Origin of the sequence: Colwellia sp. MB02u-10, assembly GCF_014077185.1 — a bacterium.
Taxonomy (GTDB): Bacteria; Pseudomonadota; Gammaproteobacteria; order Enterobacterales; family Alteromonadaceae; genus Cognaticolwellia.
In genome coordinates this window covers 115,344-173,014 of record NZ_JACGVK010000120.1, presented here as the reverse complement: position 1 = coordinate 173,014, position 57,671 = coordinate 115,344, and the positions used below count along the sequence as shown (strand labels likewise).

The following is a 57,671-nucleotide window of genomic DNA, read 5'->3' as shown; positions in this document are numbered from 1 at the left end:
CTTACTTAAGTAACCGACAAATTGACTTAGCCGAAGATGGTTATGATTTAGCCATTCGCCTTGGCAAATTAAGTGATTCGTCGATGATGGCAAAAAAATTAGGTAAACGAAGCAACTATGTTTGTGCCTCGCCACGTTATCTCGACAGTCATGGCATACCCCACTCTATATCCGAGCTAAGTAAACACAACTGTTTATTGGGCACAGCTGATTATTGGCACTTTAGAGAATTAAACAAAGAAAAAAGTGTCCGCGTTAAAGGTCGATTACGCTATAACAGTGGTCATAGTTTAACCGATGCCGCACTCAAAGGCTTAGGCATAGTGCAATTACCCGATTATTATGTGCAGCACCATCTACAAAGTGGTGAACTGATCTCTTTATTAGATAATTACCGTGCTCTTGATGAGGGTATATGGGCAGTTTACCCGCAAAATCGTCATTTATCCCCCAGAATAAGGCTACTGGTGGACTACTTGGCTGAGCAGTTAGTGTAATCTGTTGGGTTTTTCACCGCGGTTTAATGATATTCATTCGCTATAAATAGCTAAGCATACCTAAAGAATAGTGCTAACGACTAAATAGCCCTATCATGACAAAAAGCAAACTATGTAATAACCACAGATTAGCTTTAACTTTTCTATGGCGGTATCTTTGCTAAAAATGCGATTGCGCTAAAAATGTATGTTGGGAAATAAACCTATCACTTGTTTAATAACCTCGGTTTTTTGACTTTTCGCTAGGTACACAGCAAATATTTCACGATGATAAACCGGCGCACTTTCAACAACAAACAACTTATTCGCTTCAACATGTTCAAAAGTCATTTGCCGAGGCAAGTGTGCACTTCCCCCCGCTTGTAAAATATAATTTAAGGCGATGCGAGGCTGACTCATAAAGTGTTTTGCCGGTGGAGCATGCTGAAATTCACGCATATGCTGGGTATTTACCGACTCACCATAATCCACCATAATATAATTATCGACATGCGAGCCTTCAATGTGATCTGGATTTGTGGTTACTAAATGCAGTGGCACTGTGGCTACTTTCTCGGTGACTAAATCTTCGATAAATGGTGGTTCAAATAAAAACGCAAGATCTACCACGCGGCCAATAACATTTTTTCTTAATTCCATTGGCGAATAGGTACTGGTAAATAAACTAACACTGTCTAAATTACGATGAATTTTTTGCAACCAACCTTGCAAGACAATATCCCAGATAGAGTTTAACGATCCGATGGCAAGTTGCTGCGCGTCGTGCTCGACTACACCGACATCGTGCTTGGTTTTTTGCCACATAAAAAGAATTTCATTGGCATGTTTTATGAGTCGAATACCTTCAGTTGTCAACTTTAAATGTTTATGGCTACGATCAAACAGCAAAACACCCAGATCATCTTCTAATAACTTTATACGCGCACTGACCGCCGACTGAGTAATAAAAAGATTTTCTGAGGCTATTCTAAAATGTAATGTTCGGCTTACTTCCAAAAATGTTGTTAATAGTTCAAATTTCATAAAACCCTCTTTAATCAAATATTTTGATTAAAGAGGTCAAAATATTGCGTTTTATTATTTTAGGAGCTGACTATACACTCTAGTTCAATATTTACATCACTTTAAATAATAAAAGTGAAATGAACAGGTAGCCTTTATGAAAGTAGCAATATTATCAAGAAATAAAAATCTTTACTCTACAAGACGCTTAAAAGAAGCAGGTGAAGCAATGGGACATGAAGTTGATGTTATTGATACTTTACATTGCTATATGGATATAACCAGTAGCCATTCAGCTGTGCGTTATCACGGTAAAGAACTACCTAAGTATGATGCTATTATTCCTCGTATCGGTGCTTCTGTTACCTTTTACGGCACAGCGGTTGCGCGTCAATTTGAAATGATGGGCACCTTTAATATTAATGAATCTGTTGCTATTAGTCGTTCTCGCGATAAATTGCGCTCATTACAATTATTATCACGTAAAGGTATTGGCTTACCTCGTACCGGCTTTGCCAGTAAACCTGACAATGCCAAAGATTTAATTAAAAATGTTGGTGGCGCACCTGTTGTTATTAAATTATTAGAAGGCACCCAAGGTATTGGTGTTGTATTAGCTGATACCGCAAAAGCCGCGGAGTCAATTATTGAAGCCTTTATGGGTTTAAAAGCTAACATCTTGGTACAAGAATTTGTCAAAGAAGCCGGTGGTGCTGACATTCGTTGTTTAGTTATCGGTGGCAAAGTCGTTGCTGCCATGAAACGACAAGGTGCAGAAGGTGAATTTCGTTCTAACTTACATCGCGGTGGTAGTGCTGAAGTGGTGAAGTTATCAAAAGAAGAACGAGACACAGCAATTAAAGCGGCAAAAGCCATGGGCTTAAATATGTGTGGCGTAGATTTACTGCGTTCCAAAAATGGTCCTATGGTAATGGAAGTAAACTCATCTCCAGGCTTAGAAGGTATAGAAACCGCAACAGGTAAAAACATTGCCGGTATGATTTTTGAATTTTTAGAAAAAAATGCCAAGCCAAACAGCAATAAAACTCGTGGTAAAGGATAAGGGTAATGATGGGTCCATTAAAAATAGGTGAATTTGTAATATTACCGGGCGAACAACGCAAGATAGACTTGCCTGTAGCCAAGTTATATACAGATGCAGACGTTTCTTTACCTGTACATATTATTCGTTCAAAAAAACCTGGGCCTACTATTTTTGTTAGTGCTGCGGTGCATGGTGATGAGTTAAATGGCATTGAAATTATTCGGCGATTAATCAGCGAAAATAAATTTAAAATCACCAAAGGAACCGTAATAGCCGTTCCTATGGTGAACGTTTATGGCGTAGTGAACCAAAGTCGCTACATGCCTGACCGAAGAGATCTTAATCGCTGTTTTCCTGGCTCAGCAAAAGGTTCGCTGGCTGGGCGCGTAGCCTATATTTTTCTTAATGAAATTGTTAAACATTGCGATTACGGCATTGATCTACACACAGGGGCAATTCACCGCTCAAATTTACCACAAATTAGAGCCGATCTCTCTTGTGCCGAAACCAAAGAGCTTGCGCAAGTATTTGGCGTTCCTGTGGTATTAAATTCCAACATTATTGATGGTTCATTAAGAGAAGCGGCGGTAAAACATAACACTAAAGTATTGCTTTATGAAGCTGGAGAAGCGCTACGTTTTGATGAGTTTTCAATTCGCGCCGGCATGAGAGGCATTACTAATGTATTAAAGCATTTAGGCATGCGTAAAGCTTCGTCGACGCGCAAAAAAATTATCGCGCCCTTTGTTGCTAACAGCAGTCAATGGTTACGTGCTAATGCCAGCGGCATAGTTAATCATCGCGTACGTTTAGGTGAACAAATAAAAAAAGGTGATGTGCTGGCAGAAATTGGCAGTCCGTATGGCGAAATTATTGATGTCGTTAAAGCGAGTAGATCTGGCATATTAATTGGTCAACAAAATATTCCTTTAGTACAAGAAGGTGAAGCTATGTTTCATATTGCCTACTTTGAAGAAGATGACAAACATATATTTGAGCAAATAGAGAGTGCTCAAGACAACCTACTACCAGAGAACAACGTTTAAAATAAGGTAACCTGATATGACCACAAAACAAAAAATAATTATTGGTAGTTTGGAAACTATTACGCTACCTGATTTAGCGATAACAGATATACAGGTGCGTGTTGATACAGGCGCTAAGACCTCTTCTCTACATGTTGATAACATTAAAAAATTTAAAAAAAATGGTAAGGTGATGGTTCGATTTGACCTGCATCCTGATGTCTATAATGTTGAGAATATGGTTTCTTGTGAAGCCCCTATTCATGACATTAGAAGAGTTAAATCTTCAAATGGTACCGCAGAGCAACGCTATGTTATATCAACACCGGTAAAATTAGGTAGCGAACTTTGGCCGATTGAAATAACCTTAACTGATCGCTCAGATATGAGTTACTTAATGTTATTTGGTCGCGAGGCAATTGGTGAAAGGTTTCTTATAGACCCATCAAAAGCCTTTGTAAATTCATAACATACAATTTATTAAGGTTTTAGTATGACTATTGAACAGACTATAGAACAAGCGAAAGTGATACTTTCTCATATCGTTATTACGATATCAGAGCAACCTATCACGATAGGCGATATTCTTTTTATACCCATAATAATTTTTATGGGTATATTGTTAACCAAGTGGCTAATTAAGTTAATCAGTAGTCGTTTAACAACAAAAAAAACTGACCCTAATATTATTCACTTAGTGGAACGAGTTTTATATGTTATCGCGATAACCATTATTATTATCAGCATATTAGACTTTATGAATGTGCCGATCGCGGCTTTTGCTTTTTTGTCTGGCGCCATTGCTATCGGCTTTGGTTTTGGTGCACAAAATATTATTAATAATTTTATTAGTGGCTGGATCTTAATGTGGGAGCGCCCTATTCGTATTGGCGATTTTTTAGAAATTGAAGACTCCAAAGGCCTAGTGGAAGAAATCAACACCCGTTCAACCCGTATAAAGCGAGTAGACGGTGTGCATTTATTAATACCTAACAGCAAATTACTTGAAAACACCGTGGTTAACTGGACCTTAGTAGACCAGTTTGTTAGATGTTCGGTTAAAGTAGGTGTCGCTTATGGCTCGCCAGCCAAAAAAGTTGCGGAGTTAATTATGCAAGCAACTACAGAACAAGCTGAAGCGCTAACAGAGCCTAAACCCTTAGTTACCTTTGACGACTTTGGTGATAATGCCTTAATGTTTGAAGTCACTTTTTGGGTCAACTCAAGAGTGGAAAGTGGTTTAAGAATTGCAAAAAGCAACGTAAGATTTCGTTTGGAAGAATTATTTGAACAAGAGAATATTGTCGTGGCATATCCGCAACGAGACATACACCTTGATGGCTCATTAAAGATAATTAACAGTTAATTATCTTTAATAGCAAGCACAGCAATACTACTTTGATTAATATTGTCGCTCAACAACCGATTATTGTAATTAACAACACTGTTACCTTAGTGTATTTAACTAGTAAAATCGGACAATAACTTAATAAAATTAACGGGTTAATTAGATTAAGTTTATTAATGCTTAGCCGTGCTTAATAGCTAATAGTCCTTGTTAACTTTTAGCGTTAACTTTTAGTGTTAATTAACCCTCAACGACTTTATGATTAATTTTCTGTAGCTGTAGCAAAGTACCTTCTATGCCCAATTTATTAAAACTGGCATTTATTTCTGCTTGTTTTGTTTGCAATAAACTTATGCCTTCAACCTCAATATCAAAGAAAAGCCAGGCTTGTGTACTTGACTGTAATAATTTAACCACGGCTTTATTGGTTTTAGTGCTGCCAACAATGGTGATATCAACCATCGCCATTTTACCACTTTTAGAGATGGTACTTTCGCCGATATTAATCACTTCATTATCATATTTATTTAATAAATTACTATAAGTGTTGATAAGCTGTAACGATAACTCAGCTATAAAAGGCTCTCTGAGTTCTTCAGGAACCTTAGTAAAATTTTTATTCAGGATTTTATAAGTAAAGTATCGGGTATCGACTTCGGGCAATAAATACTGGTTTAACACATCTCTAATATTAGCCTTGGTTAAGGTCTCAGTTTGCTTTAATTTAATTAGCGAACTTTCAACCTGACTAAATATCTGCTTTACCTTAGCTTTAGCATCGTCAGGAGACGCAAAAACAGTCGCTGTTATTAAAAGCGCCATGGTGAAAATAACAACGCTGATTAAATTAGTGTTGTTAGTACGTTTGCTTGTCATTTCATTACTCAATAAATAATATATAAGCATAATTATAGTCGTTCATACCAAGCTAGCAAGCGCATTAATTTATTCAAACTAATCAAATAAATTAATTAAACTCTTAGTGGTAACAAATAGTGGTAACAAAAATTTTAACCACTGGTTCTTGTTCTTATTAAGGGGTTGAGGTTAACAATTAAATAAAATACATAAAACTAGGCTTTATTTTCTGTAATACACTAAAAATCATTCATTTAAATCCAAGAATCCACTAGTGCTGAACTTTAAATTTACTTTGCCCGTATTAGAATTTTCATAATATTTACCTAACTAAATAATTGTTTAAAAAACGAAACTTAGGTTGTTAATCACTTTAGCGTCTTGGGCTATAGTGGCAATGTTCTGGTAATCCACTTATTTATATATTATCTTAATGCACAGTTAACCTTGTTACTGTTCTTATTGCACTGACATTTTTTCAGTGTTATGCCTTCAACGTTAACTACCCCCTTAAGTGATGATCTTTAGCAAATATTTAAATTTAACATCAGTAAACATTGTTGAGGTATGTGTATTAATTTTAGCACCAAGGATAGGTCGTTATATTTATCTTAGGTATTTAAAACAACATATCGAGACACCATTAATGAAAAATAGCGCAATAGCAGTAACGCATGCTGATATTAAAAGGCAAAAATTAATTGATGCAAGTCGATTTCACGGTATACATTGGTTAATATTAATACTTTCAACCATATTAACTATTGGGGCATGGTACATTGCTTCAGCGCAGGTTAATAAAAGAGTAGCTGAACGTTTTGAGCGTGAGTCTTTGCACGTTATAGAACTTGTTAAAGAAAGAATGCAGCTATATGAACACGCCTTATGGGGAGCTGTCGCTCATGTTGATGCTAGCGAAGGTGATATTACTGACCAGCAATGGGAAAACTACAGCAATAGCCTACGAATAGACCAAACCTACCCTGGCATCAATGGCCTAGGGTTAATTTATAATGTTAAGTTTGACCAACATAATAGCTTTCTTCTACAGCAGCAAAAAAGCAGACCAAATTTTAGCATCCACCCCATATATCCCGATCAAGAGCTTTGGCCAATTACTTTTATTGAGCCGTTATTAACAAATAAACAGGCTTTGGGTTTAAATGTAGCCTTTGAAAAAAATAGATACTTGGGTGTCAAAAAAGCCAGAGATACAGGTTTAGCACAATTAACCGGACCCATTACCCTAGTACAAGACGCGAAACAAACGCCTGGCTTTCTTTTTTATGCCCCTTTCTATAAAAAAGGTCTACCGCACAATTCGGTAAATACGCGCCAAGCGTCAATACAAGGCGTGGCCTATGCACCTTTTATTATGTCTAAACTTATTTCCGGCACCTTAGCGGTTGAAAAACGCCATGTTTCATTAGATATTAGCGACGATGGTAAGTCATTGTATAATGATATAAATAATGTCGACAGTATTGAAATAGACGCTAATCCACTCTTTATTAAGCATATCGATGTTAATTTCTATGGCCGAGAATGGAAGTTTATTGTTAGTTCAAATTTATTCTTTCGTGAGGCTTCAGGTTCTAATCAACCGTATTTCATATTAGCGGGTGGTATTATCATTGACCTTTTGATACTCGCCTTGTTTATTGTACTTTCAAGAGCAAACAAGCAAGCATTAATCTATGCTGACGATATTACTCGGGAACTCAAACTTGGCACTCAACGTCTGATGAGTTCAAACCAAGATCTTGAACAGTTTGCTTATGTAGCTTCCCATGATTTGAAATCACCTTTAAATGCCATAAAAAAATTAGCCAGTTGGATCACTGAGGATTGTGAAAACCTATTACCTGAGAGCTCCAAAAAACATTTAACATTGCTTAATAGCCGCAGTGACAGAATGAATAGGTTACTGGACGATTTACTCGACTACTCTCGTATTGGCCGACATGAATATAAACCTCAAGAATTTGATTTAGCCATACTGGCTAACGATATTTTTAGTCTATTAGATCACCCAACAGGCTTTAATTTGTTGGTAGAAAAGCAGACCTTACTTTTGCCTAGAACGCCAATAGAAATTATACTACGCAATCTCTTGTCAAATGCCGTAAAACATCACGATAAACCCACGGGTCAGATTAAAATATTATATAAAACCATCAATAAAATGCACCATATTAGTGTACAAGATGACGGTCCGGGTATTCCACCCGAATTATTTGATAAGGCGTTAGAGATGTTTCAAACGTTACGACCCAGAGATAAAGTTGAAGGTAGTGGTATGGGCTTGTCATTATCAAAGAAAACAATCGAATATTACGGTGGCAGTTTAACTATTAACTCCGATGGTGTTAGAGGCACCACCATAGTGCTTTTATGGCCCATTACAACAACAATATAGCAACTCAATACTGACATTAAACAAGATAAACGGATAACTGAGAAAATGACTGAGCAACAAAATATCGCGGGTGAGGTTATCAAAGATCAAGTAGGTGACGGTTTTTTAGACATCGCAAAGGTACTCAAAGGCTATTGTAAAATAGTTATTTTCCCAGGAAGTTAAACAAATCAGCCATACTTTTACCGTGATGATCACGAAAAGGATAAAATTTGAATATTTTGATTGTTGACGACGACGTTGTCGATCGCGAACACCTTATAAGAACATTAAATAAAGCTAATAGCGACTGTCATATTGTTGAAACTGAGTCAGTAGATGAAGGCTTAGCAGCCTTTAAAGCTGAAAAATTTGATGTGGTTTTATTAGATTACCGCATGCCCAAGCGTGACGGTATTGAATTATTACTAGAGTTACGTAGCTCTTTAGTAGATCACTCTGTTGCCGTTATTATGCTGAGTAATTCTGAAGAGTCAGATTTAGCGTTAGAATGCATCAAAAATGGTGCTCAAGACTTTTTACTTAAATCAGAGGTCACTTCATCAAGGTTACAACGTGCAATACTACAATCTCAAACACGCTTTGAATTAGAGAAAAAACTTTATAAAAGTTACCAAGAAGCAAGAGAGCTAGCAGAACATGACTCATTAACTGGCTTAGCTAATCGTTACGTATTTGAAGAGGCTTTACGTTTAAACATTACACAACAACCTCGTGATGACGCTAAATTAGCCTTAATATTATTCGACCTTGATAATTTCAAGTTCATTAACGATAGCCATGGTCATGATATTGGCGATCTATTGTTAAAACAAGTATCCAATAGAGTCTACAAGTGCCTGCGTGAAAATGAATTATTTGCGCGTGTAGGTGGAGACGAATTTGCTATTATATTAAGCCACTTAAAATCTGTAGACAATGCAAATAGAGTAACCCAACGAATATTAAATTGTTTTGATGAGGCATTTAATATTTTAGGTATAGAAATAAAAATGGGCGCAAGTATTGGTATTGCCATATTCCCTGACAATAGTATCAGCGCTACTGAATTACTTAAATATGCCGACATTGCCATGTATCGCGCAAAAAAATTGGGTCGAAATCAAATCTGCTATTTTGAAAAAAAAATGCAAGAGCAATTTTTACAACAATACCAAATTGAAGCTAATTTAGTTGGTGCTTTAGAGCGCGATGAATTTATATTACATTACCAACCTATAGTTGACACAGCCACATTACAAGTTATCGGCTTTGAAGCCTTAATACGCTGGAACTTTCAAAACACCTTGCACTTTCCAGATAGTTTTATACCTATCGCTGAGTCTTCTCGTGTCATTATTGAGATTGGTCGCTGGGTGATAGCTCAAGCCATATCTCAAATATCAATATGGAATTTACAAAGTGACAAAGCATTATCCATCGCCATTAATTTATCAAGCGTACAATTGGCTGATAAAACACTGATCAGTTTCATCAAAAGCATAATAGAAAAATATCAGGTACCACCAGCGCTGATAGAATTTGAACTTACTGAAACTGCTTTACTTGAAAACAGTAGTCAAGCGATTGCGGTTATTGAGTCAATTAGCCAGTTAGGTTGCCATATTGCATTAGATGATTTTGGCACTGGATTTTCGTCAGTATCACATTTACAAAATTTCCCTATTAATACCGTTAAAATTGACAAGTCGTTAATGCTTGCCTCCAATGAGCCAAAAACACGGGCCTTAATAGATGGCCTTACGGCTATGCTGCATTCTTTAGGGTTAAATATTGTCGCAGAGGGTATTGAAAATGAAAATAATTTACGTTTATGCCAACAACTTAATATTCAGCGCACACAAGGCTACTTTTTTTCTAAACCGCTAAGTACTGGATGCATTGAGAAAAAATATCTCTAATGCAGTTCACTGCCCTACTCACGGTACCGTTTTATTTAAGCACTTTGGTTTTGATATTTAGTTTGCAATTACCTGACCAAAAACTTAATCTGATTTTAAGATATAGCTAGGTTAAGTCACTGATTTTATTTTGCAATAAGTCTGCTCAATCAGCGTTCTTATTGATACTTTACCTAAATAGTTTTAAAAGGAAATTATGATAAATCGTCTTTTAAATACCTCAAGCATTGTTATTACGCTTTTAGTACTTTGTACACAAGCAAGTGCCGAGTCTTTTCTAGTGCAAGATCAACAAGGCTTGCCACTTAAAAATGCAGTATTGGAGTTCTCGGTAACCAATCCTGCTGCTGAGGCTGTGTCACCACCAAAGACTTTGATTATGGATCAAGTTGATAAACTTTTTAAACCCGAGGTGTTAGTTATCCATCAAGGTGACTATGTTAATTTCCCCAATAGTGACAACATCAGGCATCATGTTTACTCGTTTTCATCGGCAAAACCTTTTGAATTAAAACTTTACTCAGGAAAATCTAAAGCACCATTACAGTTTGATGTTGCCGGTGTGGCTGTATTAGGCTGCAACATACACGACTCTATGATTGGTTATATTTATATTGCTAGCTCAACACAGATATTAATGACTAACGAGCAAGGCATAGCAAGATTAGCAGATACGGTTGCATACGATAGCGTTAATGTTTGGCATGCAAGTTCAGTGACTCGCTTAACAAATATGAGTTATGAAGATTTGTCTAAAAGCAAAAATAATAATGGCGCATTGGTGATTAATTTAGTTGTTGAAGCGCCTGAGCCACGCAATACCTTTCAAAGTATCTTCAAAAAAAATGGCCAGTAAACTTACTCTACGTAAACAAATCACTTTTCTAGGTGTGTCACTGGTTGTTTTAACGGTGGCCAGTTTATTAGCCGTATCTTTGTGGAAAACCATATCGTCACATAACCTACAAATAAATCAACGTATTACCAGTGCTGAAAACGTATTAATAGAGTATTTACAAGCCAAAGAAGAATTGCTGCTGACGGCATCAAAAGTGCTGACGGCAGACTTCGGTTTTAAGCAAGCGGTTGCCTCACGTGATCAGGCCACTATTGCTAGCGTGTTACAAAACCATGGTTCTCGAATTAATGCGAGTTTAATGGTGCTAAGTGATTTAAATGGTGAGATTATTTCTTCAAGTAATAACCAACTTACCTTTGACTCGACCTTAAGCCAAAGCTTAGCGGCCATAAAACAAAACTTGAATAAAACTCAGTTAATGCTGCTTGGGGGTAATTTATACCAACTCATTGTATTGCCTGTTGAGGCACCTAGAACCATTGCCTACTCTGTCATAGGTTTCCAAATAGATCAGGCCTTCGTTAATGAGTTAAAAAGGCTCATGACGGTTGAAGTTAGCTTTATTTATAACGATGCATTGATTATATCGACTTCGCAAAATATCGATGCCAGCTATAAAGAACATTTTAAAACAACCGATAACTCTTGGTTACTCTTTGAAAGACAGCTTTATGAGAACAAGCTGATAACCTTTACTAATTCGCAAGACCGTGAATACATTGCCCAATTGTCTGTAGATTTATCCCCAAGCTATATAGAGCTTGATAAGTTAGTCGCTATTACCCTGTTAATTTCACTTTTGATCATTGGCATTACGGCCATTGTTTGTAGTTTTATTGCTCGAAGTCTCACTAAACCTCTGCACCAACTCACGCAATTAAGCCATGACTTTGCTCGCGGTAAATATGAGCATAACAGTATGATGTCAGACGGCGGTGTAGAAGTGTTCCGGGTTTACAACAGCTTTATTCAAATGGGTAAAAAAATTGAACAACGTGAAATTAAAATTAATTATCAGGCAAAACATGACGCGTTAACCGATGTTTATAATCGCACTACTTTTCTTGAACTGCTGGCAGAAAAAATCGCCTTACATGATCATCACACTGACGGTTCATTATTGCTGATGGCAATAAATGTGCGTAATTTTAAACGCATCAACGATAGTTTAGGCTCGGGCACAGGTGATCTTACCCTTAGGTCTGTTGTCCAAAGGATTAAAACCATTTATCCAGAACAAACATTAATGGTTGGACGATTTTCAGGCACTGAATTTTGGGTGGTTATTAACCTAAAAAACAAAGAAAGTTATGAGGATATTGTTGAACATTTCTTACCGCCTTTAAGAGCACCGTTAAAAGTTAATAAACTCTGGTTGAATTTAAATTATTGTCTTGGCACTTGTCTTTTCCCCGAGCAAAGTAGCGATGTAAAAGCAGTAGTGCGAAGAACGACTATTGCTTTGGAAGCTGCAAAAACAGAAAGTGCAACGCTAAGAGCTTACCAAAGTGGTGAAGATGAAGCCTATTTAGAAAGGTTAAATTTACTTGAAGAACTCAGAGAAACATTAACACGTGATGACGGCGAGTTGTTCATGGTTTATCAACCCAAGCTCAATTTAGAAAACGGGAAAATAGAAAAGGTAGAGGCATTAATTCGTTGGATAAAACCGAGTGGACAATTTGTCTCTCCTGAATTATTTATTGATTTAGCTGAGCAATCGGGGCTAATTATTAAATTAACCCACTGGGTCATAGATACAGTATTTAAGCAACAACAAGAGTGGCAAGCTAAAAACATTAAGCTTAAGGTTGCCATCAATATATCAGCGCAGGACATTATCCATACTGATTTTATTGACTTTGTTTTTAAAAAAATCTCACAATACCATGTCGATCCTAAGCTTGTTACCTTAGAAATAACTGAACGAGATATTATGACTAATGAAGGTTTAGTGATTAGTCGTTTAACACAGTTAAAGCAGACTGGTATACAAATCTCTGTTGATGACTATGGTATTGGTCAATCATCTTTAGGTAAATTAAAGCAATTACCTATTGATGAATTAAAAATAGATAAAGCCTTTATACTTGAATTAGACACATCAGAAAAAGACCAATACATTGTTCAATCTACCATAGAGTTGAGCCACCAATTAGGTTTTAGTGTGGTTGCTGAAGGTGTAGAAAATAAAGCGTCTCTAGATATGCTCAAAGCGATGAAATGTAACCATGCACAAGGTTACTTTATTTCACGTCCCATTAAATCAGCTGATTTACTAATATGGTTAAATAGCTATGAATAAAATATCACCCTTACTTTATGGCTGTTTTCTTGCGCTTTGCTCTGCCAACTGCTCAGCAGAAGGTAAAATATTAGCCACGCCAGGGGTTTCTCAAATTGAAGGCTCTGGCGGCGGTGGCATTGTACCTTGGGCGCAGTTAGCCGGCTATGCGACCGAAGAGAGTATCTCGGTCAGTGCGGCATGTAGTCGAGTTACGGTTAAAGACTTTTCTTTAGATAGCTGTGCTCTACAGGCAAATTTATATGACAAAATAGAATTGTCGTATGCTAAACAAAGCTTTGAAGTAACCCCGCTTAAACTGAACTTAAAGCAAAACATTATTGGAGCAAAAATTAATTTATTTGGCGATTTAGTCTACTCCACTATGCCGCAAGTAAGTTTAGGCATTCAATCAAAAAGATTAAAAACCAGTGATGTCGCATTTTCATTAGGTGCAAAAAAAGATACTGGCACTGATGTTTACATCGCCGCAAGTAAACTGCACCTAGGCTTTATTAACGGTTACAACTGGTTATGGAACGTTACCGCCAGACATACTAAAAGCAATCAACTAGGCTTGCTAGGTTTTGGTGGTAGCCATGAAAAGAAAAAAATTCAATTAGAAGTTTCAAGCGCTATTTTACTTAACCGACACTTAGCCCTTGGTGTCGAATTTAGGCAAAAACCTGATAACTTAAATTTGGGTGAAGACCACTGGAAAGATATTTTCATTGCCTGGTTTCCCAATAAACATCTTAGCGTGACATTGGCCTATGTTGACTTAGGTAGTATTGCCGCCATTGACAAACAAACCGGTTGGTATTTATCAACTATGTGGTATTTATAATGAGAACTGGAATAACGAGCATGACAAAATCAATAATATTATTGCTATTAATGAGTTGTTTAGCTTGCTCTTCGCCTAGCGGGAATATTGATAGTCACATTGATAGCCATATTGATAGTAATAGCCAAGCACAGACCGAACTTACCCTTTATGAAGAAATGGGTGAAAAACCTGCACTTGATAACATCATTGATAATTTAATTAATATAATTGGTCAAGATGATGTGGTGTTCTCTCACTTTGCTCAAAGTAATGTCACCCGTTTTAAAGACCAACTCACGGTGTTTTTGTGCCATTTAGCTGACGGTCCTTGTCAATACAAAGGTGACAGTATGAAAGATATTCATCAAGGCATGTATATCAATAAAAACGAATTTAATCATTTTGTTGAGCTTTTTATTGAGGCTATGGATAATGCAGATATTAGCTACCCAATCCAAAACAAATTATTAGCGCGACTTGCGCCACTCAGAAAAACCATCATTAAAATATAACGATTTGCTGTCAGTACACTGTCAGTAAACTTGGGGCTAAAGCTGCTAGCATACAAGCCAATTAAAAAAATAGTGTCGGTTACATGCTCCAGTATTACGGTTTAAACCAGTAAATTTAGTACTTGTTATGACTTTATATGCTCAGTTAAACTAGCGGCTAAATTACTTATCGCTTTTGTCATTGTCATTGTTATTGTTAGTAGATGAAAGTGGAAAAGGGCTTGTTGCTGTGCCCGCATATAAACTTACGTGTGGAAAAGGTATTTCAATTCCTTGCTGATCAAAGGTGTTTTTAATCTCTATATACATGCTATTTCTCAAGGTTAGAAAATTCTCTCGTATCGCCCACACTGAAAACTGAATATCAATAGAAGAGCTACCAAAGCCAGTTATGATAAAAACTGGCGCCGGCTCTTCTAAACAAATTAAATTTTTCGCCGCAATATCCATCAATATATTACGTACTTTTTCAATGTCTTCTTTATAGGCAATACCAATGATTAAATCAGCACGCCTAATCGGATATTTGGTCAGTGTGGTGACCGCGCTTTTAATCATACTTTCATTGGGAATACGAACAAACAAGTTGTCAAATGTACGTAGTTTAACTGAGAGTAAATCAATCGATATAACTTCACCGGTAATGTCATTGACACGAATAACATCCGTAATAGAAAAGGGCCGTTCAATCATCAAAAATAAGCCACTAATTAAGTTTGATGCTGACGTTTGAGAAGCGAACCCTAAGGCAACAGTAAAAATGCCCGCCGCGCCAAGTAAAATACTGAGATCAATACCGATATTATCTAAGGCTGAAATGGTAACTAAAATTAAAATACCGTAAAAAATAGTTCTTTTAAGGAATAACTGCCCATGAGCGGTCATTTTATGCTGACATACTTTGACGATAGCACTGCTGATTAAGCGCGCGATGATAAAACCAATAATAAACAATAAAGTAGCCTGAATAAAAGCAAATAAATGCGAGGCTTTTAGTAGCTCGATAAACGCTATGATGTCTTTCACAAAATCTCTCTTTTTTAAGCAAACAAGCTACTAATACTGCGTATGAGTATACTTTGTTCGGTTGCGATTCTTGGGCCACTAATTAACACCGGCGATAAAGCTTCAACTGGCGCCTGCTTATCAAGATGCAGTTCAACATTATCATTATCACCATCTCGATGCACCGAAATGCCGGTGGTCCAAAGTTGATGTTCTTCATCAGCGTATAGATGCAATAAGGTCACGGGCACATTAATTCGCTCTATGGTTAACGCTTTGTTATGGTTATTAATCACAGTAATTGGGGTTATTGCGCGATGTGGTCGTTTGTCTATATTATTAAGCTGAATACGGGCCTCAGTATATTTTGCGTAACATATTTGCCCTTCTCTTGTCGATGGACCAAACCAAGAGTCAGACGGTCGCCAAAAGGGTAAATCAAGTAAGCATTCACCTTTAGGTAATAATTGAGCCGAGAACCAAATAGGCGTGCTAACGTATAACCGTGATTTTTCACCCGCCAGTAAAGTTAAGGGTGTCTCTGGGCGCGCCACTACGGCTCGGTCTGCTAATAAAGGTAATACCCGTACGTTTTGAGACGTGCTTTGTTGTAAATATCGGCCGAACTTTGCTTCACCAATCGCGTAATTTTCATCACCATTACCAACAACCATTAGCTCGTTGTTATCAGTATCTGTTTCTAGATTCCAACTGTTCCATTCATTGTCTAAGCGTTTAAGAATGATGGCTCTCTCACCCAGTCGCCAGCAGCGTTGTTGTTGAAGGTCAAAAGTAAACTCGCCCCACCATGCATTATTCAGCATTTTAATTTTCTCTGTTTTATTTGGCTGTTAGCTAATTTCAAAGTAGCTAATTTTAAAGTACCTAACAGCTTGTGAAACTGTATAAATTTAGCTTACTGTTCAATTAACAATATCTTTCTATATTGATAGATTATGCTATCTTAAGTCACTTGTGTATAGACAAAATCCCGCATATAAATTGGCGTTTACTGCGGTTAATCATTAACCACTTCAAGGAAAGTATCATGACAACATTACACATTGTTTTGTCTGATTTGGAAGTCACTCATGCCATTTTCTCTAAGATAAGCCTACTGCAAAATAAGTTTTCAGCGAATATTGTTTGGTACTTACATCATCATCAGCGTTTTTTTGATCGCCGTTATTTTTCAAATGAACTCGCCGCTATGTCAGGTAACTTACAGGCAAATCATCAAAACAAAGTTGACCAAATTGAATTGAAAATTAAGCAGCACTTGCCAAAGAGCAAGGTGCATATCTGTAAAGAAAAATACTGGTCAAAGCAAGTAGATAACGAAGCTAACACACAAGATCCTATCGTTATTATTCGCTCAAAATCTGGCCTTACCTCGGCTGACAATCAATATGTCAGTAACAATCAGCATACGGTATTTATATTAAACCAAGAAAAATGGTTATCTGATGGTAAAGCCATCGGGGCAATTGACCCATTTCATGAAGATGACAGCGACAACAAATCTGATCGTAAAGTTTATCATTTTATGCGCCAGTGGTGCACACCCGCAGAGCAAACAGAGCCCTTTTTATTACACGTTATTCACATTCCACCTTTGGCGATTGAATACGAGAAAAAAATTGAAGCCTTGCACAAAGAACAAATATATCGTTTCGCTAAACAAGTAAAATGCGCAAAAAACTTGTTAACCTTTGTTCGTGGTACACCTGAGCATGCGTTGCTCACTTACGTTGACGATAATAAAATAGACTTAATCGTACTCGGCTGTAGAAAGCACAGCTTATTTGACAAGTGGCTCAATGGCTCAACAATTTCAGCACTGATTAGCCATCAAAATAGCGATATGATTTTAATTAATACTCCTTAACTAGTTTTGCCTGATGAATAAAAATCATGGTTATTTATCAGTCAAAAATTTTCATATCTTAACTACTCAATATAAAAAATAAATCCCCAAATCCCCACAATAATGTCCCCGTAATAAGTAATGAAACCTCAAGAATACCCAGTTGTAATCTAACGGCTTGTAATAATTTTCCGGTTTTTTCTTCAAAGTCATCTTCAATACTTTGAATTTCGCTTGCTATATTTTCGCTTGATACCTTGGATTTATGTAATTTTCTTTTAGCGCGAGCCAGTACTATGCGATGATGAAAATTAAGTCGGCTAAGTAATAATCGTTCTTGTATTATACCACCCAACCCAGACCAAACACCCAGTACAACAATTAAACAACCACTGCGAGAAAGCCATTCTAAACCAGCAAATTGTATTAGCGATAAATACACTCCAAGCATGGCTGTTAATATCGCCAATGACCAACTGATGAATGGATGACGTTTAGGAATGCTTACAGGTGTTACTATTGCTGTTGATGATAGCTGGGTGGAGCCTGTTGAATCTGTTGACATAAACACCTTCTTTTTAATTTAATTGCCGGTACTAATTTTCGTCTTTGTCTTTGTCTTTGTCTTTAGTGGATGAAAACTGCTTTTTATAGTTGATGTTAGCACTTATTTCATCGCCACTAATCGCTTCAAACGATATATTTGGCGATAGCTTGTATTCAATATTCCACCCCGCCTGAACGCTACTGTCAGAGTCAATACTGGTGCCGTACCCTACATTTAAACGGTCATTAATTTTCGCGGCAATATCAACACGCGTGCTATTCCCGTTATTACCACTTTTACTGGTAAAAGCCACATCTTTGAGGCCCAGTTGCTCACCAATTTTTTGCACTAATTTGTTGGCACTCTCTACCCCCAAACTAATGGCGGCACTGGTCAGTGCATTGCCCTCTTGCTGTGATAAAGAATCTAAATTTCGGCCGGTGATCAGTAATGACAATACATTTTCATCTGCCATTGTTGGCTCTGAAAATAACGTTAAACGAGGGGTATGTATTGTGCCATCGGCAATAATTCCAACCTTGATATCATCAACTATACGAACCGCTCGAAACTGAATGCTTGGGTTCGCTGCCGTACCCAAAAACAATAATTGCCCCTGTTCAATAGTTAATGTTTGCTTGTAGGCTTCAAATTTACCCTCTTTTAAATCTAAGCGACCATTCAGAGTCAAAGGTTGACCCGTAATAAGTGATGAAGATAAATTACCCTGTATTTCGCTTGATAAACCAAAACCACTGATTTTAACGTCGTCTCCTGCTGACAGCGTTAGCGATATATTATAGTCAAATGCTGAGTCTTTTACGGCTAGGATTTTTTCGTCAACAATAACTTGGTCTTCTGACACACTAATGGCAGGTTTTGGTAAAGACGCTATTTTGATATCAGCTTGGTCAACAATCAAGTTACCGTCGACAGTTAAATGCTTATCTTGATAATTTGCCTTTAACATGGGTGAAACAATTAATTTATTATCATTATTATTGACCAAGGTAACTTGTTGTCCTTCAATCGTTAGGTTTGCTTTTATCGGCATTGATAGTTTTGCTTGCCCTGCTATTGTTAGTGCTCCCTGCGGGTTTTGTAATTCGCCTAACAATGTAATACGGTCTTGTTGACTACTTAATTTTACTTTGCTGTTACGAATATCTAAGCCATATTCATCAATAACTAAATGTTCAATGCCAAGCGAACCCTCGCCGGTAAATATTGGCTCACGCCAAGTGCCTGCCAAGGTAAAGTTTTGCACTAAACTACCTTCGACTTTATCGATACGTTTTTGCCACTGCTTAAGCCATTCAAATTGCTGTAAATTAACTGACAAGTCGCCATCAAGGCGAGCTGAATCAACCAGCGGCCAGTCACTGTTAAACTGGGCCGTTATTTCATCTTCGCCAGATAGTTGTATGTTCAAACGAGTAGATATTTTATCTTTTTGCCATTTACCCTGCAGCTTTAACAGCGCTACCGTTAATAAATGCTTTGATAACTGTGTGTCAGCTGGGCTGCTTTCATCTGGAGCGCTCAAAGTAATATCAGTTTGTGCTAAGTCAAAATCGACGGTAAAGTCAGGCGAAATCGACAACAACATCTGACCTGTAGGCATCGAAATTTCAGCTGGCCACTCGGGTAATTGTAACTGGGTGTTTATTGTCTGCCATTGCGTGGTTATTGCGATAGCATTTTGCTGCTTGCTAAGTATAGTCAGTTCTTGTCCGTGTATTTGAACGTCAGATGACTGCCATTTAAAGCTTGGTATCGTTAAATTGGCCGAAATTCCTGCCAATTGCTGACCTTTACCTGATAACGCTAACTGGCCTGTCACCCTACCTTGAACTTCCTGCGGATATTGTGATGACTGAGCGAGTAGCCTGGACTGCCAATGCTTAATCTGCTGGAAAATCGGTGACATTGACCATTGTTCGAAAGTTAAATTAGCTGACCACTGCTCTGCTTGCTTATCGGCATTGATACAAAGTGTTCCGCTACCGCTAAGACATAGACTTTTTATTCGTTGATTTTCTGCACTTAATTGTAATTGCTCTGTGGTTAAAACCAGTGTTTGTTGTTGGTTTTCGGCCTTAAAATCAAGCTTACTGATTTGCCATATAGCTTTTGATAAATCACTACTGATGCTGAACGGTTTTGCATCTTGTTGCAGTAATTGACCATCAAAGCTTAATTTAACGCCTGTGTTTTGAGCTAATGTAGCGCTAATGAGCATTTTATGATCAGCGGGTAAACCAGAGATTTTCAATGACGGTTGTTCAAGGGTAAACTCATTAATATTAAGTGCGTCGGCCTTAACATCGCCCTGCCAGTCTTCGCTAAAATCTAACGCCCAATGAATGTTTTTACCGTCAAAGTTTGCCAGCGCAAGTTTACCTATCTTACCTTGACTAGAGATAAGCCATTGAGACTGCTGTTGTTCTACCTGCCAACTTACATTGACATCAGCCAAGTCAAAGGCATTGTTTAATACTAACGAGTGACCATTAAGCTGACCTTTTAGCGAAAAGTTTTCCGTGCTTGGATTATCAAGATTAAACTCACCTTGTATTGCTGCCGTTAAATTACCCAATGTTAACTTGTTACTTTTAACCGTAGCAACACCTTGTTTAATGGCCAAATCAAGGCTCGCTAGCACTGGCCATGATTGCTTTATCGCAGGGGTGCTTTGGTCAATCGCCTCGGGCAGTGTTTGGCGCAAGGACGTGGCGATTTGCGCGGCATTAAGATCATTTTTTAATAACAAAGAGACAGCTGAACTCGCACGCCAATCTACTACATTAGCTAGCTCGGTATTAATGGTTAACTGTATGTCTTTAAAGTCTTGCCAGCTTGTCTGTGTTTGTAAATTAGCGCTCAACTTTGGCCAATTGAGCTCAAAGTTTGCTTTGATTTGTTCGAGTGTAATAGCTTGACTGGCCAACTCAACTTGCTGTTTATCGGCTATTAATGTGCCACGCTTTAAAAATAAGCCTTGGTTATAAAACCAATCGCTAGTCACTAACATTTGATTAGGCGATTGCAATTGTAACGTTAATTGTGATGAATCAGTGATATTGCCTTTAGATTTTACACTTCCCGAAAGTTTGGCCCCCAGCACCTCAATTGCTAGCTGATGTGGCCACTTTTTTCGCATGTCAAGAACACCAGATACCGCTATCTTGTGTTCGTCAAAGGTAAGCTTTAACGCTCCAACGCTTACTTTGCTACGCGCGAAGGCTAATTTTTTTAATACTAGACCGCTAACATTATACTCTGTATTAGCTGAAGATGTGCTTGCTGAAGGGGCTCTTTCTGAAGATATTCTTGCGGGGTCACTGTTTTTCGCTGGCGTTATTTTAGCGCTCATTGCCTGATAGCTAATGCTAGCCATAGTCACTTGCTTCACCTTGACCGCAATAGGTAATGTCACTATCGCTAGCTTGGGTAATGCCTCTGGCGAAGATGTGGTTTTTTCATCGTTAACACTCGCTACAGCTAAGCTAGTTAAAGCAATGCTATCGCACGAGAGCAAACGGTCAATCAAGTGCAACCATTGGCAGTCAAGCGATAAACCGGTCATCTGTACTTTGCTGCCCTCTTGTTGCCAATCAAGCTCTGCTAGCTTTATGCGCGTATTTAATGTGCCACTGATTTTACCTAAACGTAGCTCCTGTGGTTGCAATTGGGCAATGCGCGCAGCTAACCACTGCAACCCTGATTCTGTCGTGTACAGCCATGAGAGCATTAACAGCGCGATAACCATCAGCCCAGTAGCCGCTAGGCTAAGCCACTTTAACAGCGCTTTCTTTTTGAAATAACTCATAAGTCTGGCCCTATGGTGATATGAAAACGCCAGCCTTTATTACCATCAAGTGCTTTAGCAATATCGAGTCGAATAGCGCCAATCGGTGTTACCCACCTTAGCCCAGTGCCGATTGATTTATATATTTTCCAATCCCGCCAATCATTAAAGGCATTGCCTTGATCGGTAAATACCGCCCAACGAAAGTCGTCATTAAATAAATAATCCAACTCAAGGCTTGACGATACAACATGCTTACCACCCAGTGAAACCTTGTTCTCCACAGGCGACAAACTTTGATGTTTATAACCTCTTACTGAAACATCACCGCCGGCAAAAAATCGATAGTTTGACGGCATAGAGCGATTAAAATCATCGGTATCCATCCACGTAGTGCCCAAACGTGCACGTAACAATAATCGCCAGTTATTATTGAGTGACCAAATACGTTTTACTTTTTGATCAGTTTGTAAAAATTTTATATCGGGATCGCTAACTTGCTCACCACTAAAACGAAATATACTTTGCCAACGCCAACCTGCTATAGCGGAGAAGGGATCGGTAACACTGTAATAATTGAGTTGCCATGAAGGGACAATATATTGCAGGCTATGATTCACATTAGCATTTGATTCTAACAGCTCTTGTGCCATGGCAATTGACCATTGACTAGACCAATTTGCGTTGATTTTATTGGCCAGCACAGACTCTAAGGTGAAAATTTTACTGCGACCTATTTCCTCATTTTTAATCTGATAACTGACTAGGTTTATCCATTGACTGTTGGCTTTATCTAACGGTATTTGGTATTGAAACGTTGCGTGTATATCGGCAATATCGAGCTTTACTTTATTAAAATCTATGGCGGCAATATATTGATGAGCGCTACTGTTTACTCGTCGATCTCTCCAACTCACCCCTAATTTTCCGCCACTGTCAGTGCCATAGCCTAACAAAGTTTTAAGTTCATATTTGTCAGTATCCAATATTGAAAGGCTAACATCGACCGTTTTTGTCAGATGGTCAACTGACTGTTCAACCACCACTGATTTAAAAAAGCCAGAGCGATTTAAGGCCTGCTGACTAGCAATAATGTCGAGTTGACTATAAGTGTCACCAGAGCGAATGGTTGAATAACGATTGATTAAATCATGGGATAACACTGTGCCCTCAATCGTCACCTTGTTAATGCTATAGCGAGTGCCACAGTTGAACACCCAATGCACATCAGCTTGAAACTGAGCCACATCAACATTTAACACACTAGATGAAAAGGTGGAGTTTAATAAACCTAACTCTTGTGCTTCGCGTTGCAACGAGGCTTTGAACTGGCTGTAATCGCCATGGTTAATAATTTTGCCTTGGGTAAATGGATGTTTAGCAATAAGTTGGGATATTTCCTTAATTTCATTCTCACAGTTGAGCACAATATTGGTGTTGTGCCACCGCACAGGCGCCTGTAAGTCAATGGTGAGTATTTTGCCTTGTTTATCGTCAGCCAAAGTTAAAACAGGCTGATAATAGCCCAATGCCTGCAACGCGCTACGGGCTTTAGTCAAAATATAATTGTCGGATTGTGGAAAACCCAGCAGTGACAATGGAATAGTATTTTCGTTAGTGCTCAAATTACGTAAGATATTGGTTTTTAATGCGCTTTCAACACCCATAATATTGAGATGGGTGCCGACATTATCACCAAGCTCTGCTGATTGCACTGTCAAGGCAGTTACTAACATTAAAACAGTCATTAATGTATAGAGTAGTCGATTGCGGTAAGGGGCATTCACTTGTTTCAATATTCTTCCATGGTTGATTGACTGATAAAAATCAAACATCAGCATAATAATTATGACGACTTTGTGGCAGGAGATCATTAAATAAATATTATTTACAATTAATTATCCGAATACATCCCGGTGATAAATTAATTGAGTTTAAGGGTTAAACCAAGACATTAACTTAGACTTAATTGACTGGCTTTTTAACCTTATTTTTACCCTGCTTTGTGCAATTTTTATAACGAGTAGCTTTGTTGTTCAATGAGGTTAGCTCTTGGGATATTAAATCATGGCTTGTTAACAGCATGATTAATTGAAAGCATTCATTATTTTTGAAATATCTTTAAGCGAGCTTATTTTCTTAACACCTCCGCGTTCAATGGCAACCGCAGGCATACCAAAAACAACACAACTTGCTTCATCCTGTGCCAATGTAAAAGCACCAACATCAAACATTTCTTTCATACCATTAGCGCCATCATCACCCATACCCGTCATGATAATACCCAAGGTTTTTTTTGCAGCTGACTGCGCTACTGAGCGAAACAACACATCTACCGAAGGCCTATGTCGATTCACTAGAGGCCCAGCTTTTATTGAAACATACAATTTTCCTACTCGATTCTCTACAATCATATGTTTGTCACCTGGCGCTATCAGCACTTTACCTGTTTCAATCATATCGCCATTTTCAGCTTCTTTGACGTAGACTTCTGAAACAGAGTTTAATCGTTCTGAAAAGGCGGCAGTAAAAGCTTTAGGCATGTGCTGCACTATAACTACGCCAGGTGTATCTTTTTTTAGTGCAGAGATAACGAACTCAAGCGCTTGAGTGCCACCAGTAGAGGCACCTATAGCGATCAACTTGTTCGATGGTGTTGACTGTACTGGTGCAAACTTTGGTAGGATGACATCTGCTGTCTCCTTTTTTTGAACATTTATTATTGTTGGGACCATTGTAGGCGATATGCTTAGATTACTGAGTTTAACTTTAGCGGCTGCTCTTATCGCATCTGTAATCAACTTTTTTTGAGCACCTAGTTCCTGTTTCAGATTTGAGGTGGGCTTGCCAACAATTTCGACCGCGCCAAGACTAAGTGCTTTCATACTGGTCTCAGAAAATTTTTGAGTCAGTGTATAGCACATAACAACGGGGTAAGGATTTTCCTTCATGAGTTTTTTCAAAAATGTCAGGCCATCCATTCTAGGCATTTCAACATCGAGTATAATCACGTCAGGTCTGATTTTCTCCAACTTTTTGAGTGCAAATATTGGATCCGAAGCTGTGTCAATAACTTCCATACCTGATGTTTCATTGATAATGGTACTTAATACTTGTCGTACAATGGCCGAGTCATCGATAACAAGCACTTTAATTTTACTCATGTGGTGTAACTCCTAATTAATTCCGCTTTGTGATCTCATCGATTGTTTATGGACGTCTTCAGATTTATATTTAACCCAAACATCGCCCGTACTAACATCCATAACAATTCGTCTATGTCCTTGTTCACCCACATGTACCACCTGGATTTCGACTTCTCTCTTCATTAATAATTGCATTGCCTTTGCCGCATTTTTTTCGCCAATGCGGCCTTCGCTCAAATTCAATTTTTTAGCGAACATGTTAGCACCACCAAATATTTTCGCCTGATAATGCCTATAGTCTGTTTGATGCAATTTAATCGCCATATCAAACATTTCCATCGCCTCTTCGCCGTACCTGCCATCGAGCTCTGCAGACTTTACTTCGTTTTTTGGTCTGCATGGCAATACAAAATGGCACATGCCGCCAATATGTAAAACTGGATGCCAAAGACAGATAGCGATACATGACCCCAACACAGTGTGCACATGAGTACCCGGCTCAGCGAAAACAAAACCACCTGGATGAAGAAAAACTTGTCGAATACCCTGTTTCATTTTTGACCACCCTAATTTGGCATATATATAATCATAGCTATTTATTTCTTCTGGTAGACAGTTGGTGCAATGAGTTCGATAGGCAGGTCCATATATTTGAGCGACTCAGAATGACCAATGAACAACAAACCTTTAGAGCGTAACTTTGATGTTAGACTTCGAATAATATTTTTTTTGGTTTTATTGTCAAAGTAAATTAAGATGTTACGTAGAAATATAACATCAAACTTACCAACTTCAGGCAAGAGTTTAGTTAAATTAATTTCTGCAAACTGGGTTTTTTCCCGTAATTTGTTATCTATCAATAAATAACCGTCGTACTCACCCGTTCCCTTTAGACAATACTTTCGAAGAAAATTTTTTGGAATCGCATCAATTCGATGACACTGATATAGCCCACTCTTTGCCTTTTTGATCATACGGCTACTTATATCTGAACCAAAAATTTCCCATTGCCCCCTAGACCCAAAAAAATCATCCAACACCATAGCAATACTATAAGCCTCTTGACCACTTGAGCTAGCAGCACTCCATAATCGAAAATTGCGATTAATCGGATGGTGTTCTAGTACCAAGCTTTTCAGAAGATTTAAATGGTTAGCTTCTCGAAAAAAATAAGTTTCGTTGGTTGTTAGTAAATCAATAGCCATCTGATATTCTATGCTATTTTTATTTAATAACAGCTCAGCATACTGATCAAAGCTATCTAGCTGATGATGTCGCAAGCGTTTATTCAAACGAGAGCTAACTAACGTCTGCTTGCTCAACCCTAAATCTATACCAGCCTCATTGTAAATGAACTCTCTGATCGTTTGATAAGCATCAGCAGATACCTCTGGTTGCTTAAATCTTGGTCTAGTAAATTTATTCAACGTTATTTCCCAATATTTTTATATCAAGTCCAATCCGCAATACTATTTATTAGTGGCATTATACTTTCTCAACTCAAGATTATTACCTATGTTTTAAAAATTTGCCCGCAAGCACCATGTGTTAAAACAACATCAACTGTCGAGCTAGATCTTTCTTACGGTTAAGTTAGACTAACTGGTGATCGACAACTTACCTACTAAAAATACTTTTTTGGTGTTGGGGAAAATTCTAAAACTCTCTTAATGAAATGCTTTTTAATATTTGGCGACAAATGAGGTAAGTTTTTAACAACTATATGCATATTATCTTCCAGTATTTGTAGGGCTATGATTCAGTTATATATTCATAGCTAACTTTCAAATGAGAGCCTTTTTCACTTTACGTTGAGGCGCTAAAAACACTTGCTAACTATACTTTTTCGTACAAAAAATAAACATCAAACTAAAATATGATGCCTATTTTTCTGGACAACTATAAACTTTGCGCTATACGCTGAAATAAAGTGCATTTTATTATTTTAAAGTATATCGCTCTCGAATGGTATCGTCAGTTCATCGGCTATATTAGTGACGGCAGATAACTCATTGATCGAGAGCACATGATTAACATCCAGTAATATCATTAACTTATCATCAATTTTACCCATACCCTGAATAAAATCAGTACGTATTTTTGCACCGAACATGGGTGCCGCGGCTATATCCGAGTCTGCCAGTTCAATGACTTCATTGACAATATCAACAACCATGCCGACCTCGACACTCTCACCGTCTTGGTCCTTAATATCAATGATGATGATACTGGTGCGTTTACCAACCTCTTTGGCTTGATGTTCAAAACGCCGAGCAAGATTGATCACTGGCACAACGTTACCGCGTAGGTTAATCACGCCTGATATAAAATCTGGCATTAGTGGCACTACGGTCAAATTGGCATATTCAATAATTTCTCGAATATGCAAAATACCGACGCCATATGTTTCATCGTTGAGCACAAAAGTCAGGAATTGTTGAACATTTCCCGCACTAATACTCTCATTCGTTGACTTTGACATATCACTTTCCTTAAAATCGTTCGAATTTTTTTTCATCAATGACAGTGGATTCCTGATACTTGATCGATTTATGTGGTTTCAGATTATTAGATGGTGAAGGTGCAGCACCTGCTTTCAAACTCGGAGTGGCCCGACCATTGCTGTTCAGCTTGAAAAAGCTCATCATTTCAATCAGTGATTGCGACTGAATGCGCATTTCATCAGCAGTCGCTGCGAGTTCCTCTGAGCCGGCTGCATTTTGTTGTGTTACTTGATCAAGCTGATTCATCGCACTGGTAATCTGGCTAACACCAGCGGCCTGCTCTTCAGAGGCGGCAGAAATTTCTTGTACCAGTTCTGCCGTGCGTGAAATATCAGGCACCATTTTCTCTAGTAAACCACCCGCTTTTTCAGCAACTTTGACACTAACTCCCGTTAGTTGGCTAATTTCTGTCGCGGCTACTTGGCTTCGCTCGGCGAGCTTACGTACTTCAGCGGCAACGACTGCAAATCCCTTGCCGTGTTCGCCAGCTCTTGCCGCTTCTATCGCCGCGTTGAGTGCCAGCATATTGGTCTGGTAGGCGATGTCTTCGATAATAGTGATTTTCACAGCAATATCTTTCATTGCCTGTACGGTGGCGATAACAGATTCGCCGCCTTCTTTAGCCGCATTTGACGATTCAGTAGCAATGCCATCAGTTACCCGTGCATTTTCACTGTTTTGATTAATTGACGCACCCATTTCTTCAATCGAAGCACTGGTTTCCTCAACACTCGCGGCCTGTTCACTAGCGCCCTCGCTTAGACTTTGTGCGGTGCCGCTGATCTGCTCAGAAGCTGCCGCCAGAGCAGTGGAACTAGTATTCACTTCGCTAATAACAGAGACCAGTTTATCGCGCATCGTAATCATTGCAGCTAATACACCAACGACTTGCCCTTTGGTATGTATCTGCTCAGATTCAAGATCGCCTCTAGCAATTTTTTCAGCTATTTCAAGGATAACCGGTGCTTCAGCGCCAAGTTTCGACATAATACCACGAATAATCCACACGGCAGTACCCAAGCCTATCAGCACACCTAGCACTAATACGGCAAACATCAGGTTGCGAGCGGTTTCGTAGTTCTCTGTACTGTAAATCTTGTCTTGGTCAAGCTCCTTTTCGTTTATAGTAACTATCTCAGCAATCATATCTGTAGCTTCATCGTTTAGCCTACGTCCCTCGCTATTCGACAAGCTAGCCGCTTTAACATTGCCATTTTCGCGGCTGATGCGATATACGTCTTCATTAATATCAGTGAAGGTATTCCAAGCGTTGGTAAAGGTTTCAATATAAACTCTGCTCTCGGCGGTTGCCATATTGTCCAACTCAGTAAGTTGGGCGTTGAGGGTGGATTTTATGTTAACAATGACCTCGAAGTACTTATCTTTGCCTTCCTCTGTCGATGCCAGCAACAAGCTTTTTTCATCGCGGTGTATTTTTAGCATGTTTTGAATGATGCGCGAAGCCATTAATGTCTGGCTGGCAGCGTTGGTGACCTCACTGACAGTGAGATTGTTACCGTCTAAAACTTCCTTAGCATTTTGATCAACAACAGCTTTCATTGCTGTTTCTGCAATTTCAAACGCTCTTTGACCGCTGTCAGCAGACAAAGTCTGAGCCTTAACCGTCGAGTTCAAGCGAGAATAATTTACAACCTGTTGGTTGACTTTTAAATATTCATCCCAGATACCATCAAAATTATCCAGCAAGATTTTGCCATCATTATTTACCAGTGTCCTTAGCTCCTGACGACGTTTCTTCATTATTTCACGTCTCTCATTGATGAAAGTTTTATATTTATTCATATCTTCAATAGTTAGAGCGAGGATGAGGTTTTTCTCCGCACGCGAAACCGCGATAACGTCCTGATTAATGCGCGCGCCAAGTTTGATTTTATTCGACGAAAAATCCGCTATCTTGTCGATACGGCCATTCATATCGGACATGATATTGAGGGACAATGTCACTATTAATATCATCAAAATCACCAATATGCTAAACCCTCCGGTCAACTGTGCCTTCATTGTGAGTTTCATAACTTGCTCCTGGCTTTAAAGAAATAATTACACTGCACTTTAGCAGCAGGGTTTTGTTGTAATACCTGAACGAATCTTTGTATGGCACTAGTTAAGTAGCCAAAACCACCTATTTTTTTTTCAGAGGCTGCGGTGATATCCGCTCGCCATTTTTCCAGCATTAAATTGTTCATCTTTTTTCATCTTTTAATGTGATTACTTTAATGTTGAGGTATTCAGCTATTCGGCTGTATTGTTAATGACCGATAAGTTGATCGCTGCCAAAAAATCATTGGCAACCGCTTGAGTTTGCTTTAATGACACACGAACAGTCCCCTCTGCTCGACCCTGACGTTTAATACTTAAAACCTTAGATAATTGAAATTTCACTTTTTTGTGCTGTCACTAATATTTAGTGCTTTACTGCTCTTACTTCACTTTAAACAACCCGCCTTATCAGGCCTGGTACATCAATAATCATAGCGACCTCACCACTACCTAAAATGGTGGCCCCGCTTATACCTTTTAGATTTTGAAATACTTTGCCCAGTGGCTTGATGACGGTTTGGTGCTCGCCAAGTAATTCATCAACGACCAGTCCAGCTTTTTGACCGGCATATTCCACCACAACTATATTATATCTACACCCTTGTTTATTCGGGGTGCTGTTCAAGCTATCCTCATCATTAAAGACTTCAGAAAGGTGTATATATGGCATGACTTCGCCACGTAAATTGATGTACTCACCTTTCTTGGCTTGCTGCTCATCTAATGCGATACATTCCTCAACTAAATCGAGCGGAATGACATAAGATGACTTACCAACCAGCACCTGAAAACCGTCGATAATGGCGAGTGTTAGCGGCAAGCGAATGGTGAAACTGGTCCCCACACCCAATTCGCTATTAACCGATATTTGTCCACGCAGAGCATCAATATTTTTATTAACAACATCCATGCCGACACCACGTCCTGATATGTTCGTGATCTCTTTTGCGGTAGAAAATCCAGGGGCAAAAATCAGCCGGTGAATTTCTGGCAGAGTTAACTGTTGATTGGCTGAGATAATCCCATTTTCAATTGCTTTGGCAGTTAAAATTTCAGGATTTAATCCAGCACCGTCGTCGGTGATCTCAATAACAATGCTACCTGAGTCATGATAGGCTTCGAGTTTTACGATGGCAGTTTCTGATTTACCATTAGCCGTTCTGACATCGGGTTTTTCGATGCCGTGGTCTAGTGAGTTTCGAATTAAGTGCATTAGTGGATCACTAATTTTTTCCACTACAGTTTTGTCCAACTCTGTGTCACCACCGACAATTTTCAGGTCAATTTTTTTGCCCATTTCTTTGCTGACATCACGCACGACTCGTTTGAATCGATTAAAAGTATCCCCTATCTGAACCATACGAAGACTGAGTGTGGCATCTCGTATTTCTTCCACTAACCGAGTTAAATTTTCTACCGTTTCTAATAACTCTGCTTGCTCTGTTTGTTTTGCTTTTAGTTCGGTATGTGCACTTGAAATCACTAATTCACCGACCAAGTTAATCAGATCACCAAGTTTTTCAGCATTTACTCGTACAGATTGTTGTTCTACCTCTTTGACTTGTTTTTGCTTATCTAATACTGTGTCAACGGTGCTAGCATCTGCGATATTTTTGTCAATTATAAGGTCGTCCATTAGAGTATTAGTTATGCTATCAAGAGTTTTATTTTCATCATTTGCTATTGTGTGTTTATCGATATCTGCATTCTGACATTCAAGTACTTTTAACAGTTCGTCTTCCGTTAGCGCACCCGATGCAACAAGAGTTTCTCCAATTGCTATATTTTCTTCAGGTAATGCATAAATGAGTTGAGTGTAATCACTTAACTTACTTCGAGGGGCTAGGATTTGTAGCTGACAGTCTTCCATTAAAAATTCAAATACCTCAGCAATTGTCTCTTTTGATGCAGGTGAAGCTAAGCTTATTTCAAATCCGAGGTAACTTTCTTCTGGATTAATATCATCGAGTGATGGCAAATCTGTGGTCAATGTTGTTATATGAGTGATGTCACCGACAGTGTCGAGGTACCGAAAAAATGACAATGGATCCATACCATTAGCCAGCACATTACGGTTGAATCGGATGGAGATATGCCAATAGTCATTCATGACAGATTCAGTTAATTCAATCGCTACTTCAGACTCCGTTAGTACCTTGAACTCACTCTCAGCAGTGTTAACTACTGATGAATTTGGTGTTTTGACATCCAGATATTGATGCAGGTTTTTTAATAATTTTTCACCTGTTTCTCTTAGACTATCGCCAATGGGTGCTTCTGCATTATCAAGGGCATGTGCAACTAGTTGGCTGATCTGATCACGACTATCGAGTAACAGGCACATCAAATCGTCATCAAGGAAAATTTCCTTATCTCGTAGCTGATCCATTACTGATTCGGCTACGTGAGTGAAAGCGACAACATCGTCAAAGCTAAACAAACCAGCAGAGCCTTTGATTGTGTGGATAGTGCGGAATAAGTCATTAATGAGTTCGTCATTATCTGGCTCGTCTTCAAGCTTTAATAGAATATATTCTGCTTGTTGCAAAAGCTCTCTAGACTCTTCCGCAAAAACTTGCCGGCCTTCTGCCAGATAGTCTGTTTCGTCATTCATATCAAAGGTTACTCCGGTTGAATCCAGTCGAAATTTGATCTAATATTTAATACGTCCATGACTTCGGCCACTGGATTTGAGATTGCATTTAAAAAAACTTGTTTGCCATCTTTGGTCGCACTCTGCTTGAGGGCCAAAAGTAATTGAATACCACTGCTATCTATTTCTTCTACATCCGATAAGTTAAGCTCAAAATGGTTGAATTCAGCGTAATAACGCTTGATTTCAGCTAGATTTTTCGCTGCACAATAGATGGTCATATCTGGACTGGCATCTAAAACGCAGATGCCCTTTTTTTGATTTGACTCTTCACGTTTGGTAAATGACATGATTAAATATCCTCTTTTTGATACGTTTGATGTTTTAAAAATCAATAACTACATACCTGTAGTATTAATTTCTGTTACTTCTGACAAATCAATTTGACGGTTATTATCAGTTTTCAAATGAGGATATGGTTTGTTATTCTGTTCCATCAGATTATAAATCGACATTTCATCTTAAATGGATATTAATGCAGCCGTATTGATTTTTACTGTTATCACCAAAATTTAATCCTGCTAAATATACGATTGCCTATTATTCAGTTAGGGTAAAATCAACTTTGATACTGCATTTAGCAATATCGGTGGTTGAAAAGGTTTCACCAACCAAGCTTTTGCCCCTGAAGCACGACCTTGCATTTTCTTTTCATCGCCGGCCTCTGTTGTTAACATCATCATCGGAGTAAATTTATAAGCCGGTATTTTTTTTGCTTCTTGAACTAAGGTTATGCCATCCATATTAGGCATATTGACATCAGTGATTAATAAATGAATTTTCACTCCATTTAGTTTTTTTAAAGCCTCAACACCATCAGTAGCGTCAATCACATCAAAACCTTGTGATTCTAGTGTCAATCGGACAACCTTTCTAATCGATGCTGAATCATCAACAATCATTATTGTTTTTGCCATTAATTTGCTCCTTGTAATTATTTTTTATGATTAAAAAAACGTTAAGTTGTTACCTTGTGACTCTTGCCCTTGTGTTTTTTGTTCGCCGGCAACTATTGCTTGATGATTAGTTAACTCTTCTGGCACCGTATATCGAAGTGCCATTTTTTCAAGTATGTCATTTTTTTTAATTAAGTCTGCGCTTCGCTCTGTCGTTGGTACCGCCTTATTAGCCAATAACAACTCATTAAGATCATATAAATTATGTTCTGCATTTCCAAGAATTTGGGTAACTCTATCTTGAAACTGTAAAGCTGTTATTACATGATTAACCTCACCTTGAATTTGCTCTGAGGCATCGGCCAGTGTTTGTGACTTATCCTTGAAAGCATGCAAAGTGTTTTCAATATCAGTTAATACATTTTCAATGTGCTCTGAGCTACTTTCAATCGTTTTACTGTAAAATTGAGTTGTTGCTCTGGATGAAGTCAATGCATTTGCCATCGCGGTATTGATATCGTCAAGGGTTTTATTCATCCGACTACCTGTATTAGCAGAGGAATTGGCCAGCTTTTTTATTTCATCAGCAACTACTGCAAATCCTCGCCCATGTTCGCCCGCTCTTGCTGCTTCAATAGCGGCATTTAGAGCCAATAAATTAATATTGTCAGCAACATTTCTAACATCATTGGCCATGCTTTCAAGCTCGGCTGTATAAGAGGACAGTTGTTCTACTTCTTGGAACATCGTTTTCTCATTACAGTTGAGATTACAGAGGTCATTAATAACGCCATTCAAGATGGTTTTTGTACCTGTCAGCAGTGTGCCAATGACAGCGTCATCATCACTTTTACGTTGTTCATCAAGCACAAGGCTTATTTTTTTCGTTATAGCTAAAAACGTATCAGTGAGACTTAGCACTTCTTGTTCAACCTGATCTTTGGATGTTTTAATCTGTTTGGAAACAACGGGAAGCACTTCTCGCATGAGTTCTTCTAGTGCATCTATATAGGACTGAGTTTGCTGAATAAAGCTATCGTTAGCTTGATGAGAGGATGCAAGTTTCGCTTGAGCTAATTGCAACTTGCTCAATAGAACATAACCAACAAAAAGACTTAATCCAAACGTACAGCAGAATATAAATAAAGATAAGGTCATTGCTATATCTGTAAGAAATATAAGCAAAAGATAACCTACAACAGGGATGCTGCTAGGTATGATATAAAAGAAAGCTTTATCTATATTATTCAATTAGATTGCTCCTTTGATTGCTGACTAAAACATAAAACGATACAGGCGGACAAAAATGGATACAAATTGAAAAATTAAACTTACTAAATATTAGTACAACATAAAAATACATAAAAATACATAAAAATACATAAAAACACATAAAGTTATTATTTGCCAAACATCATACTTTCACATCTTAATTTTTTAAACATACTATTTAGCCAGAACTCTGGATAATAACTACACTATTTCGTCACTCTATTATCAAGGTCTTTCGACTAAATAGATTTGTGTGGTCATTTTTAGACTAGCTAGCTTTAAAGTTCAGGTGATAATTAACACAACACCTATGGAGTGATTACAGATTTATCAACTTCTAACATTAGCTATTAAACTTAAAGCCTAAATACAATACTTTAAAATAGAAAATGATATTTTAAAAAAATCTGTACTCTCTTTGCCAAAAAAACAAAGTAAAATACTCATTCATTACTCAATATAATAAGATTCTACCACCGGAGATAACTGGCCAAATTTTGGCTATTAACTATTATATTTATCACTAATATAAATATAAAATAAATTTTATTGTCACAGCGCCGGATAAAACCTAGGTAGGTAATTTAAGCTATATTTGGACAGTAGAAGGTTAGTTATATTTATACCCCATAATTGATTTATATTCACCTAAGATAATATTCAACCAATAAAGCCAAAGCTTTTTTCATACTACTATCGCTTAATATTATAGTCGTTATTCAAATACCTATCGATAATTAAAAAATCATAAGGGTGAAATTTAAACTTGATTATTCGGTCTTTAACAGTGATATCAACACTTTTATTTAATTTGAGGAATTTATATGTCGACAGCCGATCCCCTAGCCAACAAAAACTTACAAAGCAACTTGCAATGGTCATTACTATTTTTACGAGTTGGTGTGTTTATTGTGATGTTTATTTGGACGCTAGACAAGTTTGTTAATCCAGCACATAGTATTAAAATTTTTGAACATTTTTATAAAATCAGCGGCTTTAATGACATCATGGCTTATGTTTTAGGCGCGCTACAATTAATATTGGTTATCGCGTTTTTATTTGGCATTAAAAAACGCCTCAGTTACGGTTTAATTTTTCTGATGCATGCGGGTTCAACATTATCAGCTTACGCGCAGTATATGGATGCTTTTAATAATTTATTATTCTTCGCCGCATGGCCTATGTTAGCTGCTTGTGCCGCGCTATATTTACTTCGAGATGCTGATACTAAGTTTACTTTAGGCAAGTAGCCTATTGTTAATAAGCGCCTAATAAATACTTAATAAACATCGAGTAAAGTGAGCTAAGTAAAGTATGCCTAATAGCGTCTTATCTGTTCACTTTACAGAGTAAACGTTAGGTTGAAGGTGAAAACCAAAAGCCAAGGCAGAACACCTTGGCTTTTGGCTAATTTTTATTGAAACAGTTAACAGAGAAACAGGTTAACTGTTTTTTTTAAACCTAGTTTAGTTATTTTTAGACTAAATTTTTCTTAGTTTAGATTGCCGTCTATACCAGGTTAAAGTGCACAGTGTTAAAAGTTCTGGGCTGTTTGTGAGTTTTTTTGCTTAATGGCATCATTTGCTAACGCATTGTTTTTTAACTTTATAACCACACGACGATCATAAAAACTCACCTCTTTATTTACCGATGCCACCACAGATTGCTGTTCACCAAAAGCAAATAAGCTAATGCGGTTAGCCCTCACACCCTGGTCAATCAGTGCATTTTTAACCGCATTAATACGTGCCAATGAAAGGGCTTGGTTTAGCGCATCACTGCCTTGTTTATCGGTATAGCCTGAAAGGTCTAAGGTTAAATTAGGTGATTGTTGAACAATGCGCGCTAAGCTTTCTATCTGCTCTTGATAATGTGATTTAATTTCACTTGAGCCGGTAGAGAACTGTAAGCTCATTAATAAGTTTTGTGCTTGTAGATTACTTGCCGCTTGATAGTTTTGCTCTAGCGCTAACAACTCAATTTGATAGCTTTGCTCTGCTTGCTCAATTTGTCGTTGGTAGCGAGCTAGCGATACTTCATTACTTTTTTTCTCTGCACTGTAGGCGGTTGACAAGCTTTCAATTTCATCCGTGGCATTGATGTTTTTTGCAATCATATTACCGGCTACCCCAGTGATAAAGGCGCCAATAGGTCCGCCTAAAATAGCACCAATAACCATCCCGGTGCCGAAGCCAATTTCTTCCTTCAATTGTGCTGAATTCTCTTGCGCTATTTTGTCTTGCGCTGTTTTTTCATATGAAGTTGCAAAGACGGGGCTGGCCGTTAAGGCCGAAATTAAAGCAACATTAATCAATGTTTTGGCTCGAGAAGTTTTGTTTACACTTGGGTTATTTGCTGTGGTTAATTGTCTTGTCATTATGGTGTCTCTCATTAATAGTGTCGGTGATAAATAGTCGATGGATACTTGCTAACTAAACACTTAATTAGCTTGCTTGTTTTTGATGGTGTTATTAAAGCGTAGAAAAACGACGACTAAAGGACGTAAATATGGCAATTCAGTGAGCAAATGTGGCAACATTATGGCAATGTCAACAATTAGCAGCATCGATGGCGTTTATTCGATATTATTTAAGCTAGATTTTTATGCAAATATTTACGCACAACGAGATAAAGGATAAACAACAATCATGTCGAAACGGATTGCTATTGTTGAAGATGATGCCGCCATTAGAGAAAACTATGCTGATGTATTGCGCCTACAAGGTTACCAAGTACAAACCTATGCTAATAAGGCCAGCGCTATACAAGCGTTTAATCTACGCTTACCTCATTTAGCCATTTTGGATATTGGCCTTGAACACGAATATGATGCTGGTTTTGAGTTATGCCAATGGTTACGGTCAAAATCGACAACCTTACCGATTATTTTTTTAACCGCGCGTGATAGTGATGTTGATACCGTATCTGGCTTGCGTATTGGCGCTGATGATTATCTCACCAAAGATATTAGCTTACCGCACTTGTCTGCCCGAATTGCCGCGCTATTTCGTCGCCAAGACGCCTTAGGCAAACCACAACAAGCTGATTATATGCTCACTATCGGGCCATTAACCGTAGATAGTCAGCGCATGAGCATTCAATGGCAAGAGCACAATGTAGATTTAACCATTACCGAGTTTTGGATGTTATACGCATTAGCTAAGCATCCCGGCCATGTGAAAAACCGTAGTCAGTTGATGCAAGACTCAAATATCTATGTTGATGACTCAACCATTACGTCGCATATCAAGCGCATGCGCAAAAAATTCAGCCATATCGATAGCGACTTTAATTGTATTGAAACGGTTTATGGTATGGGTTATCGCTGGAACCAAAGCGCCAAAGAAAATTCAGGTAACTAAACGAAAATGACAATGAAATGGCGATTTGGCTTAAGAAGTAAGCTGCTATTATTATCAAGCTTTCTATTTACCATTCCATGGTTTGGTTATCAATATGTTTGGGAAATGGAAAAATATCTCCGCTATGGTCAAGAGCAAACCATAATAGGCACTGCCAGAGCACTTGCTACCGCCATGCATGAGCGAGCAAACTTGTTTAATAATCAAGCGAGTTTTTTACCTAGCGTTGAAAAAGGCAAAGACCTATATAGTTACGGTTTATCCGCGCCTATTCAACTCGACGGTTTAAATCAAGACTGGCCCGACTTTGCCAACAAAGCGCATTTTTATCAGCAAAATAACCAACTTTATAGCCAACTAACGCCTGAGCAATTATCAATAAATTTTACCGCGGCGGTTGGCACTTATGGTCAGTATTTGTATTTATACTTTGGGGTGATTGACGACAAGGTCATATATCGTGACAGTAATGCCCGTAGCATCATTAATAATGACCACTTAGAGCTTGCTTTTATTAATCCACAAGGCGTTTTCAGTCGCTTTATTATCAGCAATAAAACCACTGGCTGGATAGATGCTTATCGTATTACCGATATTGAAGCCGATATCCCTGTACCTGCTAGACAAATTCAAGGGCATTGGCGAGATACAGCACAAGGTTATAACGTTGAAGTGCGCGTGCCATTAACTGAGTTTAACGACAATATTGCTTTTGCGGTGCACGATATTGATAGCCCCTTAGGTAGCATTCAAGCGTCGCTGGGCTCAGCAGATCCCAGCTCTGCCGAGACATTAGGCACTATTTTAGTACCCTCACCCGAAATTGAGCGCATTGTTAAAGGCATGAGTTATACCAATTCTAGCATTTGGGTGGTTGACCAACATCATCGGGTATTAGCCACCACAGGTAATATAAAAAAAGCCAGCGGTGTCTGGAATAAGCGCGTTAACATTAACAATGAACGCCTTGATAATACTGATGATAATTTTATATTAGCGGCTTGGCATAGCGTTGAAAACAATATACTGAAACCCTTATATGAAAGAATACTGACGCAACCGCCCAGTAATTTTATTGACCAACTTTATGACTCAGAAAACCTGACAGGCAAACATATCGAAAGTGCCTTAACGGGTGAGCCTATGTCGCAGTGGCGTTTAAGTACAGATCAACAAGCGGTGGTATTGTCAGCCGCTTACCCCATATTTATTAATAAACAGGTAAAAGGTGCGGTGATTGTTGAAGAAACCACTAATGGCATTCGCACCTTAAGAAATCAGGCGCTTGAAAAGCTTTTTAGTTCTATTCTGGCCATTATGTTATTGGGCGCGTTGGCCTTCTTTTTGTTTGCTTCGCGTATATCAAACCGGATCAGAACCTTAAGTAATCAAGCAGAAATGGCGATTGACGAACATGGTCGTATTAGTGGCAATGTTGATACCTCAAATACCAATGACGAAATTGGTGATTTGTCGCGTAGTTTCTCAACTGCGGTTAATCGCCTGAGTCAATATAATCACTATTTAGAAAATATGTCGTCACGTTTATCACACGAATTGCGCACGCCTATTGCCGTGGTGCGAACCTCGTTAGAAACCTTAGCGATGCAGCAACAAAGTATCAGTGCAACAACACGAGATAATAATGATAAAAGGCAAGCACCCCTGGTGGAAAACCCCTATTTAGTGCGCGCTCAACATGGTATTGAGCGCTTAAGCTTAATTTTAACCAATATGAATGAAGCGACCCGAATAGAGCAAATGTTACAAAACACCGACAAAAGTGCCTTTGACTTAGCTCAGGTATTTAACGGTTGTATGCAAGGTTATCGCTTGATTTACCCTGATATTGATTTTTCATTTAATGATATAACACCAGGAAAGCATCCGCTTTCAGGTTCACCAGAACATATCGCGCAGTTATTAGATAAAGTGATTGCCAATGCCGTAGAGTTTTCTGACGATAATAAAATTACCGCCAGCGTCACAGGTAATAATCAACAGGTGACGCTAACCATCAGCAATAACGGTGAGCTATTGCCTGAACAAATGAGTGAACAACTGTTTGACTCTATGGTGTCGATCAGGAAAAAACACAATAATGAGCAGCCTCATTTAGGCTTAGGTTTGTATATTGCGCGCTTAATTTGTCAATTTCATCACGGCACAATAAAAGCCGTAAACCAGCAAAATCAGCTCGGCGTTGAGGTTATTATTACCTTGCCATTAACAAAATAATGTTAATGGCTTAAGCTAGGCTGTTGGTTGTGAAGATTACCTTTAAGCTCTTACCTGCATTGCTGCAGCTCTAAGGATTGCACTTCTAGCATTACAGTAAGTTTGGATCATGACAAGCTAGCGCAGTGCAGCATTTGCTATGACAACTATGACAAAATACTATTCAATACCAATGTATTTGTGTACTTGCACTGATAAGCGCCAGTTATTTTTAATACAAGCGGCAATAGCAAGCTCGGTGGCACGTTGTTTTTGGCTAATAGGTTGTAAATAAATTTGCTTTTCTTCTAATTGATGCTCGGCTAATAACGCTTTTAGGTCATCAATATGTTGCTCAGTGGCCACCGGATGTTTAATTTCATTTGCCCTTTGCATCGCGCTGGCTAAAATTTTGTAACCGCCACGCATATTCACTTTGGGTGACACAGTAACCCAGCATTGCTCAGAGACTTTAATTTCAAAGGTGCCTGAGGTTTCTACCTGACAGCTATAACCTTGTGCTTCAAAATATAAACACAAGGCGGTTAAATCTTCCATGCAAGGTTCGCCACCGGTAATAACAATATGTTTAGCGTTAAAGCCCTGCTTGATAAATATTGCAGCAATATCATCTAAGGATAAATTTGACCATTGTTCAGTCTCTTCTATCTTACTTAACAGTTGCTTAGTGGTAATTTCTAACTCAGGATGAATGTCCCAGGTATGTTTAGTATCACACCAAGAACAACCGACAGGACAACCCTGTAAACGAAGGAAAATTGACGGTTGGCCGGTAAATGAGCCTTCGCCTTGCAGAGTTTCAAACAATTCATTTATTTTATAACGTGTGGTCATTTCTTTAATGCTTAGATAATTTCTAGTAGAATGCGCAAGTTTATTATACCCCAAGAGATCTGTAAATATGAGTAGTAAAGTCGTAGTAATTTTTTCTGGTGGCATGGATTCATTCACCGTACTGCACCGCGCTTTAAAAGACGGTAAAGAAGTCTATGCCTTAACCTTTGATTATGGCCAGAAACACGTGAAAGAAATTGCCTGTGCCAGTAAAGTTTGTCAACAACTGGGGGTTGCTCATAAGGTTATTGATATTTCATCAATTAATCAGTTATTAGCGGGATCGTCTTTGACCGATGATATCGACATTCCTGAAGGTCATTACGAAGCCGAAAGTATGAAGTCAACGGTTGTACCTAATCGTAATATGATTTTACTGTCGTTAGCTGTGGGTTATGCGGTCTCAGTAGAAGCAGCGCAAGTATATTATGGCGCTCATTCGGGTGATCATGCTATTTATCCTGATTGTCGACCTGAATTTGTTATGAAAATGAATGACGTTTGTCAAATCGCGAATTATCAAGCGGTTGAAATTTTCAGTCCTTACTTAACGAACAGTAAATCCGATATATTAACTGATGGTTTAAAGATGGGTTTGCGTTACGATGACACTTGGACTTGTTATAATGGCCGAGCACAAGCCTGCGGTAAATGCGGCGCATGTCAAGAGCGCCTAGAAGCCTTTGCTGACAATAATGTCACCGATCCTTTAGCATACGAATAAGCTTATTTATAAAGGCCAGTCAGATTAAATGCAAAAAGGGACAGTGAAATGTCCCTTTTTGAGCGCTATTTTTTAGTGCTTATTTTGATAAGCATTACTTTGTAATCATGACTGCTTTATCGTTTAAACAATAATTATATTTACTGACCTTAAGCTTAGTCGATAAACAAGGTACTATGTAAACGCTCAACCACTTGGTTAGCATCTGCTTCTGGCACAAGAAAACACAAATTATGATTGCTTGCGCCATGACAAATCATGCGAATATTAAAATCATTTATCTTATCAAAAATACTGCTGCCGACCCCTTTAGTGCCATGAATTTTATTACCGATCACCGCAATTAAACTCAAACCATGCTCAACACTGACTTCACAAAGTTGTTCTAACTCTTCTACCACGGCTTGAGTTAACAAGGCTTGTGTTGAGCCATAAGGATTGTCAAAGGTTAGCGCGACACTAATTTCACTGGTGGTAATTAAATCAACACTTAATTGGTGTTTGGCTAATACGGTAAAAACTTTCGCTAGGAAGCCACTGGCATGCAACATTTGTGGACTTTTTACTGTCACTAAGGTTTGTTCGCGTCGCAGCGCAATCGAACGATAGGTAGGATTAGAGTCAACTTGGCGCTGTATTTTGGTGCCACCTGCATTAGGTTCCTTACTTGAACCAACAAAAACAGGAATATCTTGCCGCATAGCGGGAATAAGTGTCGCTGGATGCAGAATTTTTGCGCCAAAGGTGGCCATTTCGGCCGCTTCACCGAAACTAATTTCATTAATCGAACGTGCTTGATCTGTTATCCGTGGATCGGTAGTAAAAATACCAACCACGTCAGTCCAAATGCTTAAATTACTGGCTTGAACAGCTTCAGCTAACAACGCTGCGCTGTAATCAGAGCCTCCGCGACCTAAGGTGGTCGTATTACCTTGTTGGTCACAGCCGATAAAACCTTGTGTAACAATAACTTGATCATTAAGTAAGGGATAAAGTAGTGCTTTAGTATTTGCGGCCAATTCGGTTAAATCAACTTGCGCTTTACCATATAAACTATCCGTTTTCATGACTTGGCGAACATCAAAATAATGACCATTCACATCGACGAGTTGTAACACTTGTGCAAAAATTCGTGAACTGAATTGTTCACCAAAACTCAAGATTTCATCACTGGTTTTTGTGCTGTATTGCTTTGCTTGTTGCTCAGCACAGGCACCTAACGCATTTAATAAGCCTGATATTTCTTGATCAATAGCTTGATGATTATCAAAGTGCTGAGTTATGGCAAATTGAATATCAGCAATATGGCTAATAATTTGTTGTTGTTCGCTTATCGAAACGTCTGCTTGGCTTAAACGCACTAAGTGATTAGTAACACCAGCACTGGCTGATACCACCACTAAACGGTTAGTGCTATTATTTTTAATAATATCCGCGCAGCGTAACATCGCATGAAAATCAGCAACACTGGTGCCGCCAAACTTTGCAACGGTAATATTTTCAGTATTGGTATGATCTATGATTACAGACATGCAGATTCTCCATGAGTTTGAGATTGAATGGTTAAACATTCGAGTCTATCGCGAGATGTATATTTAGATAACAATATATATTTAAATAACAATGTGCCAACACTAGTGCGATTAAGGCTGGTAAGATGGGATATTAACATAAAAATTCTTCCTAAACGCCTGCATTGCTAAAGGTACTTCATTAAACATAGCAAATATAACAGGCAAATAACTAACAGGAAGAGCATGACTGAGCGTAGAGTGAATTAGGTTAAAAACCCGTTATTCAGGCGGTACTATTCAGCCAGAAGCTCTCCACCCTATGCTAAAAAAACTTATGTTTTTCTAGCGGTGACAGCCCTAAGGATTCAGCCCTAGCGACCGAATATGATATGCCCCCATATCAATATTCTCGGCAATTGTCCCCCTCAGTAACAGTCAAAGGAATGGGTCCTCATGTTACTTACCTAGCAATTGCGCCTCTTCTGGTGCAAAAAATTTTCTATTTCTGTACTACTTAATTCATAACACCATCATACTTGATAGATAAGGGCATTATAAAAGTGGAGTAAAAATTCTAATTTTTAGCGCAGCCATTAAACCCTATTTAAGCGTAAATATCAACAGACTTTTAGACGTCCAAATAAAATAGTTTGTCACCATTAGTCACGGCTTCAAATGGCTACTGCTTCAAAGTCTTATAATTGTTATGCTTGAGTAACTTGAAAACTTATCACCCTATTCGTATAGCCTATTTTGGACTGAGTCACATGGATCTATTTTTACTAAAAAAAATTATTAGCTTAATGATTATGCCACTGAGCATGATTCTCTTACTGTTAATTATTGCTATTATTTTTTATCGTTTAAAACCAAAATTGAGTTTTTGGGCGCTATTTACCGCAAGCACTTTATTATTTTTGAGTACCTTTCCACCTTTGTCCAATAACATCATGGCGGCATTAGAAGATAATTATCCCGCATTTACCCGCAGCAATAAGCCGGTTGATTATATTATTATTTTGGGCGGTGTTCACACCAGCGTTCAGGGGTTGCCTGCGACTAGTGAATTAAAGTCTAGTTCACTAGAAAGGTTAGTTGAGGCTGTTCGTATCTACCGCCTGCACCCCGAAGCACAAATAATCACCTCAGGCTTTGCCGATGGCGATGTCAGTTCAAACGCAGAAAAAGTTAAGCAAGCAGCAATATTATTAGGTGTGCCAAAAAATAAAATATTGACTGAAAATTTCCCTCAAGATACCGAAGAAGAAGCACAACTTATTGCACCACGCGTGTTAAATAAAAATGTCGTACTCGTCACTAGTGCCAATCATTTACCCAGAGCCATGGCCTATTTCCAACGCTACGGCGTCAATCCAATACCTGCACCGGCAAGCCCATGGGTTAAAAGCAATGGGCTTACTCCATGGTCTTATTACGTACCTAATGCTAAAAAATTACAACAAACCACTACGGTTTGGTACGAAACCCTCGGGCGTATAGTGCAATGGTTTAAAGGCTAACCGCTAACCAACTAAAAACATCAGCAATTTGTACAACACGACTTAATGACCAAGAAGCCTTGTTGTGCAGTAACACATTTACATAAGGCTAATTCTTTAAAAAGTACAATTGTGCATGAACAGCAGTATTGGTCTTGGTACTATATTGGTGCTATATGTTGCCGATATATTGGTATTAATAATCTACCGTTTAGGCCGGGTTATCAATATCAATAAACTTAGCCTCTAATGGCAAATGTTGATTAAAATGTTCGGCTAATGCTTTAGCGCCATAGCGCTCGGTGGCATGGTGGCCAGCGCAATAAAAATGAATATCCATCTCGCGCGCAACATGAGTGGTTTGCTCAGATACTTCACCACTGATAAAAGCGTCTATGCCGTGTTCAGCCGCTAACTCAATATAGCCTTGCCCACCACCGCTGCACCAAGCAACAGTTTTAATCGCTTTATTTGATGGCGGCGCTATGTGCAAGCAAGTTCGGTTGAGCTTTTCGTTAATGCGTTGCTCAAGTGCTTGTGGGCTAAGTTCACGAGTAAAGTCTCCACGTACAGCAACACTCAAGGCGTTACCCTCTTCCAATGGCGCGACATTATTGATTGAAAATAATTTCGCTAATTGTGCGTTATTACCTAAGCTTGGATGAATATCTAAGGGTAAATGATAGGCAAATAAACTGATGTCATTTGCCAGTAACGCCTTAATGCGTTTATGTTTCATACCACGGATGACATAACTTTCATTCTTCCAAAAAAAGCCATGGTGTACGACTAACGCATCGGCTTTTTCAGCAATCGCTTGTTCGATTAACGCTTGTGTAGCGGTAACGCCCGTGATGACCTTACTGACCTTGTCTCGCCCCTGAATTTGTAGACCATTTGGACAAAAGTCTTTAATTTGTTCAGGCTTTAATAAGTTGTTTAAATAGCTTTCGAATTCATGAAGTTGCATTAATTAATTCTGACCTTAAATATTGAGTTATTATATTTAGTACTGCTTTACCATTACTGATTAGTTTTTTTACTTGTTTTTCTTGATGAATTCATCGTTGGCACCTTCACGGGCTCAAAGTGTGGCCTGAGTTGCCATTTGGGTTTGATCGGCGTTAAAGGTAATACGCGCTTTTTAGCCACAATGACATAAACAGAGCCTAGACTTGGAAAATAACGTGCTGCTATATTATGCCAATGGTTACAAAAAAAACCCTGAGTGAGTTGCCCAGATAGGGACGAATGCAAAAACCGTTTATCTAGTTGGATCTCAAATCCCATTAAGTGCAGCCAATCTTTCACTCGCATAGGTGAAAATAATCTTTCATTCCAAGGCGTTTGCTTGCGCCTGTAAGGAATAAATTGATTAAGACCCACTAAACTAAAAGGATTAAATCCAGTGATCACTAAATAGCCATTAGGAATTAATACCCGATTGGCTTCACGCACCACATGATGGGGGTCTAACGAAAACTCCAAAGCATGCGCTAATACGCAGACATCAACACTGTGCTTTTGTAACGGTAAATCATCAATCTCAGCAATAACATCACCATTTCCCAGCGGGTTTGTTAAGGTTAATTGATGTTTGATCGGGCTATCTACACTCGATATTTCACCACTTAAAGCGCCTATTTTTAGCATATGATAGCCAAAAAACTTTGGCCACCAAGGGGCTAACGCTTGATTAATATTGGCAACTATCAAGTCACCGTTAGGTAAGTTTTGCCAAGATTTTGGATAATCAGGGTGCCTAAATGAGAGTGCTGGCTTCATTATATTAAACTGTCGAAAAAGTAAGTATAATCATATCTTCAGTATACTCAGGAGCCACACATGCAGCAAACCCAAAGCAGCACTAATATGAAAGTTTCCATGATAAAGGCCTTTTCAGATAATTATATCTGGGCTATTTCGTCGAATTTAGGTCACAACATGGCCTTAGTTGACCCAGGTGACGCCAATGTTTGTATCGAATTTATTGAACAACAAAAACTGCAACTGTCGAGTATATTAATCACTCACCATCACGCTGATCACGTGGGTGGTATTAAAAAACTTGTTGATTATTGTAAAAGTAAGCAATGGCCATTAACCATTTACGGTCCTGAGAGTGAAAACATTCCACACTGTGATGTTGCACTGAGCGAAAGCGCTAAAGTTGAGTTAACTGATTTAGGCCTTGAATTTGATGTCATTGATCTTCCAGGTCATACCAGTGGCCATATAGCTTATGTATCACAAGACAGTTTATTTTGTGGTGATACTTTGTTTTCAGGTGGCTGTGGTCGCCTTTTCGAAGGCACGCCGAGCCAAATGCTCTGCTCATTAGAAAAGCTAAGCGCTTTACCTGAGCGCACTCAAGTCTATTGTGCTCATGAATATACTCAAGCTAACCTTAATTTTGCTCTAAGTGTTGAACCCGATAATACCGAGTTGGTAGATTATTATAATCAAGTAATACAAAAGCGCGAACAAGACATTGCCACTATCCCGACATCAATCATGCTTGAAAAGAAAATCAATCCGTTTCTACGCTGTAACGAGCCTAGTTTGATGACAAGCGCGGCTGAGTTCAGTGGTGATAAGGTTAATGATAAATTACAAACCTTTACCATTATTCGCGCATGGAAAGACAATTTTTAAGGCGTTTTTATTGCACAAATCTTGAATAACCGCCCTAAATAAGTGACACTGGTGGCTAGTAAATTTAAATAGACCTTGCATGAAGAATATAACCCTATCTATCGCAACCGTACTGCTATTGTCTGGTTGCCAATCAATTTTAAACCAAAATCAATCAAATAACCTTGAAACTAATGCTGATGTTCAAGTACTTATCGATGTTGCCTCATCGGCAGAGATCAATCAAGCGCTGCTGGTTGATGAAGCTATTGACGTTATTCATCCCATTGCCGACGGTGATATAGATCTGGGCAACGACATAAAAGAAAGCTATTTGTCAAATGATGTTTGGCAACGAATTCGCAGCAAACTTGAATTTTCGATACCCGAGGATCCTCGTGTTGTTAGCCAACGAAATTGGTTTATTAAACACCCTGAATACCTAAACCGCGTAGCTAAGCGCGCCGAGCCATTTTTGCATTACATCGTTGAAGCATTAGAAGCGAACGATATACCCATTGAAATTGCCTTATTACCCATAGTTGAAAGCGCTTTTGACCCTTTTGCTTACTCGCATGGTCGTGCATCAGGTATGTGGCAATTTATTCCCGGCACAGGCAAACGCTTTGGCATGAAACAAAATTGGTGGTTTGACGGACGACGTGACATAGTTGCCTCAACTCAAGGTGCTATTGAGTATTTAACATACTTGAACAAGTTTTTTGATGGTGATTGGATGCTAGCGCTCGCCGCTTACAACTCAGGTGAGGGACGAGTAAGACGTGCCGTTAGAAAAAATAAAAAGAAGAACCTACCTACAGATTTTTGGTCTTTAGATTTACCAAGAGAAACTCGTGCTTATGTACCTAAATTATTAGCGTTAGCTGACATTGTAAAACGTAGCGAAGAATTTAAAATTAAACTGCACGTAATTGATAATAGCTCGGTGATTAGTCAAGTCGATATTGGTTCACAGCTTGATTTAGCCAAAGCAGCGCAATTAGCTGACTTGTCATTAACAGAGTTGCAGCGACTCAATCCAGGTTTTAATCGTTGGGCAACCGACCCTGACGGCCCGCATTATTTATTGTTGCCCAACCACAAAATAGAAAGCTTTAAACAAGGCCTTGCCAAATTGAGCACAAAAGAACGTCTAGCTTGGCAACGCTATAAAATTAAAAACGGTGACAACCTAGGTGAAATAGCACAAAAATTTAATACTGAAATAGCGTTAATAAGACAAGTTAATAACATTAAAGGCAATCGGATCAGAGAAGGGAAATTTTTATTAATTCCTGTTGCTACCGCTTCATTAGACAGTTATTTACTCTCAACAAATCAACGTTTAGTAAAAACACAAAATAAAGTACTGGCCGGTGAAAAGCGCATTCATATAGTGAAATCCGGTGATACCATGTGGGATATCAGCCGCGCCTATCGTGTTTCAACCCGCAGTCTCGCAAAATGGAATGCTATGGCGCCAAGAGACACCATTAAACCTGGACAAAAACTCGTTATTTGGCAAAAAACAGCGGTTAAAACACTGGATTTAGGTGCTATGACACCAAACGAACAAGCGATAATGCGTAACATTCATTATCGTGTACGCAAAGGTGACTCTTTTGCCCGTATCGCCGACAAGTTTAATGTCAAGATAACAGACATTGAACGTTGGAATAGCCTTAACCGTAAAAAATATTTACAACCAGGACAAATGTTAAAGCTGTCGGTAGATGTGACTAATAATATTTAACAGATTAATTATGGGTAATATTATCAATGATAAATTTAGTCGTAGGCAGATAGTTGCTAAGAAAAAAATTAAAAAACGCTAACTGAGTTAGCGTTTTTTTGTACTGAAATAAAGTATCAGTCGTTGGTCATATTAACGCATTTATAATAACGTATTTATCATTAAGAGATTATAAACCGGCAACACCTTGAGTAATAATATTTTTCGTTTGCTTAACAATATCCATCAATGCTTGTTGATTAAAAGTTTTAATTTTCGGGGTATGGATATGACCTACCGGTAAAGTTGAATAATATTGGTCACGTAATAAGATACTACGATAAGATATTTCATTAGAAAGATAACCACCACCTGAGCCACTAACCGAGGTTTGCTTAACAATATCTGCCAGTGATTGGCCCTTAAATGTACCACCTAATAAAGTCGATATTGTGCGATTGTCGTTAACTTGATATTTACCTGCACCCTTTAACATTGCCAATATAGGTAAGCTAAATTCGACAAATTCAGGCCCTTGCAAAGCGGCTGTTTTAAGCTTTGGTCTTAATGGCTTATTTTTTGTCGCACCGGTGAGTATATTAAGATTATCAGGCGCGTTAGCGCTGCGTCTTAACGCCGGGTAACGCTCTAAATCAAAATTATCTCTGCCCATGCTTACGGTTAATACCATATCAACAGATTTATTGGCGATATAAGGGCTGAGTAGTTCTTCTATCATGCCTTGGTCAAAGTCTGCAAAACGCACAGGAATAATGAGCACTTCAATCTCAGCGGTTTGACCTTCAATGCTGACGACTAAATCGTCCAAAGCGAGTGCAACTACCCCTGATGGATTACTTTGGTCGATATGCCTATCAAGAAAAAACGGGTCAAAGCCTGTAAGCAGTATTTTTTTATCGGCCTTTTTATCAAATTTCACATCCATTTGACCACGAGATAATAATTCCAGTGTCCATAGCAGCTTGCGTTGTTGATTAGGAAACAATGTCGTAAATGCTTTTGTAGAGCGTAACGCTTTGCTCATTTGCAGGCGCGCCCAATATAACGGCCGATCGTCATAGTCGTTCAATTGGTTAAATGACTTTTTCGCATCTAACCATAGCCCTGTACCGTGACGAATAGTTAATTGTGTTAACACGGTATAGCTAGTTGCACGGTTTAGTTGACTAGCAAATTTCTCAGCTCGTGCGCTTAATCTTGCCGAAACATCTGGCATTGCTTTAAGTGCGTTATCAAGACGTAATTCTTCAACCGTTAATGCAGGGTAGTTAATTTCTTGGCTACTAATAGATAAACTTAGGCCAAGCGAGATGGCGACAACAAAGATCTTTAGGGTTATTTTATTTACAGTTTTTAACATTTTTGCTCTTACTTATGATTGAAATTAAAATAAAACAGCGAATTTTTCTATACTTATCATTGATATATTAATGTATCTAATTTTTTAACACTAGCGATTATTGTTACACAAAAGCCCGCTTTTACACCTTATTGTGTCATTAGAGTAAAAATACTATTGATTTTTTATCAAATACTGTAAGGTGTCACACAACAGCAATATTGCTGAGCGATAAGTTTCTGTAAACACTCTCATGTTTACTTAGAGATAATATCGCATAATACGCTTGAGTAAACCTGTTAGAGCGCATTCACCACACAATTTGTCATTAATAAATATAAAGGGGTAGCACTTCAATGTGTTCGATATTTTGTATATTAGATATTAAAACGGGTGCAGACGCACTTCGTCCAAAAGCTTTAGAATATTCTCGCTTACTTCGTCATCGTGGTCCAGATTGGTCTGGTATCTACAACAATGACCACGCTATTTTAGTGCATGAACGCCTGTCAATTGTTGACACTGAACATGGTGCTCAACCATTATATAACAGTGATAAATCAAAAGTTTTAGCGGTCAATGGTGAAATTTATAATCATAAAGCATTAGCCAACCAACATACGCCTGACTATGATTTTCAAACCGCTTCTGATTGTGAAATTATCATTCCAATGTTTGAAAAATTTGGCACTGACTTTGTCGATAAGCTCCAAGGTATGTTTGCCTTTTGCCTATATAACGAACAAGATAATAGCTATCTAATTGCCCGTGATCACATGGGTATTATTCCACTTTATACCGGTTACGATGCTGAAGGTAACTTCTATGTTGCCTCAGAAATGAAAGCGTTAATGCCCATTTGTAAAACGGTAGCAGAGTTCCCTCCAGGTCATATTTTAGATAGCAGAGTCGGTAAAGTTGAAAGATATTACCAACGCAACTGGCAAAAATATTCAGCGATAAAAGATAACAACACCAGTAAAGAAAAAATACGCGAAGCATTAGAAGAATCAGTTAAAAGCCATTTGATGACTGACGTGCCTTACGGCGTATTACTTTCTGGCGGTTTAGACTCGTCATTGATTTCTGCCATTACGCAAAAATTTGCCGCTAGACGTATCGAAGAAAATGATTTGTCTGAAGCATGGTGGCCTAAAGTGCATTCTTTTGCCTGCGGCTTAGCTGGCTCGCCAGATTTAATTGCCGCTAAAACCGTTGCTGAGAGCATAGGTACAATACATCATAGTGTTATATTTACCGAACAAGAAGGTATCGACGCACTTAAAGAAGTGATTTATCACTTAGAAACTTATGATGTGACCACGATTCGTGCTTCTACACCTATGTATTTAATGGCGAGAAAAATAAAAGCCATGGGCATTAAAATGGTACTTTCTGGTGAAGGTGCTGATGAAATATTTGGTGGTTATTTATATTTCCACAAAGCGCCAAATGCGGAAGAGTTTCATAACGAATTATTGCGCAAGCTTGATAAATTACACATGTTTGATTGTCTACGTGCTAATAAGTCTATGTCAGCTTGGGGCATTGAAGCACGCGTACCCTTCTTGGATAAAAACTTTATGGATGTTGCCATGCGCATTAATCCAGAAGATAAAATGTGCGGTAATGGCAAGATGGAAAAAGCTATTTTACGCTCATCTTTTGAAGGTTACTTGCCAAAAGAGATCTTATGGCGTCAAAAAGAGCAATTTTCTGATGGCGTGGGTTATTCTTGGATTGATGGTCTAAAGCAACATGTTGAAGCACAAGTTAGCGACCAGCAGTTAGCTAGCGCAGAATTTAAATTCCCCGTGAATACACCCGATACTAAAGAAGCTTATTTTTATCGTTGTATTTTCGAAGAAAACTTTCCACTAGCATCAGCAGCAGATTGTGTACCTGGCGGAAAATCAGTCGCTTGTAGTACACCAGAAGCGTTAGCTTGGGATGAAAGTTTCGCTAATATGGCCGATCCTTCAGGACGTGCTGTGCAAAGTGTGCATAATGATAGTTATTAGTCTTAGCTAACTAAGAGATTTTAAGCCTAAAATTAAAAACCGACTATTAAAGTCGGTTTTTTTGTACAATATTTACTAAATATTATACAGTTACTCTCAACTTATACTCTTAACTTAGTATATGGCCAAATAAATCAATTCATTAATCCAATGGGTATTACAGCCATTGTTAGTAGGAAGCTATCTTGTCAAACCGTGTAGAACCTGAAATTCCAACGATTAGTATCGATCAAGATCAAGTTAAGATGGCTCGTGAACCTGTAGCTAAAGCACACAAGTCAGAGCAAGTGAACTCTGCAACTCATACACCCAAAGCATTAACTGCAGCGCAAACATTATTAATATTAATACCTTATTTCGCTCTAGCGGGTACTGGCTGGTATTTTTATCAACAGCAAGTGAGTGTGAACAATACGTTAGCGTCGAGCTCTGCGCGAATTCAACAGCTAGAAAATCAACTCTCAGCTACCGGTGAAGAAATGGGTGAGTCAACTATTGCTTTAAAGGTTAAGTTAGAAGCGATTAGTGAAAAAACAGAATTATTATTATCTGAAATGGATAAACTCTGGGCTTCAGCTTGGCGGAGAAATCAGGAAGAAATTAAAGCCTTAAATTCAAAAAGTATCAACATGGCTCAACAGCAAGATAAAAACACCCGTTCAGTTAGCCAGCAAAATAACGCACTTAATGATTTAAAAGATAAAATTACCGCCACCGAGTTTTCAATTAATGCTGTTTCTGAGCAAATGGTGACTGCCAGCAGCTTAAAAGAGCAATTTAAAGAATTATCCACACAGCTCAATACTTTAGATGCCAATGCCAAAAGTCGTGATAAGCAGCAAATGTTTACTGCGACTAGTATCAATCAGTTTGATACTAGTCTGCAGTTACTCGTAGAGCGAATGGAACGTTTAGAGGCTATATTAGCGAGCAAGTCTGGACCCGCAATTTAACTCACCCTATATAAGTGGGCATTGAATCACAAAAAAAGTCATCAACTGGAATCAGTTGATGACCTTTTTATATTTTTTGCTGTTGCAATAAATGTGCTCGCGTAAGGCTGAACAATTTTACTTAAGTGTTTGCACGATTTCTTTTATTAATTCTGGCCCTTGATAAATAAAGCCCGTATACACTTGGACTAACTTTGCCCCTGCCGCAAATTTTTCTTGAGCGTCTGCGCCCGACGCTATACCACCGACACCAATAATCGGCAGCTTGTTATCAAGTGCTTTTGCGAGTAATTGAATGACTTCAGTACTTTTTTCTTTTACCGGTGCGCCACTTAATCCGCCCTGTTCATTACCAAAGGGTAAATGTGACACTTTATCACGAGCTAAGGTGGTATTTGTGGCAATGACGCCATCAATATTGTTGGCAATTAAGCACTCGGCAATAGACTTTATTTCCTCGGCATTTAAATCTGGCGCTATTTTTACCGCAACAGGCACGTACTTACCATATTGCTCTGCTAACGCAGTTTGTTCAGCTTTTAATGCGGATAATAGCTCATTAAGTGCATCGCCATATTGTAGCGAGCGTAAGCCTGGGGTATTAGGTGATGATATATTAACCGCAATGTAAGTAGCATAGTCATAAACTTTACGCATACAGTGAATATAATCATCTTTAGCATTTTCATCTGGCGTGTCTTTATTTTTACCAATATTAATACCCAAAACACCGCGGTACTTAGCTTTGATTACTTGGTCAACGAGATAATCAACACCTTTATTATTAAAACCCATACGGTTAATAATAGCGTTTGCTTCTGGTAATCTGAAAATTCGTGGCTTGTCATTACCTGGTTGAGGTCGTGGCGTTACTGTCCCCACTTCAACAAAGCCAAAACCTAAAGCTTCAAAGGCTTTAATGCATTCACCATTTTTATCTAACCCTGCCGCTAAACCGACTGGATTAGGAAACTTAATGCCCATAACCTCCACCGGTTTATTTGCTATGGTTTGCTTATAAAGTAAATTAAGCGGCGAAGCGCCTGTTGCTTTAAAGCCTTTAATCGTTAATTCGTGAATTGCTTCTGCATCGAATTTAAAAAACACTTTACGAATAGCTGAGTAAAACATAATACCTCTTTAATTATATATAATACTAAATTGCCATGCGAGAAACTAACATCAATCGCTAAACATAAACTTGATGACAAAAAAATCCCCGCTCATGGCGGGGATCTTAACACTTATTTCACGGGGTCGCAGTTCAAACTTAACAACATTAATTCTCGCAAAGCAACTGAGAACTTGGCAAACTCATGAGTTTGCCCAACTCTAAAGTTAGCCAAAATATGCTGCCAGCGCTCAAGTGGTTGAGCATTGTCTACAAACCATTTATCCAGCATGGCATCAATATCGGTCGAGTTCTTATTGCCACTTAATATCACCGAAGTTAATGAACGTTGTTGCCAATCAAGTTCTTCTCTAAATGACGCCCTTGCCAGTGCTTGCCAGTGGTTCGATACCGGTTGCGTGGTAATTTGATCTAAGAACCAATGTAAGTCTAATCTGGCACCCAGTTTAAAATAAAGATCAGTCGCTAATTCAGTTGGCACGGCTTCAGATTTTGCAATTTCTGCAATATCCATTACCGAGAACAAGGTGCTCAGTAATGAAATTCTTAATGCCACAGGCTCAGGCGCCCCAGCTTGAATTAAATCATTTTCCACGCGCTTAATTTGCGCTGCTTCATCTGCAATCATATAACTAGTAATATTGCTTGAAAGTTCAGCAAATGTGGCATGATAAAATTCGATTGATTGGGCGATGTTCATTGACTTAGTACGATGGCGAAGGAACCAACGTGTCGCACGGCGTACTGTTCTGCGTAACTGAAATAGCATTTCTGTTTGGATAGAGGTAGAAATTTTATTATCTAAATCACTGATCTGCGTCCAAATGTCTGATAACTCAAACACCGCACTCGCCATACTATAGCAATTAGCAATTTCAGACGTTGTTGCCCCAGTTTCTTCTTTCATACGGTGGACAAAATTAAAGCCCATATCGTTACCAATATTATTGGCTAACTTAGTCGCTATAATTTCAGCTCGTAGGGGATGATCTTGCATTTGCGCACTGTAATTATCTTGCAGCTGTTTTGGAAAGGCTTTAATGAGCAAGCTTTGGTGAAATTCGTTGTCACTAATTTCAGGACAAACCAACTCTTCTTTTAATACCATTTTACTATAGGCAAGTAAAACAGAAAGCTCAGGGCGTGTTAACCCTTTACCTAAAGATAAACGCTCGGCAATTTCTTCATCACTTGGAATAAATTCTAACGCTCTAACTAATTTACCCGAACGTTCTAACTCAGTAATAAATTGTGCTTGTTCTTTCAGCTGCTTAACACCACGTAACTCTGTGATTGACAAAGAGTGAGTTTGGCGATAGCAATCATCTATCACGATATCACCAACTTCTTCGGTCATGTCAGCAAGAATTTTATTACGCTGCTTAACCGTTAAATCACCATTTTGAACTAAACTATTGAGTAATATTTTGATGTTAACTTCGTTATCTGAGCAATCAACGCCACCGGCATTATCAACAAAATCAGCATTAACACGACCGCCTTTAGCAGCAAATTCAATTCGACCTAACTGCGTTAAGCCTAAATTACCGCCTTCACCTACCACTTTCGCTTCTAGATCTCGGCCATTAATACGTAATGAGTCGTTAGCACGGTCACCCACTTCTAGGTGAGATTCTTTTGAGCCTTTAACGTAAGTACCAATGCCACCATTCCATAACAAATCAACCTTCATTTTTAATAGAGCTTGAATTAAGTCATTAGGTGCCATGGTTTGCTTTTGCGTACCGATCATTTTCTTAATTTGCGGTGTCAACTTTATTGACTTAGCAGAGCGATTGAATAACCCCCCTCCTTCCGAAACAAGTGACATATCAAAATCTTCCCATGAACAACCTGGAAGATTAAATAAACGCTCACGCTCAACGTAAGTAGTCGCTGCATCTGGCGTTGGGTCAATAAAGATATGTAAGTGGTTAAATGCGACTTGTAGGCGGATGTGCTTTGATAATAACATGCCATTACCAAAAACATCACCAGCCATATCGCCAATACCCACGACAGTAAAATCAGTTGTTTGACAATCAACATCCATTTCTCGAAAGTGACGTTTTACTGATTCCCATGCACCTTTAGCGGTTATTCCCATGCCTTTATGGTCGTAGCCAACACTGCCACCTGAGGCAAACGCGTCGCCTAACCAAAAATTAAATTCATCAGAAATACTATTGGCAATATCCGAAAATGTAGCGGTACCTTTATCAGCGGCAACGACTAAATAAGGGTCATCTTCATCATGACGCACAACATTTAATGGCGGGACTATTTCACCGTTAATAATATTGTCGGTAATATCAAGTAAACCACGAATAAAGGTACGATAGCACTCTTTACCCGCTTCAAAAATTTCATTTCTGTTACCGCTCGGTAGTTGCTTACAAACAAAACCACCTTTTGCACCCACAGGGACAATAACGGTATTTTTAACTTGTTGGGCTTTCACCAAACCTAGTACTTCAGTGCGGAAATCTTCGCGACGGTCAGACCAACGTAAACCACCTCGAGCAACTTTACCACCGCGTAAGTGCACACCTTCTACTTGCGGAGAGTAAACAAATATTTCAAATTTAGGTAAAGGCAAAGGTACATCTGTAATTAGCGCTGGTAAAATCTTGAATGAAATATAAGACTTCTCACCCGTAACAGGATGTGGCTGAAAATAGTTAGTACGAATAGTGGCATTAATCATCTCAACAAAGCGACGAATAATACGGTCATCATCTAAGCTCGCAACACTGTCTAGAGAAGACTCGATGCTAGTGTGCACCTTCTCTATCAATTTCTCATTTAACTTTTTAGCCGGTGAAAAACGTAAATTAAACAATCTAATTAATAACTTGGCAATACTCGGATAACGTGCAAAAGTATTTTCAGTATAATTTTGGCTAAAGGTACCACCAATTTGACGCTCATATTTAGCATAGGCACGGATAATTGATACCTCACGACCGCCTAGTTCAGCGCCTAAGATTAAACGGTTAAATCCGTCATCTTCTAACTGCCCTGACCACACTTTTGCAAAAGCGTCTTGGAATAAGCTCTGAACAATCTCTAAGTTGAACTTACCTTTGCCAGTAAGTAACATTGAGAAGTCTAAAATCCAATAGACATCACCGCTTTCCGATTTTACGGCATATGGACTTTCGCCGATAACACGTAAACCAAAGTTTTCTAACATAGGTAAAACATCGGATAAATGTAATGGTTCACCCGAATGGAACAACTTTAATTTTACAGAGCGGCTGTTAGCGTCTTCTTCTTGTGGTTGATAAAACAACATTTCAAGTTTGTTGTCAGCAGATAAAGCTT

General features: G+C 38.5%; 47 protein-coding genes and 1 riboswitch (2 of these 48 cut by a window edge). Of the genes, 21 read left to right on the top strand and 26 right to left on the bottom strand.

All coding sequences use genetic code 11. The annotated features are described in order from the left end of the window. Window positions 1-497, top strand: the 3' portion of a protein-coding gene (locus H4J59_RS11755) for a LysR substrate-binding domain-containing protein (RefSeq protein WP_182239594.1). 370 nt of this gene lie to the left of the window's left edge; the window shows 497 of its 867 coding nt (coding positions 371-867); the start codon falls outside the window, past its left edge; it ends in the stop codon at window positions 495-497. Window positions 498-674: 177 nt separating this feature from the next. On the opposite strand, the gene H4J59_RS11750 is transcribed toward H4J59_RS11755, so the two are convergent. Continuing rightward, entirely contained in the window at window positions 675-1,520 is an 846-nt protein-coding gene (locus tag H4J59_RS11750) for a LysR family transcriptional regulator (protein ID WP_182239592.1), read from the bottom strand. Between the two features lie 136 nt (window positions 1,521-1,656). Between H4J59_RS11750 and rimK the strand changes: the two genes are divergently transcribed. Genes rimK through H4J59_RS11730 form a run of 4 tightly spaced genes read left to right on the top strand, consistent with a single transcriptional unit; the run spans window position 1,657 to window position 4,935 of the window. After that, window positions 1,657-2,562 (top strand): 30S ribosomal protein S6--L-glutamate ligase, encoded by a 906-nt coding sequence (gene rimK, locus H4J59_RS11745; protein ID WP_182137843.1) that lies wholly within the window; start codon window positions 1,657-1,659, stop codon window positions 2,560-2,562. Window positions 2,563-2,570: 8 nt separating this feature from the next. Further along, on the top strand, window positions 2,571-3,590 hold the full coding sequence (locus H4J59_RS11740) for a succinylglutamate desuccinylase/aspartoacylase family protein (RefSeq protein ID WP_182138007.1): 1,020 nt from the start codon (window positions 2,571-2,573) through the stop codon (window positions 3,588-3,590). Window positions 3,591-3,606: 16 nt separating this feature from the next. Beyond that, a complete protein-coding gene (locus H4J59_RS11735; RefSeq protein ID WP_182192112.1) occupies window positions 3,607-4,038 on the top strand; it encodes an ATP-dependent zinc protease in 432 nt (143 codons plus the stop codon). A gap of 24 nt (window positions 4,039-4,062) precedes the next feature. Continuing rightward, window positions 4,063-4,935 (top strand): mechanosensitive ion channel family protein, encoded by an 873-nt coding sequence (locus tag H4J59_RS11730; protein ID WP_182239590.1) that lies wholly within the window; start codon window positions 4,063-4,065, stop codon window positions 4,933-4,935. A 222-nt stretch (window positions 4,936-5,157) separates the two neighbouring features. On the opposite strand, the gene H4J59_RS11725 is transcribed toward H4J59_RS11730, so the two are convergent. Further along, window positions 5,158-5,793 carry a phospholipid-binding protein MlaC gene (locus tag H4J59_RS11725; RefSeq protein WP_182239588.1) on the bottom strand — a complete coding sequence of 212 codons (636 nt, stop codon included), beginning with the start codon at window positions 5,791-5,793 and terminating at the stop codon, window positions 5,158-5,160. Window positions 5,794-6,421: 628 nt separating this feature from the next. Between H4J59_RS11725 and H4J59_RS11720 the strand changes: the two genes are divergently transcribed. The 6 genes from H4J59_RS11720 to H4J59_RS11695 all read left to right on the top strand — a co-directional run bounded on the left by H4J59_RS11720 (window position 6,422) and on the right by H4J59_RS11695 (window position 14,579). After that, on the top strand, window positions 6,422-8,194 hold the full coding sequence (locus H4J59_RS11720) for a CHASE domain-containing protein (protein WP_182239586.1): 1,773 nt from the start codon (window positions 6,422-6,424) through the stop codon (window positions 8,192-8,194). 212 nt (window positions 8,195-8,406) lie between these two features. Next, on the top strand, window positions 8,407-10,095 hold the full coding sequence (locus H4J59_RS11715) for a GGDEF domain-containing response regulator (RefSeq protein ID WP_182239584.1): 1,689 nt from the start codon (window positions 8,407-8,409) through the stop codon (window positions 10,093-10,095). Window positions 10,096-10,291: 196 nt separating this feature from the next. Beyond that, window positions 10,292-10,951, top strand: a complete 660-nt coding sequence (locus H4J59_RS19190) for a methylamine utilization protein (RefSeq protein WP_220469802.1) — start codon at window positions 10,292-10,294, stop codon at window positions 10,949-10,951. Beyond that, the gene (locus H4J59_RS11705) at window positions 10,941-13,259 is read left to right on the top strand and encodes a bifunctional diguanylate cyclase/phosphodiesterase (RefSeq protein ID WP_182239582.1); all 2,319 of its coding nucleotides are present in this window, start codon (window positions 10,941-10,943) and stop codon (window positions 13,257-13,259) included. The genes H4J59_RS19190 and H4J59_RS11705 overlap by 11 nt, the downstream gene beginning before the upstream one ends. Continuing rightward, entirely contained in the window at window positions 13,252-14,085 is an 834-nt protein-coding gene (locus tag H4J59_RS11700) for a DUF3034 family protein (RefSeq protein WP_182239580.1), read from the top strand. The genes H4J59_RS11705 and H4J59_RS11700 overlap by 8 nt, the downstream gene beginning before the upstream one ends. A gap of 20 nt (window positions 14,086-14,105) precedes the next feature. Beyond that, window positions 14,106-14,579, top strand: a complete 474-nt coding sequence (locus H4J59_RS11695) for a group 1 truncated hemoglobin (RefSeq protein ID WP_182239578.1) — start codon at window positions 14,106-14,108, stop codon at window positions 14,577-14,579. Window positions 14,580-14,741: 162 nt separating this feature from the next. On the opposite strand, the gene H4J59_RS11690 is transcribed toward H4J59_RS11695, so the two are convergent. Both H4J59_RS11690 and H4J59_RS11685 read right to left on the bottom strand, forming a co-directional pair. Continuing rightward, a complete protein-coding gene (locus H4J59_RS11690) occupies window positions 14,742-15,605 on the bottom strand; it encodes a mechanosensitive ion channel family protein (RefSeq protein ID WP_182239576.1) in 864 nt (287 codons plus the stop codon). A gap of 14 nt (window positions 15,606-15,619) precedes the next feature. Then, window positions 15,620-16,408, bottom strand: a complete 789-nt coding sequence (locus H4J59_RS11685; RefSeq protein ID WP_182239574.1) for a hypothetical protein — start codon at window positions 16,406-16,408, stop codon at window positions 15,620-15,622. 224 nt (window positions 16,409-16,632) lie between these two features. On the opposite strand from H4J59_RS11685, the gene H4J59_RS11680 reads away from it, so the two are divergent. Then, a complete protein-coding gene (locus H4J59_RS11680; RefSeq protein WP_182239572.1) occupies window positions 16,633-17,472 on the top strand; it encodes a universal stress protein in 840 nt (279 codons plus the stop codon). 58 nt (window positions 17,473-17,530) lie between these two features. Here H4J59_RS11680 and H4J59_RS11675 read toward each other — a convergent pair whose 3' ends face one another. From H4J59_RS11675 to H4J59_RS19845, 14 genes are all read right to left on the bottom strand, one after another. Then, a complete protein-coding gene (locus H4J59_RS11675; protein ID WP_182239570.1) occupies window positions 17,531-18,016 on the bottom strand; it encodes a hypothetical protein in 486 nt (161 codons plus the stop codon). A gap of 31 nt (window positions 18,017-18,047) precedes the next feature. Further along, on the bottom strand, window positions 18,048-21,830 hold the full coding sequence (locus tag H4J59_RS11670; protein ID WP_182239568.1) for a translocation/assembly module TamB domain-containing protein: 3,783 nt from the start codon (window positions 21,828-21,830) through the stop codon (window positions 18,048-18,050). Then, the gene (locus H4J59_RS11665) at window positions 21,827-23,596 is read right to left on the bottom strand and encodes a BamA/TamA family outer membrane protein (RefSeq protein ID WP_310733184.1); all 1,770 of its coding nucleotides are present in this window, start codon (window positions 23,594-23,596) and stop codon (window positions 21,827-21,829) included. Before H4J59_RS11665 ends, H4J59_RS11670 begins: the two co-directional genes overlap by 4 nt. Before the next feature lie 300 nt (window positions 23,597-23,896). Further along, window positions 23,897-24,973, bottom strand: coding sequence for a chemotaxis response regulator protein-glutamate methylesterase (locus H4J59_RS11660; RefSeq protein WP_182239564.1), 1,077 nt, complete (start codon window positions 24,971-24,973; stop codon window positions 23,897-23,899). 12 nt (window positions 24,974-24,985) lie between these two features. Continuing rightward, on the bottom strand, window positions 24,986-25,510 hold the full coding sequence (locus H4J59_RS11655; RefSeq protein WP_182239562.1) for a chemotaxis protein CheD: 525 nt from the start codon (window positions 25,508-25,510) through the stop codon (window positions 24,986-24,988). Between the two features lie 41 nt (window positions 25,511-25,551). Further along, window positions 25,552-26,382: a protein-glutamate O-methyltransferase CheR gene (locus H4J59_RS11650; RefSeq protein WP_220469801.1), complete on the bottom strand. Its 831-nt coding sequence runs from the start codon at window positions 26,380-26,382 to the stop codon at window positions 25,552-25,554. Window positions 26,383-26,900: 518 nt separating this feature from the next. Further along, entirely contained in the window at window positions 26,901-27,437 is a 537-nt protein-coding gene (locus tag H4J59_RS11645; protein ID WP_182239560.1) for a chemotaxis protein CheW, read from the bottom strand. 10 nt (window positions 27,438-27,447) lie between these two features. Beyond that, complete coding sequence (locus H4J59_RS11640; RefSeq protein ID WP_182239558.1) at window positions 27,448-29,493, bottom strand: methyl-accepting chemotaxis protein; 2,046 nt, start codon at window positions 29,491-29,493, stop codon at window positions 27,448-27,450. After that, the gene (locus tag H4J59_RS11635; protein WP_182239556.1) at window positions 29,490-29,666 is read right to left on the bottom strand and encodes a hypothetical protein; all 177 of its coding nucleotides are present in this window, start codon (window positions 29,664-29,666) and stop codon (window positions 29,490-29,492) included. Before H4J59_RS11635 ends, H4J59_RS11640 begins: the two co-directional genes overlap by 4 nt. 46 nt (window positions 29,667-29,712) lie before the next feature. Next, window positions 29,713-29,862 carry a hypothetical protein gene (locus H4J59_RS11630; protein ID WP_182239554.1) on the bottom strand — a complete coding sequence of 50 codons (150 nt, stop codon included), beginning with the start codon at window positions 29,860-29,862 and terminating at the stop codon, window positions 29,713-29,715. A 49-nt stretch (window positions 29,863-29,911) separates the two neighbouring features. Further along, window positions 29,912-32,134, bottom strand: a complete 2,223-nt coding sequence (locus H4J59_RS11625; protein ID WP_182239552.1) for a chemotaxis protein CheA — start codon at window positions 32,132-32,134, stop codon at window positions 29,912-29,914. Window positions 32,135-32,142: 8 nt separating this feature from the next. Further along, a complete protein-coding gene (locus tag H4J59_RS11620; RefSeq protein WP_182239551.1) occupies window positions 32,143-32,463 on the bottom strand; it encodes a lipid asymmetry maintenance protein MlaB in 321 nt (106 codons plus the stop codon). A 258-nt stretch (window positions 32,464-32,721) separates the two neighbouring features. Continuing rightward, the gene (locus H4J59_RS11615) at window positions 32,722-33,090 is read right to left on the bottom strand and encodes a response regulator (protein WP_182232632.1); all 369 of its coding nucleotides are present in this window, start codon (window positions 33,088-33,090) and stop codon (window positions 32,722-32,724) included. Between the two features lie 30 nt (window positions 33,091-33,120). Continuing rightward, a complete protein-coding gene (locus H4J59_RS19845) occupies window positions 33,121-33,816 on the bottom strand; it encodes a methyl-accepting chemotaxis protein (protein ID WP_404852021.1) in 696 nt (231 codons plus the stop codon). Between the two features lie 1,349 nt (window positions 33,817-35,165). Between H4J59_RS19845 and H4J59_RS11605 the strand changes: the two genes are divergently transcribed. Then, complete coding sequence (locus tag H4J59_RS11605) at window positions 35,166-35,591, top strand: DoxX family membrane protein (RefSeq protein WP_182239547.1); 426 nt, start codon at window positions 35,166-35,168, stop codon at window positions 35,589-35,591. Window positions 35,592-35,875: 284 nt separating this feature from the next. Here H4J59_RS11605 and pdsO read toward each other — a convergent pair whose 3' ends face one another. Next, complete coding sequence (gene pdsO / locus H4J59_RS11600) at window positions 35,876-36,718, bottom strand: sortase-associated OmpA-like protein PdsO (RefSeq protein ID WP_182239545.1); 843 nt, start codon at window positions 36,716-36,718, stop codon at window positions 35,876-35,878. Between the two features lie 271 nt (window positions 36,719-36,989). Here pdsO and pdsR point away from each other — a divergent pair, with 271 nt between their 5' ends. Together pdsR and pdsS are read left to right on the top strand one after the other, a co-directional pair. After that, the gene (pdsR, locus tag H4J59_RS11595) at window positions 36,990-37,703 is read left to right on the top strand and encodes a proteobacterial dedicated sortase system response regulator (RefSeq protein WP_182239543.1); all 714 of its coding nucleotides are present in this window, start codon (window positions 36,990-36,992) and stop codon (window positions 37,701-37,703) included. Between the two features lie 6 nt (window positions 37,704-37,709). Next, entirely contained in the window at window positions 37,710-39,941 is a 2,232-nt protein-coding gene (gene pdsS / locus H4J59_RS11590; protein ID WP_259369498.1) for a proteobacterial dedicated sortase system histidine kinase, read from the top strand. Between the two features lie 159 nt (window positions 39,942-40,100). On the opposite strand, the gene queE is transcribed toward pdsS, so the two are convergent. After that, window positions 40,101-40,775 carry a 7-carboxy-7-deazaguanine synthase QueE gene (queE, locus tag H4J59_RS11585; protein WP_182239539.1) on the bottom strand — a complete coding sequence of 225 codons (675 nt, stop codon included), beginning with the start codon at window positions 40,773-40,775 and terminating at the stop codon, window positions 40,101-40,103. Window positions 40,776-40,842: 67 nt separating this feature from the next. Between queE and queC the strand changes: the two genes are divergently transcribed. Then, on the top strand, window positions 40,843-41,499 hold the full coding sequence (queC, locus tag H4J59_RS11580) for a 7-cyano-7-deazaguanine synthase QueC (protein ID WP_182239537.1): 657 nt from the start codon (window positions 40,843-40,845) through the stop codon (window positions 41,497-41,499). A 155-nt stretch (window positions 41,500-41,654) separates the two neighbouring features. On the opposite strand, the gene lysC is transcribed toward queC, so the two are convergent. Further along, a complete protein-coding gene (gene lysC / locus H4J59_RS11575; protein WP_182239535.1) occupies window positions 41,655-43,031 on the bottom strand; it encodes a lysine-sensitive aspartokinase 3 in 1,377 nt (458 codons plus the stop codon). 279 nt (window positions 43,032-43,310) lie between these two features. After that, a riboswitch (Lysine riboswitch) is annotated at window positions 43,311-43,503 on the bottom strand. 277 nt (window positions 43,504-43,780) lie between these two features. Between lysC and H4J59_RS11570 the strand changes: the two genes are divergently transcribed. Beyond that, on the top strand, window positions 43,781-44,533 hold the full coding sequence (locus H4J59_RS11570) for an ElyC/SanA/YdcF family protein (RefSeq protein WP_182239533.1): 753 nt from the start codon (window positions 43,781-43,783) through the stop codon (window positions 44,531-44,533). A gap of 190 nt (window positions 44,534-44,723) precedes the next feature. On the opposite strand, the gene H4J59_RS11565 is transcribed toward H4J59_RS11570, so the two are convergent. Both H4J59_RS11565 and H4J59_RS11560 read right to left on the bottom strand, forming a co-directional pair. Next, window positions 44,724-45,482: a Nif3-like dinuclear metal center hexameric protein gene (locus H4J59_RS11565; protein ID WP_182239531.1), complete on the bottom strand. Its 759-nt coding sequence runs from the start codon at window positions 45,480-45,482 to the stop codon at window positions 44,724-44,726. A gap of 53 nt (window positions 45,483-45,535) precedes the next feature. After that, entirely contained in the window at window positions 45,536-46,297 is a 762-nt protein-coding gene (locus H4J59_RS11560; RefSeq protein WP_182239529.1) for a class I SAM-dependent methyltransferase, read from the bottom strand. Window positions 46,298-46,357: 60 nt separating this feature from the next. On the opposite strand from H4J59_RS11560, the gene gloB reads away from it, so the two are divergent. Then, a complete protein-coding gene (gene gloB / locus H4J59_RS11555; protein WP_259369497.1) occupies window positions 46,358-47,167 on the top strand; it encodes a hydroxyacylglutathione hydrolase in 810 nt (269 codons plus the stop codon). Between the two features lie 79 nt (window positions 47,168-47,246). After that, entirely contained in the window at window positions 47,247-48,899 is a 1,653-nt protein-coding gene (locus tag H4J59_RS11550; protein WP_182239527.1) for a LysM peptidoglycan-binding domain-containing protein, read from the top strand. A 169-nt stretch (window positions 48,900-49,068) separates the two neighbouring features. On the opposite strand, the gene H4J59_RS11545 is transcribed toward H4J59_RS11550, so the two are convergent. Further along, window positions 49,069-50,259: a hypothetical protein gene (locus H4J59_RS11545; protein ID WP_220469800.1), complete on the bottom strand. Its 1,191-nt coding sequence runs from the start codon at window positions 50,257-50,259 to the stop codon at window positions 49,069-49,071. Window positions 50,260-50,594: 335 nt separating this feature from the next. Between H4J59_RS11545 and asnB the strand changes: the two genes are divergently transcribed. Next, complete coding sequence (gene asnB, locus H4J59_RS11540) at window positions 50,595-52,259, top strand: asparagine synthase B (protein WP_182239525.1); 1,665 nt, start codon at window positions 50,595-50,597, stop codon at window positions 52,257-52,259. Window positions 52,260-52,444: 185 nt separating this feature from the next. Next, window positions 52,445-53,212, top strand: coding sequence for a hypothetical protein (locus H4J59_RS11535; RefSeq protein WP_182239523.1), 768 nt, complete (start codon window positions 52,445-52,447; stop codon window positions 53,210-53,212). 117 nt (window positions 53,213-53,329) lie between these two features. Here H4J59_RS11535 and pyrD read toward each other — a convergent pair whose 3' ends face one another. After that, complete coding sequence (gene pyrD / locus H4J59_RS11530) at window positions 53,330-54,343, bottom strand: quinone-dependent dihydroorotate dehydrogenase (RefSeq protein ID WP_182185990.1); 1,014 nt, start codon at window positions 54,341-54,343, stop codon at window positions 53,330-53,332. A 113-nt stretch (window positions 54,344-54,456) separates the two neighbouring features. Further along, window positions 54,457-57,671 carry the 3' portion of an NAD-glutamate dehydrogenase gene (locus H4J59_RS11525; protein WP_182239521.1) on the bottom strand. It continues 1,627 nt past the right edge of the window, so the window shows 3,215 of its 4,842 coding nt (coding positions 1,628-4,842); its start codon lies off the right edge, out of view — the gene reads right to left on this strand; the stop codon is at window positions 54,457-54,459.

What these genes read in the sequence shown, in the direction of transcription:
- H4J59_RS11750 (WP_182239592.1), bottom strand. Translation starts at nt 1,520, where the DNA reads ATGAAATTTGAACTATTAACAACATTTTTGGAAGTAAGCCGAACATTA.
- rimK (WP_182137843.1), top strand. Translation starts at nt 1,657, where the DNA reads ATGAAAGTAGCAATATTATCAAGAAATAAAAATCTTTACTCTACAAGA.
- H4J59_RS11740 (WP_182138007.1), top strand. Translation starts at nt 2,571, where the DNA reads ATGGGTCCATTAAAAATAGGTGAATTTGTAATATTACCGGGCGAACAA.
- H4J59_RS11735 (WP_182192112.1), top strand. Translation starts at nt 3,607, where the DNA reads ATGACCACAAAACAAAAAATAATTATTGGTAGTTTGGAAACTATTACG.
- H4J59_RS11730 (WP_182239590.1), top strand. Translation starts at nt 4,063, where the DNA reads ATGACTATTGAACAGACTATAGAACAAGCGAAAGTGATACTTTCTCAT.
- H4J59_RS11725 (WP_182239588.1), bottom strand. Translation starts at nt 5,793, where the DNA reads ATGACAAGCAAACGTACTAACAACACTAATTTAATCAGCGTTGTTATT.
- H4J59_RS11720 (WP_182239586.1), top strand. Translation starts at nt 6,422, where the DNA reads ATGAAAAATAGCGCAATAGCAGTAACGCATGCTGATATTAAAAGGCAA.
- H4J59_RS19190 (WP_220469802.1), top strand. Translation starts at nt 10,292, where the DNA reads ATGATAAATCGTCTTTTAAATACCTCAAGCATTGTTATTACGCTTTTA.
- H4J59_RS11705 (WP_182239582.1), top strand. Translation starts at nt 10,941, where the DNA reads ATGGCCAGTAAACTTACTCTACGTAAACAAATCACTTTTCTAGGTGTG.
- H4J59_RS11700 (WP_182239580.1), top strand. Translation starts at nt 13,252, where the DNA reads ATGAATAAAATATCACCCTTACTTTATGGCTGTTTTCTTGCGCTTTGC.
- H4J59_RS11695 (WP_182239578.1), top strand. Translation starts at nt 14,106, where the DNA reads ATGACAAAATCAATAATATTATTGCTATTAATGAGTTGTTTAGCTTGC.
- H4J59_RS11685 (WP_182239574.1), bottom strand. Translation starts at nt 16,408, where the DNA reads ATGCTGAATAATGCATGGTGGGGCGAGTTTACTTTTGACCTTCAACAA.
- H4J59_RS11680 (WP_182239572.1), top strand. Translation starts at nt 16,633, where the DNA reads ATGACAACATTACACATTGTTTTGTCTGATTTGGAAGTCACTCATGCC.
- H4J59_RS11675 (WP_182239570.1), bottom strand. Translation starts at nt 18,016, where the DNA reads ATGTCAACAGATTCAACAGGCTCCACCCAGCTATCATCAACAGCAATA.
- H4J59_RS11670 (WP_182239568.1), bottom strand. Translation starts at nt 21,830, where the DNA reads ATGAGTTATTTCAAAAAGAAAGCGCTGTTAAAGTGGCTTAGCCTAGCG.
- H4J59_RS11660 (WP_182239564.1), bottom strand. Translation starts at nt 24,973, where the DNA reads ATGAGTAAAATTAAAGTGCTTGTTATCGATGACTCGGCCATTGTACGA.
- H4J59_RS11655 (WP_182239562.1), bottom strand. Translation starts at nt 25,510, where the DNA reads ATGAAACAGGGTATTCGACAAGTTTTTCTTCATCCAGGTGGTTTTGTT.
- H4J59_RS11645 (WP_182239560.1), bottom strand. Translation starts at nt 27,437, where the DNA reads ATGTCAAAGTCAACGAATGAGAGTATTAGTGCGGGAAATGTTCAACAA.
- H4J59_RS11640 (WP_182239558.1), bottom strand. Translation starts at nt 29,493, where the DNA reads ATGAAACTCACAATGAAGGCACAGTTGACCGGAGGGTTTAGCATATTG.
- H4J59_RS11635 (WP_182239556.1), bottom strand. Translation starts at nt 29,666, where the DNA reads ATGAACAATTTAATGCTGGAAAAATGGCGAGCGGATATCACCGCAGCC.
- H4J59_RS11625 (WP_182239552.1), bottom strand. Translation starts at nt 32,134, where the DNA reads ATGAATGACGAAACAGACTATCTGGCAGAAGGCCGGCAAGTTTTTGCG.
- H4J59_RS11620 (WP_182239551.1), bottom strand. Translation starts at nt 32,463, where the DNA reads ATGTCATTTACCAAACGTGAAGAGTCAAATCAAAAAAAGGGCATCTGC.
- H4J59_RS11615 (WP_182232632.1), bottom strand. Translation starts at nt 33,090, where the DNA reads ATGGCAAAAACAATAATGATTGTTGATGATTCAGCATCGATTAGAAAG.
- H4J59_RS19845 (WP_404852021.1), bottom strand. Translation starts at nt 33,816, where the DNA reads ATGTTCCAAGAAGTAGAACAACTGTCCTCTTATACAGCCGAGCTTGAA.
- H4J59_RS11605 (WP_182239547.1), top strand. Translation starts at nt 35,166, where the DNA reads ATGTCGACAGCCGATCCCCTAGCCAACAAAAACTTACAAAGCAACTTG.
- pdsO (WP_182239545.1), bottom strand. Translation starts at nt 36,718, where the DNA reads ATGACAAGACAATTAACCACAGCAAATAACCCAAGTGTAAACAAAACT.
- pdsR (WP_182239543.1), top strand. Translation starts at nt 36,990, where the DNA reads ATGTCGAAACGGATTGCTATTGTTGAAGATGATGCCGCCATTAGAGAA.
- pdsS (WP_259369498.1), top strand. Translation starts at nt 37,710, where the DNA reads ATGACAATGAAATGGCGATTTGGCTTAAGAAGTAAGCTGCTATTATTA.
- queE (WP_182239539.1), bottom strand. Translation starts at nt 40,775, where the DNA reads ATGACCACACGTTATAAAATAAATGAATTGTTTGAAACTCTGCAAGGC.
- queC (WP_182239537.1), top strand. Translation starts at nt 40,843, where the DNA reads ATGAGTAGTAAAGTCGTAGTAATTTTTTCTGGTGGCATGGATTCATTC.
- lysC (WP_182239535.1), bottom strand. Translation starts at nt 43,031, where the DNA reads ATGTCTGTAATCATAGATCATACCAATACTGAAAATATTACCGTTGCA.
- H4J59_RS11570 (WP_182239533.1), top strand. Translation starts at nt 43,781, where the DNA reads ATGGATCTATTTTTACTAAAAAAAATTATTAGCTTAATGATTATGCCA.
- H4J59_RS11565 (WP_182239531.1), bottom strand. Translation starts at nt 45,482, where the DNA reads ATGCAACTTCATGAATTCGAAAGCTATTTAAACAACTTATTAAAGCCT.
- H4J59_RS11560 (WP_182239529.1), bottom strand. Translation starts at nt 46,297, where the DNA reads ATGAAGCCAGCACTCTCATTTAGGCACCCTGATTATCCAAAATCTTGG.
- gloB (WP_259369497.1), top strand. Translation starts at nt 46,358, where the DNA reads ATGCAGCAAACCCAAAGCAGCACTAATATGAAAGTTTCCATGATAAAG.
- H4J59_RS11550 (WP_182239527.1), top strand. Translation starts at nt 47,247, where the DNA reads ATGAAGAATATAACCCTATCTATCGCAACCGTACTGCTATTGTCTGGT.
- H4J59_RS11545 (WP_220469800.1), bottom strand. Translation starts at nt 50,259, where the DNA reads ATGTTAAAAACTGTAAATAAAATAACCCTAAAGATCTTTGTTGTCGCC.
- asnB (WP_182239525.1), top strand. Translation starts at nt 50,595, where the DNA reads ATGTGTTCGATATTTTGTATATTAGATATTAAAACGGGTGCAGACGCA.
- pyrD (WP_182185990.1), bottom strand. Translation starts at nt 54,343, where the DNA reads ATGTTTTACTCAGCTATTCGTAAAGTGTTTTTTAAATTCGATGCAGAA.